Genomic DNA, 44,780 nt, shown 5'->3' with positions numbered 1-44,780 from the left:
ATACCTGTATCCAGACACTACCCACCTCCGATGCGCGCAGGGACGTTGCATACGCCCGAACCAATCGCATTGATTCTACCAGAGGTGTCCTATGTGCCCTGCTCCGTTTTACCGGTAGGCAGAGCCTACAAGAACGAGGGGGCCGACATCCGTCGGCCCCCTCCACGAGGTGAGGTGTGCGACGCCCTACGCGCCGAAGGCGAAGCGGACGAAGGACTCGATGGTGATGGTGTCGCCGCAGGCCTTGCCGACCTTCCCAGCCAGCTCGGAGATCGTCACGGAGCCATCCTTGATGAACTCCTGCTCGGTGAGGACGACCTCCTTGTAGAACTTCTCGAGCTTGCCGGTGGCGATCCTCTCCTGGATGGCCTCGGGCTTGCCGGAGTCGGCGGCCTGGGCCATGTAGATGGACTTCTCGTGCTCGATGGTCTCGGCAGGCACGTCCTCGCGCTTTGCGGCGACGGGGGCGGCGGCTGCCACCTGCATCGCGACGTCATGCGCAAAGGCCTTGAACTCGTCGTTGGAAGCCGTGGCCTCGCTGCCGAAGGAGAAGGCGACGATGTCGGCGAGCTTGCCGCCGAGGTGGGTGTAGGACGCGAGGGCACCCTGCTCCTGCTCGATGCGCTGGAAGCGGGCGACCTTCATGTTCTCGCCAATGACGTGGATCATCTCGGTGAGCTCGTCGGAGACGGTGCCGTCGCCCATCCTGCAGGCGAGCAGCGCATCGACGTCCGTGGGATCCTCGTTGGCAACGACCTCGGCAAGCTGGGTCGCAAAGCCAGTGAACTTGGGATTGGTGCCCACGAAGTCAGTCTCGCAGGTGAGCTCGAGGAGGGCGCCTTTGGTGCCATCCTCCGAGACGTACGCGGCGATGGTCCCCTCGTTGGTGTCGCGGCCAGCACGCTTGACGGCCTTGGCGACCCCCATCCTGCGCAGGACGTCAACGGCCGCCTCGAGGTCGCCATCGGCTTCGACGAGGGCCTTCTTGCACTCCATCATGGGGGAGTCGGTCATCTCACGAAGCTGCTTGACCTGGGCAGCGGTGATCTTTGCCATAAGGGCCTCCTTGATCGGGAACGAAGTGGGTAGGTGAGGGCTACTCGGCCGCGGGGGTTTCGGAAGCGACGACTTCGGGAACGGCGGCGTGGGTCTCCACGGCAGGGGTGGTGGCGCCGGCGGCCATCTCCTCGGCGCTGATCTGCTCCTTGCCGGAGCCGGCCAGCACGGCGTCGGCCACGAGCTCGCACATGAGGTTCACGGAGCGGATGGCATCATCGTTGGCGGGGATGCCGTAGTCGACCACGTCGGGGTCGGAGTTGGTGTCGAGCAGCGAGATGACGGGGATGTGCAGGCGGTTGGCCTCGCGGATGGCGATCTCCTCGCGCTTGGAGTCGACCACGAAGAGCGCTTGGGGCAGGGCCTTGAGGTCGCGCACGCCGCCGAGGTTGCGCTGGAGCTTCTCGAGCTCCTTGGTGAGCATGGCCTGCTCCTTCTTGCCCCGCAGCGCCATGCGGCCGTCCTCGACCATGGCCTCGAGCTCCTCCATGCGATCGATGCGGGATCGCATGGTCACGAAGTTGGTGAGCATGCCGCCGAGCCAGCGCTGGTTGATGTAGGGCATGCCGCAGCGCTCAGCCTGCGTGGCGATGGGCTCCTGGGCCTGCTTCTTGGTGCCCACGAAGAGCACGCGCCCACCCTTGGCGGCGGTCTCCTTGAGGAAGGTGTACGCCTTGTCCGCATCCATGACGGTCTGCTTGAGGTCGAGGATGTAGATGCCGTTGCGCTCGCCGAAGATGTACGGGCGCATCTTGGGGTTCCAGCGACGCGTCTGGTGGCCGTAGTGGCAGCCAGCCTCGAGCAGGGTGCGGATGTTGATCTTGACAGCCATGTGCCTACCTCCGTTGGTTGTGCCTCCGCGTGGTGTCGACCCCGGAACATCCACCCAAGTCATGGCTTGTGAGCCTGGGCACCATGGACACCGAGTAGTCACGCGTGCGAATTGATGCCGTGCGGACGCACGACAGTCCAGCATTGTACCAGCAACCAGCAGCGTGTGCCAGCTTCGATGCGGGCACACACAACCTGCGCCATCCCTGGGCTACTCCGCTCGCGGATGCGCCTGCCGCGCGGCATCCTTGAGGCGCTCGATCGAGAGGTGCGTGTAGATCTGCGTCGTGGAGAGGCTGGCATGCCCCAAGAGCTCCTGCACGCTCCTGAGGTCTGCGCCGCCGCCCAGAAGCTCCGTCGCAAAGCTGTGGCGGAGGGAGTGCGGCGTCACGCTGGCGTCCAGCCCCGCCTCCCTGACCCGTCGCTCGAAGGCGTCGCGCAGCGCGTCGGCGCTCATGGCGTTGCCCCGCGTGGAGACGAAGAGGGCGTCGGTTCGCCGTCCCTTGGCATGTGAGAGCAGCTCCTGGCGCGCGCCCGCGACATAGGCGGAAAGCCGCCCCATGATCCCCTGATACAGAGGGACGATGCGCTCCTTGGAGCCCTTGCCAAAGAGGTGCAGCTGCGCTTGGGAGGCATCGATGTCCCCCACCGTCAGATGCGCCGCCTCGGCGATGCGCGCCCCGCTGGCATACAGCAGCTCTATGAGGAGCGCATCGCGCCCGCCGGCGGCATCGCCACCGCAGGCATCCAGCAGCCGGGTCACGTCCCCGTCGGAGACCGTATGGGGCAGACGTTGGGCGGCTTTGGGTCCCATCAGGGCATCAGCGGCCCCATTCGCGACAAGGCCCTCGCGCTCGAGCCACGAGAAGAACGACCGCACACTCGAAAGGTGGCGGTTGATGGTCTTGGTGGCATAGCCGGCACGTGAGAGCTCGCCAAGGTACCCCCTAAGGTCACGATGGGAGAGCGTGGCGAGCCCGAGACCCCTCCTGTGCAGCCATGCCCCAAATGCCGTGAGGTCACTGGCATAGGCACGCACCGTGTGGGGAGACAGCCTGCGGACGCGCGTCAGAAACGAGACGAAGCCATCCCGCAGGCGTGCGAACTCGTCGGTGGGGGCCAGCACTGGCTCGCGCATGGAGGTCGAGGCGACCATCAGAAGGTCCCGAAGAGGTCGGGACGCGAGGCAAGGAACGCCAGGAGGTCCCTGGTGGCGCGGTCGGCATAGGCCCGGTAGCGTGCGCGCTTCTTGAGGTGAGGGCCCTCAAGGGGCGGCACGAGGCCAAAGTTGACGTGCATGGGCTGATAGGGATCCGTGGCCGGGTTGGTGGCATAGGCGACGAGCGACCCGAGCGCCGACGTCACGGGCAGTGCGGGACGCTCGAGCCCCTTGAGGTCGGCATAGGTGTTCAGGGCGGCAAACAGCCCCGACGCGATGGCCTCGGTGTAGCCCTCCGTGCCCGTGATCTGCCCCGCAAGGCGCACCGTCGTGCCGGGGATCGCAAAGCTCCCGTCCAGCGCACGGGGCGAGTCCACGAAGGAGTTGCGATGCATGACGCCATAGCGGAAGAACTCGGCGTGCCCAAGCCCGGGGATGAGGCGAAAGACGCGCCGCTGCTCGCCCCATGTGAGGTTGGTCTGGAAGCCAACGAGGTTATAGGCCGTGCGCCCCCTGTTCTCAGCCCTTAGTTGGACGGCCGCCCAGGGACGCCTGCCGCTGCGTGGATCCAAAAGCCCCACCGGCTTGAGGGCACCGAAGCGCAGCGCGTCACGACCGGTGCGGGCGACCTCCTCCACGGGCTGACAGGCACTGAAGAGGTCCCCCTGCTCGAAGTCCCTCAGGATCGTACGCTTGGCCCCAAGCAGCTCGTCATAGAAGCGATCATACTCGCCCCTGTCCATGGGGCAGTTGAGATAGTCGCCCGCACCGGCGTCCTCATAGCGCGACTGTACGAAGGCCACGCCTCGATCTATGGACTCCGCGTCCACGATGGGGGCGGCGGCATCAAAGAACGAGAGGGACGTCGTGCCCAGGCGACGGCAGAGCGCATCGAAGAGCGCCTGCGAGCACAGGGGCCCTGCCGCGATGACGCAGGGGCCATCCGGGACGACGATGGCCTCGCGGCGCTCGACCTCGATGAGCTCATGCGCACTGATGGCCTGGGTCACGAGGGACGAGAAGCGTACCCTGTCCACCGCCAGGGCCCCACCAGCCGGGACGCTCGCTGCGTCCGCCAGCCCAATGAGCGTCGACCCCATCGCCCCGAGCTCCTCCTTGAGGAGGCCCGCGGCACTGTCATGCCTCAGGGACTTGAAGGAGTTTGAGCACACGAGCTCGGCAAAGTCCGAGGTGTGATGGGCGGGTGCCACGGCATTGGGGCGCTGCTCGACAAGCGTCACGGGCACCCCCGCCCGGCGAGCGCAAGGGCGCACTCGCTCCCCGCGAGTCCGCCGCCTATGACCGTCACCCTCCTATCGTCTGACATGACGCTCCCCCTCCGCCGTCCTGTGCCAGCTCGTCTCCATGTCGTCTGACCATTCTATCGTGTGCAAGGTAGGCCGACTCCGTCAGGCTGAACCGTCCGTCCGGAAGACGCCGCACCATGCCCTTGCTCTCATAGTCGGCGAGCGCACCGAGTATGCCAACGACGCTCTCCCCCAAAAAGCGCGCGAGGTCATCGGCCCGTGTCGGCTCGGAGATGAGCGCGGACACGATGCGCCCCTCCGTCCTCGGCACGCCCTCGCGTACCATGCGCAGCACCCCGTAGTCCAGCGAGATGCGCTGCTCGAGGTCCATCTCGGAGGGGATGATGTACGCACCGTCCGCTATGAGCTGGTTGGCCCCCATGGATTCCGGCGAGAAGATGCTGCCTGGTATCACGTAGAGGTCACGCCCCATCTGCGCGGCCGCCATGGCCGTGGAGAACGTCCCCGAGTGACGTCCCGCCTCACAGATGACCGTGCTCTGTGAGAGCGCGGCGATGATGGGGTTGCGGCGTGGAAAGGTGTAGCGCTTGGGCGGCGCCCCCCAGGGTTCGAGAGAAATGACGGCACCATACGTTCTGGCGCGCGCGAACACGTCCTCGGAGGAGCGCGGGTAGACCTTGTCGGCACCGGTACCGCTCACCACGATCGTCGTGCCTCCCGCGTCGAGGGCCGCGCGCGCCGAGGCCGCATCGCATCCCAGCGCACCTCCGGAGACGAGCGTGATGCCACTCTCGGCAGCGACCCTGCCGGCCAGCCGTGCGGCAGCGAGGCCATAGGGCGTCGCGCGGCGGGCACCGATGACCGAGAGGCAGCTGTTCGTGAGGGTCGACCGGTCACCCATCCCATAGATGATGTCCGGGGGCTGCTCCAGGGACTCCAGGGATGGGGGCCACCCCTCCTCTCCCCTCCTGAGCTCCCACCGTTCCCCTCCATCAGGCATCTTGCCCTCCCTCCGCACGGTTCCTGTAGCCACTGGCCTCAAGCACATGCTCGCGCCTCACATGCTCGCTCTGCTCGACGTCGGCGATGGTCCTGGCCACACGAGCCATCTTCACGATCGAACGTGCTCCGAGTGCGAGTCGCGACGAGATGCCCTCGAGACAGGTGGCGGCGCGGGTGTCGAAGAGCAACGAGTGAGGCAAGGCGTCAGACGCATCCGTCTCGTGCGGGCGATGGGACGCGAACTCCCGGGCTCCCATGACCTGCTGGCACATCGTGTGGGAGTCCATGCCCGCCTCCGCGCCGATGACCGTCTGCGACGCCGGCCGCATGACGTCCACGCGCATGTCGATGCGATCCATGAGGGGGCCGCCGATTCTGCCCTGGTAGCGTTGTACCTGTGCGGGCGTGCAGCGACAGTCGTGCGCCGGGTCGCCCAGGTAGCCGCAGGGACAGGGGTTGGAGGCGGCCACAAGCTGAAAGTCGCAGGGGAAGCGATACACGCCATCCACCCGTACGATGCGCACCTCCTTGTCCTCCATGGGCTGTCGGAGCGTCTGAAGGACGTTCGTCGCAAATTCCGGCAGCTCGTCCAGGAACAGGACGCCCTTGTGAGCGAGGGACACCTCGCCTGGAAGGACGGGCCTCCCGCCGCCCACCAAGCCACCTGCGGAGACGGAGTGGTGGGGCGCACGGAAGGGCCGCACGCCACGCATGGCGTCGTCCAAGGGCTGGCCCGCCACAGAGGTCACCAGACATACCTCCTCCAGCTCTGGCTCCGTGAGGCTGGGCAGGATGGTGGGCAGCCTCCGCGCAAGCATCGTCTTGCCCGAGCCCGGTGGCCCCACCATGAGAATCCCATGCCCACCTGCGGCGGCAATGGTAAGCGCGCGCTTCGCAGACTCCTGCCCGAACACGTTCGCGAAGTCGAGACCCTCCGTCCCATCGTCCTGCTCCCCTCCCGCAAGGCCATGGGGTACCTCCCCGTCGAGCGTCGAGACGCCCTCCCTGAGGTCCGCCAGCGAGCCAATCGCCAGAATCGCATGGGTCGACGCGCCCGCATGGAGCGCGTCGCGCGCACACGCGAGCGACGCGCCCAGACGATGTGCCAGATGCTGGTAGGCCACGGCGCCACGCGTGAGGGAGACCTCTCCCGCAAGGCCCAGCTCGCCCACGAGCAAACAACCGTCGAGACCCGCCAGGGGGATCTGCCCCGAGAGTGCCAGAATGCCTACCGCAATGGGCAGGTCAAAGGCGGTCCCGCTCTTACGCATCTCGGCGGGAGCGAGGTTCACGGTATAGTGCATGCGCGGGAGCTTGTAGCCGGCCGCCTTGATGGCGCAGCGAACGCGCGCCGCAACCTCCATGGTGCTCGTGCCCGTCATGCCGACGATGGTGATGCCCGGAATGCCACCGGATGATGCCACTTCGACGGAGATGGGAAGCGCCTCGATGCCCCTCAGACAGGCCGAGGCGACCGTGATCGTGCCCACCATCAGAGGTCACACACGAAGGCACCGCTGAGATGGCGCACGGTGGCGTCCCTTGCCGCCCTGACCTTGATGGCGATGACGTCAAAGCGCACGAGGCTCTCGTCCGGGTTCTCGACGAGATACTCCAGGGCGATCTTGCGATAGCGCTCCTGCTTGCGCTTGTCGACCGCGATCTCGGGCATGACGTCATCGCCCTCTGAGTCAGCCAGGCGCGTCTTTACCTCCACCATCACGACGCAGCGCCCCTGCCGGGCGACGATGTCCGCCTCGCCTCCGCGATTGCGCATGTTGCGTTCGAGCACATGGTAGCCACGTTGCTTGAGGTACAGCTCCGCCAGGTCCTCGCCGAGCGTGCCCAGCTGCCTTGTGGTCATCTTTCGTGGATCGCCATCGGCCCCCCTCGTGCCGAGCTCGAGCGCCATGGTCCAGGCATGCATGCCCCCATGCCGCGAATCCTCATCGAATCCGTCATCAAACGCATAGTCCTCGAAGGAGTCATCCTCCCACTCGGACGGTTCGACGCCGCCACGCCCGAAGACCGTGCGCGGCCCCCCTCTCCCATCTGCCATGCCTGCTCCTTCCCGTGATGGACGAGCGAGCACTGAGCATGACAGGCATAGCTGGCAGAGATGCCTGCAGAAGCTGCAGGCATCTGCTGACATGGGCATGCCTGTGTCAGATGTACCGAGGAAGGCCACCTACAGGGCGGCGCCAGAAGGGGACAAGGGAAGCACGCGCGAACGGCCCCCTCAGAAGAGGGAGTGTGTCTCCAAGAAGTTCCCACAGAACGAGACGCGATGGATGGGCGTGAGCCCATGGTCACGGATGGCCTGGATGTGCTCCGCAGAGCCATAGCCCTTGCAGGCGGCAAGGTGATAGGCCGGATACTCCCCGTCGTACTCCACCATGAGGGCGTCACGCGTGACCTTGGCCACGATGGACGCGGCCGAGATGCAGGCAATACGTGCATCCCCCCTCACGAGCGTCCTCTCGCGGGGGTGCACATGCACGGGATTTCCATCGATGAGCACGCAGTCGGGATCGACACCGGCATCCTCGATGGCGCCGGACATCGCCATCCGCAGCGCCTGGGGCATGCCCACGGCATCGATGGAGGCAGGCTCGACGTGACAGATGCCGATGGCACAGGCCACCCGGCGAATCCTGTCGGCCAGCCCGGCGCGACGGGCGGGCGCCAGCCGCTTGGAGTCGTTGATGCCCCATACCCTGGGGTCAGGGGGAAGGGCTACCGCACACACCGTCAACGGCCCCGCAAGGGCACCGCGTCCCACCTCGTCCACACCGAGCACGAGGCCATCGCCGCCCATCTCGCCCATGAGGGCGTACATCCCCTCCACGCGCTCGCGCTGCGCCTGCTCGCGCCCGCGGCGGCGGCAGGCGACCTCGACGGCATGCCGCACCTGACGACGGGGATCATGCCCATAGCGCTCGATGAGGTCATCAAGCTCCTCGAGGGGGGCGCCAGCAAGCAGGCCGGCGACCTCCTTGGCCGTTGCGGCATGCGACGCGCCCATTCGCTCCCCCTCCCAAAAAGACCGCCCCGCAGCCGCGGGGCGGCACCGCTGGCTCCTAGCGCCTCTCGCGGATGCGCGCCGCCTTGCCGACGCGGTCACGCAGGTAGTAGAGCTTGGCACGATGGACGTCCCCATGGCGCACGACCTCGAGCTGGGCGATCTTGGGACTGTGGAGGGGGAAGGTGCGCTCGACGCCGACGCCGAAGGAGATCTTGCGGACGGTGAGGGTCTCGCGGGAGGAGTCGCCGCTCATGCTGATGACGTCGCCCTGGAAGACCTGCTCGCGCTCGCGGTCGCCTTCCTTGATGCGGTAATGCACCTTGACGTTGTCACCGACGCGAACCGGCGGGATGTCCTCGCGGATCTGCTGGCGCTCGATGGCGCGGATGTAGTCCATGGTTACCTCGTCTCTAGAGGTGCCGTCGTCCCGTGAGCGGCACGTAGGCTTACACACGGCGAGTCATTATATGGCATGCGCCCCGTCGGGGCAAGGAGGTCCAGGTTCCCTTCCCGCGCTTGGGCACAAAGCGACCACAATGGCCGGGCGCGAGCTATGCCTGGGCGAGCCCCCAGCCGATGGTGCGCTCGCGCATGCCCACGGAGTCGCGGTAGATCCCCTCCTTGCGCATGTCTGGGGTCGACCGAACTCGATGTCGCTCTCGATGGTGTCATCGAAGAGGTAGACGTCCTTGAAGACCATGGAGAAGCTGGAGAGCAGGGCGTCCACCTTCCAGTCGCGCACGTCGTGCGCACACACATGACGGTGGCGACAAACAGGCCGCAGCGCGGGTCAGTCACGGCGAGCATCCGTAGATGGCACCGGTGGTCACGCCCGCCGACGTGACGGTGCCGCGCATCGAGACACCGGAGAGGCCCCCTCGAGAAAGGCGGAGCGGGCGGAGTCGAGTATGGCCGCACGGGTGCCGCCAGCTGGGCCGTCCGTGGCCTCGACGTCGTCCATGGATCCCCCTTCCGATTGCCCCCCAGGGCACCTCATCGCGGCGTTCCCCAGCTCAGCCGCCAGGGCGCTGGTCGGACAGGCTCCAGGCCTTGGGCACGTTGAGCTGCTCGTAGAGCCGGATGGCGTAGCGGTCGGTCATGCTGCTCACGTAGTCTGCCGCCTGGACGTCCACGGAGTCCTCCTCGTGAGAGCGATACTCGGCCGGCATTTCGTATGGATGGCATACGAAGTGCGCAAACAGCTCCTCCACAAGATGCGCCGCCTTGGGCTCCTCCCGCTTGGCCTCACCACGGGAGTACAGGTTCTGGAACAGGAAGCCCCTCATCCTCATCATGGCATCCCACACCACATCGGACATGGCGATCTCGCTGCGCTGGGCACTCGCGTCGACCGCGTCGTGCACCATGGTCTCTATGCGCTCGGACGAGCTTGACCCCAGGATGTTGCGCAGATCCACGGGAAGCGACTCCTCGCTCAGGATGCCGGCACGCTTGGCGTCATCCATGTCGTGGGTCACATAGGCCATGCGATCCGCCCGGGCGACCACCTGGCCCTCGAGCGTGTGGGCCGCCGTTCCTTGGTTGTGGTTGACGATGCCATCTATGACCTCTCGGGTGAGATTGAGGCCGCGACCATCCTTCTCCAGCAAGCAGACGATGCGGGCGCTCTGCTCATTGTGATGGAAGAGCCGTGGATCATCAGGGCCGCAGTGCAGCCTGCGTGCCATGGCGCGCTGGAGCGCCCGCTCGCCGCAGTGCCCGAAGGGCGTGTGCCCCAGGTCATGACCAAGCGCTATGGCCTCCGTGAGGTCGACGTTGAGCCCCAGGGGGAGCGCGATGGCGCAGGCGATCTGGGCGACCTCGAGGGTATGCGTCAGGCGTGTGCGATAGTGATCCCCCTCTGGCGCCAGGAAGACCTGCGTCTTGTTGGCAAGGCGCCTGAAGCTCTTGCTGTGCAGGATCCTGTCGCGGTCGCACTGGAAACAGGTGCGCAGGGGATCCGGCGTCTCCTCCCGCACGCGGCCGGAGCTCTCGTCGGAATGGCAGGCCCGGGGGCTGAGCAGCTCGTGCTCGCGTCGCTCCAGGGTCTCTCGGTCGATGACGTCCATACATGCCTCCCGCAAAAAGGCAGGGGGAGAGGCCCCAAAAAGCCCCTCCCCCGTCACAACGGCTCAGACCACGTGACCCTAGGCGAGCTTCCGGGGCCCGCCGTTGGAGCGAATCTTGGCCTGGGCGCCCGCAAGTCGTGCGATGGGCACGCGGTAGGGCGAGCAGGACACGTAGTCAAGGCCGATGTCATAGTACATCTGGATGGAGTCGGGGTCACCGCCGGTCTCGCCGCACACGCCGCAGACGATGGTGTCGTTGGCGGCATGGCCACCCTTGACGCCCGTCTCGACCAGCTTTGCGACGCCGGGATCCAGCGTCTCGAACGGGTTGGCCTTGAGGATCTTCTTGGCAAGGTACTGCGGGATGAACGCAGACTCGACATCGTCGCGTGAGAAGCCAAAGGTGGTCTGCGTGAGGTCATTGGTGCCAAAGGAGAAGAAGTCGGCATACCTGCCGATCTCGTCGGCAGTCACGGCAGCGCGCGGAAGCTCGATCATGCAGCCGATGGGAATGGAGAGCTCGACGCCCTCGGCCTCCTCGATGGACCCGACGACCTTCTCGATCTGCTCGCGGACGAGCTTGAGCTCCTCGACGGTGGAGATGAGCGGCACCATGATCTCGGGCTTGGGGTCGAGGCCCAGCTTCCTGAGCTTGGCGGCAGCACCGGCGATGGCGCGAACCTGCATGTCGTTGAGCTCGGGATAGACGATGCCCAGGCGGCAGCCGCGCAGGCCGAGCATGGGGTTGGCCTCCTGGAAGGAGTCCAGGCGGGCGAGACGCTCGCGCATGGCCGCAATCTGGGTCTCATTCTCGCCACGACCCTCAGCATGGGCGATCTCGACGGCGAGCTCGCGCGGGTCATCGAGAAACTCATGCAGGGGCGGGTCGAGGAGGCGGACGATGACGGCCCTGCCGTCCATGGCCTTGAACATGCCCTCGAAGTCGCCGGTCTGCGCCTTGAGGAGCTGACCCAGGGCCTGCTGCTTCTGGCCGTCGGTGTCCGCGAGGATGAAGGACTGGATGATCTGCTTGCGCTCGCCCAAAAACATGTGCTCCGTGCGGTCCAGGCCGATACCCTCGGCGCCGAAGTCCACGGAGAGCTGGGCATCCTCGGGATTGTCGGCATTGGTGCGCACGCCGAAGATGCGGCCGCGGGAGGCATCGTGACGGACGTCATCGGCCCATTCGAGCATGGTCTCGAGGTCACCGGTGAGCTCGGGACGCGTCAGGGGCACCTCGCCCACGATGATGTCGCCCGTGGTGCCATTGATGGAGATGATGTCACCCTCGTGCAGGGTGACGCCCGTGCCGGAGATGGTGACCTCCTTCTTGTCGGCGTCGATCTTGAGCGCCTCGGCACCGCACACGCAGGGGGCACCCATGCCACGGGCGATGACGGCCGCATGGGACGTCTTGCCACCGTGGGAGGTGAGGATGCCCTCGGCGGCGACCATGCCCTTGAGATCGTCGGGCGTGGTCTCCCAGCGCACGAGGATGCAGGGCTTCTCGATGTGCTGGTAGTGAACGGCCGCGTCGGAGGAGAACACCACGGCACCCACGGCGGCACCGGGGCTGGCATTCATGCCCTTGGCCACGACGTCATAGGTGGCCTTGGGGTCGAACTGGGGGTGCAGCAGCTGATCAAGCTGATCGGGGGCGACGCGCAGGATGGCCTGCTCCTTGGAGATGCGACCCTCCTCGACCATCTGCATGGCCACCTTGAGCGCGGAGAGCGCGGTGCGCTTGCCCACGCGGGTCTGCAGCATCCAGAGCTTGCCCTCCTGGATGGTGAACTCGAGATCCATCATGTCCGCGTAGTGGTCCTCGAGGATCTCGAACACGTGATAGAGGTCCCTGCCCGCCTGCTCGAGGCCCTTGACCTTGGGGAGGTCGGAGATGGGCTCGGTATTGCGGATGCCCGCCACGACGTCCTCGCCCTGGGCGTTGACCAAGAAGTCGCCATAGCGCTCGTTGGTGCCGTCTGCGGGGTTGCGTGTGAAGGCGACGCCGGTGGCGGAGGTGTCACCCATGTTGCCGAAGACCATCACCTGCACGTTGACGGCGGTGCCGAGGGAGTCGTCGATCTTGTTCTGCTTGCGGTACAGGACGGCGCGCTCGGTGTTCCAGGAGCCGAAGACGGCCTGCTCGGCGAGGCGCAGCTGCAGCAGGGGATCCTGGGGGAACGAGGCCTGGCCACCCGGCGCGACCTCGGGGTGGGCCTGGGAGTCGACGTTCTTGGCGAAGATGCCCTTGAAGGTCTCCGTGAGGCCCTTGAGGTCCTCGGCCGTGAGGTCGGTGTCGAGCCTGACGCCCCTCTCTGCCTTCTTCTCGTTGATGGCATCCTCGAAGAGCTGGCCGTCGACGCCCATGACGACGTTGGAGAACATCTGGATGAAGCGACGGTAGGAGTCCCACCCGAAGCGCTCGTTGTTGGTCTTCTTGATGAGGCCCAGGACGGACTCATCGTTGAGGCCCAGGTTGAGGACCGTGTCCATCATGCCAGGCATCGAGAACGGCGCACCGGAGCGCACGGAGACGAGCAGCGGGTCGTCCGCGTCGCCGATCTTCTTGCCCATGCGCCGCTCGAGGTTGCGACGGTACTCGTCGATCTCGTCGAGCACGCCCTCGGGCCACACGTTGCCCGCGCTGGAGTAGGCAACGCAGGTCTGGCAGGTGATGGAGAATCCCGGAGGCACGGGAAGGCCGATGTTGGCCATCTCGGCAAGGTTGGCACCCTTGCCACCCGTGATCCACTTGGCCTCATTGACAGTCTTGCCGGCGACCTCGGTCACGTTGTTACCGTTTTCGTCAACGCCGAAACGGTATACGTGCTTCTCAGCCATATAACACCCCTCATCGTCTCTTGGGCGCATGCTCATGCGTCCCCCCTTATGTGAGGAACTGCCCCGGCAAGGCCAGAGGCAGCTCCCGTGTGCCACATTTTATTCTTTCTCAGCCCACATGCCACTCTCCCGTCACATCTCTGGACGGGCGAAATAGGCGGCGGGCGACAACGAGCTCCAGAGAGCCAGCCTACTGGACGGTGGGAGCCTCGTTGTTGGAGCGACGGCCCGCCTGGTACTTGGGTTCGGTGTCCGTAAGCGTCGAGATGATCGTGATGGCAGGTCCCAAGAGGTCGATGCTGGGAACGCCCCTGCCATCAAGCTCGCGGCGTATGTCCCTGCGGAGGTTGCGGTTCACGATCGTGTGAAAGACGGCAACCGGAACACCGGGAACGATGTTGTCATCAAGGAACTTGGCAACCATGTCCACGGTCTTCACGTTGCCCAGCCGAAGAATCTGGATGCAGCCATCGTCAAACTGGTCGGCGGCGGCCTCCACGACACTCGCGGCGGTCTTGCCACGCGCATCGGAGATGACCAGCACGACAGGCGTGGCGTTCTCGTTGGAGCGTGTAGTCTCGAGCGTGTCCTCAGGCATTGGTGAAGCCTCCCAAATTCGTACCCCGGTGTTGCCAGGAACCATCTACCCCTTCGTGCGGGAGAGGAAGCCGATGTCTGCCACATCGGCGAAGACGGCGGCAAAGCGATTGAGCAGGCGCAGTCGGTTCTCCCGTAGCCCAGTGTCCTCGTCCATGACAAGTACGTCATCAAAGAATCGGTCGATGGGCCCTCTTAGTTCCGCAAGTGCTGCACAGGCCTCCCCATAGGCACCCGTGCTCAACGCATTCTTCACATTCCGATCACCCCGTTCGCACGCATCGAGCAGAGCGCGCTCCGCTGAACCGAGCCTGCGGACATCGACGGCGGTGCCCAGGGAGGCATCCGCCAGATGGGCGGCGCGGGTGTAGGCGGTCGCGAGGTCCTCGAAGACCTCGCGGGCACCGTCATGCGCGTCCTGCAGCGCACGCCCACGGGCAAGGAACTCGGCGGGGTCGATGACGTCCACGGCCGAGACGGCATCGATGATGTCGGGGGAGATGCCCTCGTCGCGCGCGATGATGCGCAGGCGGCCCTTGAAGAAGTCGCGCACCCTGCCCGCGGCCTCGGCCTTGTCGAACGAGAGGCCCTGCTCGAGATAGGCATCGAGCGACGTGGAGACGAGCCTTGCGAGCGAGACCGTGGGAAGCTCCCTCAGCAGGGCGACGCACCCGATGGCGGCACGACGCACGGCAAAGGGGTCGGAGGAACCGGTTGGTGCCTCGTCGATGGCAAAGATGCCACAGACGGTGTCGAGCTTGTCGGCAATGGCGACCGCCTTGCCCACGCGGCCGGAAGGCAGCTCGTCACCGGCGAAGCGGGGTCGATAGTGCTCGCGAATGGCGCGCGCGACCTCGTCCGGCTCGCCCTGCGCCCGCGCGTAGTAGCCGCCCATGACCCCCTGCTGGTTTGTGAACTCCACGACGGCCTGGCTGACGAGGTCGGCCTTGGACAGGTGTGCGGCACGGGCGGCGAGGGGGGCATCCTCCGCATGGCCGGCACCCTCCATGACGGCGGGCGCGATGCGCTCCATGCGATGGGTCTTCTGCAGGACGGTGCCCAGCCTCTCCTGGAACGTCACCGTGGAGAGGCGTTCGACGAAGTCCTCGAGCGGATGCTTGAGATCCTCCTCGAAGAAGAACTTGGCGTCGTCGAGGCGGGCGCGCACGACGCGCTCGTTGCCATCGATGACGGTGGAATCCACGGCGGGGTCGGCGTTGGACACGACGACGAACTCACGGGTGAGCATGCCGTTCGCATCATAGAGGGGAAAGTAGCGTTGGTTGGAGAGCATGGAGTCACAGATGATCTCCGGCGGCACATCAAGGAAACCCTCGTCGAAGGTGCCCACAAGCACATGGGGCCACTCGGTGAGGTTGACGACCTCGTCAAAGATGCGCCTGGGCATGTCCACATGGGCGCCACCACGTGCCGCTTCGACCTCGGCGACGCCGGCTCGGATGACCTCGCCACGCTCACGCTCGCCCATGACGTATGCGTCGTGCAGCACGTCCACATAGTGGGCCGCGTCGGGCACGACATGCTCGCCCGGCCCCATCACGCGATGGCCGCGGGTGGTGTTGGAGCTCTCGACTCCTGCATAGCGCACGGGCACGACGTCCGTGCCCAGAAGGCAGCAGATCCACCGAATGGGACGCACGAAGCCCTGATGCTCGTTCCCCCAACGCTGACTGCGGTAGTTGGGCCACTCGAGGGAGGCGATGGCATCCTCGCAGAGCGCGGAGAGCAGGGGTGCCGCGGGCCTCGAGGCCACGCGATGCTCCGCAAACACGTACTCACGCCCGTCATCGTCAACGCGCCTGATGAGGTCGATGGGATCGACGCCCATCTTGCGGGCAAAGCCCTGGGCGGCCTTCGTGGGCGTGCCGTCCTCGGCAAAGGCGATCCGTGTCGCCGGGCCACGGTTGGTCTCGCTGATCTCCTCCGTGGCCGTGGCGACAGCCGCCACCATCACGGTCAGGCGGCGGGGCGTGGAGAGGGTGCTCACCGCACCGTGTGCGAGGCCCGCATCCGTAAGGGCCCCGTCAACCAGCTCACCGAGCTGCCGCTGCGCATGCATGAGCGGGGCGGAGGGCATCTCCTCGCAGCCGATCTCCAGCAGGAGGTCCTTGGTCGTCTCTGCCATCTAGGCCACCTCCCTCGTAGAGGCGGACGCAGGCGTCTTCGACGCCACCTCCGCGAGGTAGGCCTCACAGCATGCCTTGGCCACGGCGCGCACGCGCAGGATGTAGTTGGCACGCTCGGTTGCCGAGATGGCGCCGCGCGAATCGAGCAGGTTGAAGGCGTGACTGCACTTCATGACACAGTCGTAGGCCGGAAGGGGCAGCCTGCGGTCGAGGCAGGCGTGGCACTCGGCCTCGTACTCGTCGAACTTCTCTCGCATGAGCGCGACGTTGGCCACCTCGAAGTTGTAGGTCGAGAACTCGCGCTCGTTCTCGAGGAAGACGTCACCGTACGTCATGGGCGTGCCATCGGGCAGGTGGCTCCACACGATGTCGTAGACGGAGTCGACGCCCTGGGCGTACATGGCGATGCGCTCGAGGCCGTAGGTGACCTCCACGGGCACGGGGTCGACCTCGATGCCGCCCACCTGTTGGAAGTAGGTGAACTGGGTGACCTCCATGCCGTCCATCCACACCTCCCAGCCGAGGCCCCAGGCACCCAGCGTGGGACTCTCCCAGTCGTCCTCCACGAAGCGGACGTCGTGCTCGGCGGGATCGAGGCCGATGGCACGAAGCGATCCCAGGTAGAGGTCCTGGGAGTCGGCCGGGGACGGCTTGAGGATCACCTGGTACTGGTAGTAGTGCTGCATGCGGTTGGGGTTCTCGCCGTAGCGACCGTCGGTGGGGCGGCGGCAGGGCTGCGCGTAGCAGGTGCGCCAGGCATCGGGTCCCAGCGAGCGCAGGAGCGTGGCCGTATGGAAGGTGCCCGCGCCCACCTCGCTGTCGTAGGGCTGCATGACGGTGCAACCCTGCGCGGCCCAATAGTGCTCAAGGGCCAAGATCATATCCTGAAAGGTAAGTGGCTGTACGCTCATGTGCTCGTCCTCTCCCCCTCCGCTAGAGGGTGCGGAGGTCGTCAAAGGGCCAATAGATGAGTATGGCGCGCGATGTCACGCTCGCGATGGGGACGGCACCAAAGTAGCGTGAGTCGAGCGAGTTGGTGCGGTTGTCCCCCATGACCCAGATGCAGCCATCAGGCACCACGTAGGGATAGGAGATGGGACCAGAGAGATTGCTGGCATGCTCCTCCAGCGGCATGGAGGCCCTGCCTTCGGTATAGCTCTCGTCGCATGCCTGATCGTCCACATACACCGTGCCGCCCCTGAGGTCGACCGTCTGGCCCGACATGGCGATGACGCGCTTGATGAGCGTCTCCCCCGAGCCCGCAGGGTCAAGAAACGTGACGACGTCACCCTGACGAGGCGCACCGAAGCGATAGGAGACCTTCTCCCCCACCACACGGTCCCCCAGTTGGATGGTATCGAGCATGGATCCCGAGGGAACATAGAAGACGCCAAGGACGAAGGTGAAGAGCAGCCACATGACGAGCACGGTGCCGCCCACCGTCACCAGCCACCAGAGTGCCCCGCCGTCCGCGGGCGTCTCCGTCTCATGCTGCCTGTCATGCCTCATCCTAGCCCACCCCCTAGGGTGCCGTCCCCACCGATGCCACAAACGCCCGCTCCTCATCCGTGAGGGATGCCCCTTCCAAAAGATCGGGGCGCCAGCGGGCCGTACGTTCGAGGGCACTCCTGCGCCGCCACGCATCCACCGCGCCGTGGTCGCCAGAGAGCAGGACGTCGGGAACGGACATGCCCCTGAACGTGGCGGGGCGCGTGTACTGAGCATACTCGAGGAGCCCCTCCGAGAAGGACTCGTCCTTGGAACTCATCTCGTCACCGAGCGTCCCCGGCAGGAGGCGCACGACGGCATCGATCACCACGAGCGCGGCAAGCTCCCCACCCGTCAGGACAAAGTCCCCCAGGGAGAGCGTCTCGTCCGCCAACGCATAGGCTCGCTCGTCCATGCCCTCATAGCGTCCGCACACAAGGAGGATGCGCTCCTCACATGCGAGCCGCTCGGCACGACGCTCGTCAAAGGCGCGCCCACAGGGGGAAAGGAACACCACATGGGGATGGGATGGGCCCCTGCTCGAGAGATCCTCGACAGCCTCGAAGACCGGCTCGCACTTCATGAGCATGCCCTGGCCACCGCCAAAGGGGGCATCGTCCACCGTGTTGTGACGGTCGTGCGTCCAATCCCTGAGGTCATAGGCCTCGAAGTCGAAGATATGCCGTCTGCGGGCACGCCCCAGTATGGACTCGTTGACATAGGAGTCAAAGACCTGGGGAACCACCGACAGCGCCTCAAGCATCACGAGGCATTCACCTCCACCAGCCCCCTTGGAAGTCGCACCAGCCACCTTCCCTGCTCGTCCTGTCCCATGACGATGTCCCCTACGACGGGCACGAGCACCTCGCCATAGGGTCCGCGCACGGACCACAGGTCGTTTGCGGGCGTCTCGAATACGTCCTCGATGGTGCCCACCACGCCGCGGGCCTCGTCGACAACCTCCCTGCCCATCACGACACGCAGGTCGTCCCGGCCCAGGTCGCCGGGCAGGTCATCCTCACGTGCGAGTAGCGAGCGGCCAACGAGGTGGGAGGCGGCATCCATGTCGGTGACGCCCGAGAGGGAGAGCCTCAGGCGCTCGCCCTGTGCCGCGACGCCCGTGATCACAAGCGTCCGTGGCCCCTTGAGGCGGGGTGGCACGAGCCATACGCGCAGACCCTCATGCAGATGGGGGGAGAGGCTGTGGACAACACCTGCCACGACCTCCCCATCTCTGCCATGCGTCCTGCCAATGCGGGCTATGGTCCAATAACGCGTACGCACAAGCTACCCCCGCACCTCCACCTCGACGGAGGTGCCAACGCGCGATCCGAGCGCCCGCGCCAAGGTCCGTATGGCCTTGATCGTGCGACCACGCCTGCCAATGACACGCCCGGCATCATCCGTGGCGCAGCTGATCTCTATCAGGGAGGAGCCCTCGCCATCCGTGACGTCCAACGAGACGGCCCCCTCGTCCGTCACCAAGCCGCATACGATGTACTCGACAAGGTCGGCCACCTGGTCAGACGGCAGCTCGGAGGATGGGGTCGCGACCCCGGCCATGCCGGATTCGACGCTCTGGTCAGCCACGATGCCTACTCCGCGCTCTTGGCTGCAGCGGCCTTCTTGGAGAGCTTCCGCTTCTTCTCGGGTGCGGGGGCGCCACCTCTCGCGATGTCGATGAGGTGAGAGACGGTGGTGGAGGGCTGGGCGCCCCTGGCAATCCACTCGTCGATCTTCTCGACGTCAAGGTCGACGGTCTTAGGGTCGGTCAGAGGGTCATAGCGACCAACGAGCTCGATGTAGCGACCATCACGCGGCATGCGGCCGTCAGCGACGACAACGCGGTAGTACGGACGCTTCCTGGCGCCATGACGGGAGAGACGGATCTTGACTGCCAACGTAGGACTCCTTCTATCGTGCGGCGCGTCTGCTGGATAGGTGGGGCGCCGCAGTACCACACAAGCAGCTCTACATGATACGTCATGCGCGAACAGGCGCAAGACAGAGTTTGCAAGAACCAGAATTACACACGGGGATGTTCCGCCGTCTTTAAGGTACGTCCCAAGGAAAAGCTATCTACGTGACGTATGGTCATATGTAGCCTTGTCACAAAGAGACTTGTGCTATGAATGAGTACCATGGATTTCAAGTTCCTGATAGACCAAAGGAGGGTCCTATGAACATTCTTGTGGTCGAAGACGAGAAGAATCTTGCCGACGCCATCGTGCACATACTGAAGGACGAGGGGTTCAACACCAAGGCGGCCTATGACGGCGAAGAGGGCCTCAAGGAGGCCGAGACGGGCATGTACGACGCCATCGTCCTTGACGTCATGCTCCCCGTGCTCGACGGCATCGAGATGACCAAGCGACTGCGGGCGGAGGGCAACTCCATCCCCATCCTCATGCTGACCGCCCGCACCACCACCAACGACAAGGTGCGCGGCCTCGACGCCGGCGCCGACGACTACATGACCAAGCCCTTCGAGTCCCCTGAGCTGCTCGCCCGCGTGCGCGCCCTCACCAGGCGCCAGGGCGAGATGGTCATCGACGAGGTCACGTTTGCCGACCTCAAGCTCGAGCTCACGGCGCACGACCTCTCCTGTGGCAACAACAGCGTCCACCTCTCCGGCAAGGAGTTCGCCGTCATGGAGATGCTCATGAGCTCCAATGCGCGCGTCGTCTCCAAGCAGGACCTCCTCACGCACGTGTGGGGCACGAGTGGCGATGCCTCCGAGAACTCCGTCGAGGCCTACATCTCCTTCCTGCGCAAGAAGATCGCGCATCTCAAATCCAAGGTGCAGATCACGACGCTACGCATGCTTGGCTACCGTCTCGAGGACTTCGGCGCAAAATAGCGGCCGGTAGCCAGGCAGCAGAGGGGCACGATGCTCGCATCGCTCAAGAGAAAGCTCGTCATTGCCATGGTGACGCTCGTGGGACTCGTGCTCACGGGCGTCCTGGTTTCTTCGCTCATCACCGTCTACACCTCCTACCAGCGCGCCATCGACCAGGCCCTCGACTGGGCCATGGACTCCCCCCTCGACAACTCCCAGATCGTGGGCGGTGCCGTGGAGGGCGACCAGCGCTTGGGATCGGGCATGCTCGTCATGGGCGTCGAGGTCGCCAGCGATGGCGTGGTGCTGCAGACGTCCAAGCTCCCCCAGTCCATGGATGCGGGCACGCTCGACCAGGTGATTGGCGAGGCACTCTCAAGCGGCACCAACCAGGGCTATCTCTCCGATGCGCAGATCGCATGGAAGTCAAAGGACCTCGGCGACTCGGGCGGCAAGCGCATCGTCATGGTCAACACCTCCGACGTACACTCGGCATGGCGCTATCAGGCCATACGAAACGGCATCGCCTTCGCCCTGGCGCTGGGCGCCGTCATCATCATCGCCTTCTCGTTCGCGGACTGGGCCCTCATACCCGTCAGACAGTCCATGGAACAGCAGCGCCGCTTCGTGGGAGACGCCTCCCACGAGCTCAAGACGCCGCTCGCCGTCATCATCGCCAACACCGAGATCCTCCAGAGATCGCCGGACGTCCCCCAACGGGAGCGACGCTGGATAGAGAGCACGGCCCAGGAATCCCACTTCATGCGTGAGCTCATCGGTGAGCTCCTCCAGCTCGAACGCACGGACGAGGGCATCGACGGGGCCGAGTTCGCCTTCAGGCACGACGACATAGACCTCTCGGAGCTCGTCGAATCGTCTGCCCTGGAGTTTGATGCCGTCGCCTTCGAGAAGGGCTGTGTCATCGATCTCACGAGCACCGACGGCATCCATGTGAGGGGCGACGCCGAATGGCTCGGCCGCGTCGTGAGGATCTTTCTGGACAACGCCTGCAAGTATGCGGCACCCAACACGACGATCGCCGTGACGCTCGCCCCACAGCATCACCACAGGGCATCGGTGGTGCAGCTCAGCGTCACCAATCGTGGCACGCCCATCCCCCCCGAGGACCTGCCCCACATCTTCGACCGCTTCTATCGTGCGGACGCATCGCGCACCAAGGGCGATGGGCCCGGCGGGTTCGGCCTCGGGCTCTCCATCGCCAAGGGTATCGTCGAGGCCCATGGGGGTACGGCAGGCGCAACGAGCACAAGGGAGCAGGGCACGACCTTCACCGTGAGGCTACCGACCATCTAGCTCCTTGGGTAGACTGGGGGCATGGGCAGCTCCACGCACACCACGACACCACGCGCCTCCTGGTCGGGACCGGCCATCGGCCTGCTCGACCTGGATGCCTTCTTCGCCTCCGTCGAGCAGCTCGACCATCCCGCATGGCGCGGCAAGCCCGTCATCGTGGGTGGGGACGCCGGGAGCAGGGGGGTGGTCTCCACGGCATCCTATGAGGCGAGGCCGTATGGGGTGCACTCGGCCATGCCCTCGGCACAGGCGCGCAGGCTCTGCCCCGACGCCATCTGGACATGCGGCCACTTCGACCGCTATCGGGCCGTGTCGCACCGCGTGATGGCTCTCATCGAGCGGGAGACTCCCCTCATCGAGCAGGTCTCCATCGACGAGGCCTTCTTCGACGTCTCCCCGGGGCGCTATGCCAACGAGAGCCCCATCGCCATCTGCCAGAGGATACAGGCCTCCGTGGCCAAGCTGGGAGTCACCTGCTCCATCGGGCTGGGTGCCAACAAGACCGTGGCAAAGGTCGCCTCCGAGCGCGAAAAGCCGCGTGGCTTGTGCGTGATCCCCCCATCGATGACGGCTGAGTTCTTGGCGCCACTCCCCATCCGTGCCATGAGCGGCATAGGCCCGCGCACCGCAGGGCGGCTGAGGGGAATGGGCATCGATACGCTGGGACAGCTCGCCGCGGCGGACGTGGAGGCCATGAGGCGGACCTTCGGCAGCATGGGACCCAAGCTCGTGCTCCGCGCCTCGGGCAGGGAGACGAGCACCGTCCCGCCAGTCACCCACCACGAGGACGCAAAGTCCGTCTCCAACGAGCGGACGTTCGCCCATGACCTTGAGGGACGGGACGCCGTGGAGGCGGCCATAGACCATGTGGGCTCACTCGTAGGGCGCAGGCTGCGGGCACAGGGCATCGTGGGATCGGTGGTCACGCTCAAGCTCAAGACCGACTATGCCCATGGCCACACGGCCCAGCAGCGTCTCGTGGAACCCACCGACGACGAACACGAGTTCTGTGCCGTGGCACGCAGGTTGCTCGACCGCGTATGGGCTGAGGGGGAGCCCGTGCGGCTCGTGGGCGTGGGGATGAGCAGGCTGTCCGCCCCCACGCAGACCCAGCTCTCGCTCTTTGGGGAGCGGGATGCCCCTGAGGCAGAAAGCCGCAGGCTACGGGAGCAGCGCCGCAGCCTGAGCGCCGTCGAGGACGAGATTCGCGCCCGCTTTGGCAGGGACTCCCTCAGCATGGGACGTGACCTGCGCCTCAAGAGCTCGAGCACGCTCCCCTCCTCCATGCGGGGCAAGGGCTAGGCCCAACGCGCCCCCTCGGCACCCTCAGCGCTCCCCCACGGCGTCATCCAGGCTCCCGACAGGCGCTGCCGTCGCCCCCTTGAGATCGAGCGGAATCCGTGGCGCCTCTCCCCACAGTCGCTCGAGTCTGAAGTGGTCGCGCGCCTCAGGCTTGAAGACGTGTGCCACCAGCGGGCCGTAATCCATGACGACCCAGGTGCCGCCCTCGCGCCCCTCCGTCGAGATGGGCTTGATGCCACAGATGGCAGCCACGCTCTCGCGGATGCCCTCGAGGACGGAATCCATCTGGGGGCCGTTGGCCACCGTACAGATGAGGAAGTAGTCGCATACATCCGAGATCCCGGTGAGGTCGATGAGCACGATGTCGGTCGCCTTCCTGCCGTCGGCCGCCGCGGCGGCAACCCGAGCGATGGCGAGGGGTGTCTGGGCCATGGTGATGCCTCCCTAGTGGGTCCTTGCGGCTTCGCGCCGGGTGAGGACCAGGTGATTGTAGATGTCCAGCGTCTTGGGGTAGAGGTAGCGTCGCGTGCGGATGACGTACTCGACGCCCGAGCAGAAGCAGGAGGCATAGGCCTCGGCGAGCGGGGCGCCGGCGCGCACGAGGGCCCGAACCTGGTCGATGCCCTCGCTCGAGGGCCTCAGGGGCTCGATGGCGTCGGCCACGAAGACGATCATGTCAAGGGGCCGCATGTCAGTCGAGCCTAGGGTGTGGAGGGCGATGGCCCGCAGCACCGCATCGGAGAGCCCGGGAACCTCCTCACGCAGGTGCCCCGCCGCCGTGATGCCATGCAGGAGGGGGCACACCAGCTCGAGGTCGACACCCATATCGACGCCCTGCCGACGGGCGAGCGCAAGCTGCTCGTCGTTGGAGAGCACCTTGTCCCAGTCATGCAACGTCCCTGCCACACGTGCCTCGAAGGGATCCTGCGCGTAGCGCAGGGCCATGTCCTCGGCCGTGCGCGCGACCGAGAGCGAGTGCTCGTAGCGCCGCGGCTCGGCCCTCTGCATGTGATCACGCAGGGCCTGTTCGATGCGCCCCAGGAAGCGCCGCTGCTCAACCGTATAGGAGACAGGCATCACTCACCGTCCCTCTGTCCATAGCTCGTGCTCCGCGCACCGTACAGCCTATGCTTGTGGATGTACCCCGTCACGGCATCCGGGGTGAGGTACCGGAGGCTCTGCTGGGCCTTCACGCGCTGCCTGAGATGGCTCGAGGAGATGGCAAGTGCGGGCACCTCGAGATAGATGACCGTGAAGTCATAGGGCGAGCTGTCTATGATCCGCTGTGCGCGCGCGAGGTCGTACCCCGGGCGCGTCACCGCAACGAGCGAGGCGAGGCGGGCCATCTTGTCGGCGTTGCGCCACGAGACGATCTCTGCGACCGCGTCGGCGCCCGTGATGAAGTAGAGCTCCACGTTGTCGGGATACATGGCATGCAGCAGTTCGAGCGTGTCTGCCGTGTAGGTGACGCCCTCGCGGTCGATCTCGAAGCGGGAGACCAGGAAGTGTGGGTTGTCTGACGTCGCCAGCAGGGTCATGGCATAGCGGTCGGATCCCAGGCTCACCTGCTTGTCCCGCTTGAAGGCGGGGATGCCCGCCGGCATGAACACGACGACATCGAGGCCGAGCTCGTCGAACGCCGTCTCCGCGGCGACGAGGTGGCCGTTGTGGATGGGGTCGAAGGTGCCGCCCATGATGCCAAGACGATAGGTGCGCGTGGGATCCCTCCCAAGAAGAGGCAGGTCAGATGTATCGATGACACCCTGCGTGATCCGTTCGAGAACCTGATCCTCCATGGCACCCCCTAGAACACCAAGAGATTGTCGCGATGGATGGCCGGCTGTGCTGCCTCGCCATCCAGGAAGCGCTCGATGACGCCAAGCTTGAGGCCCCGAAAGCGCCTGAGGTCCCTGGCGTCGTAGGCGGAGATCCCCCGTCCCAACAGCGTGCCGTCCGTGGCAAGGACGTCGATGACGTCGCCGGCCGAGAAACCTCCCGCCACCCGTGCGATGCCCACGGGCAGAACCGATGCCCCCTCGCTGCACACGGCCTCGCGTGCGCCCTCGTCGAGCGTGAGCGAGCCATGCGGGACCTCTGCGGAGGCCAGCCAAAGCTTGCGCGCCCTCTCGTGCTCCCCCATGCACGGGCCCTCGATGCGCGTGCCCACGGCCTCGCCGCGCACGACGGCGGACAGTATGCCCTCCTGCCGGCCGCGGCAGATGACCGTGGGGACGCCGGCCGCCAACGTCAGCCGTGCCGCACGGAGCTTGCTGCGCATGCCACCCGTCCCCATCAGGGAACCCGTGCCACCCGCCATGGACTCGACCCGTGCGTCCACGTGATCGAGCGTGCGGACGATCCGGGCGGAGGGATCTTGGGAGGGGTTCGCGCTGTACAGCCCATCAACATCGGAGAGGATCACGTAGAGATCGGCGTTCACGCTGGCGGAGACGATGGCCCCCAGCATATCGTTGTCACCAAACGTGAATTCGGCCACCGACACCGTATCGTTCTCGTTCACGATGGGAATGGACCCAAGCTCGAGGAGCCGACCCAAGGTGTTGCGAGCGTTGAGGTAGCCCTGGCGATCGGCAAGATCGCGCCGTGTCAGCAGCACCTGGCCGCACCCAAGGCCATGGCGTGCGAGCTCCTGGGCGTAGGCATCAATGAGCAGGGCCTGCCCCGCCGAGGCGCACGCCTGCAGGCTCGGTGTGTCCGTGGGACGCTCCGTGAGCCCCAGGCGACGGAAGCCTGCGGCAACGGCTCCCGAGGAGACGACGATGAGCCGGTAGCCATGATGGGCAAGCCCGCCCACCTGGTCACACAGGCACGCGATGAAGGCGTGGTCGACCTCACCGGTCCCATCCACAAGCGTCGAGGAGCCTATCTTGACGACGATGACGTTGCGCTCGTCGAACACGTCGAAGCTCACCGCCCGTCCGCCTCTCCCGTCCCATCCCCAGGTTGGGGGGCCAGGACGTCCTCGCCGCCCGCCTCGTCCGCTCCCTCCCCCTCGTACTCGAAGGCATGGCCAAGGATGCGCACCTCGTCTCCCGCAACGCACCCCGCCTCGACGAGCCTTGCGTTGAGTCCCGAGCGCTCGAAGCGATGCTGGAGGTAGACGACGGCCTCGTCGTTCTCCCAGTCCGTCTGAACCACCATGCGCTCGATGTCCGTACCGGAGACGCGCCACACGTGGCGCTCCTCGCGCGTGACCACGATCTGCCGGTCGCGATGGCGGCGCTCGCGCTCGGCCGCCACGTCCAGCAGCTCCGCGGAACCATCGGACGCGCTGTCGGCGGCACGCAGATCGTGCACCTCGCGCGCGCAGGCACCCACCAGCTCGTCCATGCCCGCACCCGTCACGGCGGAGACCGTGAAGAAGGGTCGCCCGTCCGCCTCCGCGGCAATCCTCAGGCGCTCGGCCGCATCCTCGACATCCGGCATGTCGCACTTGTTGGCAACCACGATCTGAGGACGCTCCGCGAGCGTCTCGGCATGGGTCGCCAGCTCGCGATTGATGACTCGATAGTCAGCCACGGGATCGCGCCCCTCATAGCCGCCCGTCAGATCGACCACGTGCAGGATGAGGGCGCTGCGCTCGATGTGGCGCAGGAACTCATGTCCAAGCCCCCTCCCCTCGCTCGCCCCCTCGATGAGGCCGGGGACGTCGGCCACCACGAACGAGAGGCCGCTCTTGGCGCGCACCATGCCCAGGTTGGGCACGAGCGTGGTAAAGGGATAGTCGGCGATCTTGGGACGGGCGGCACTCATGCGTGCGATGAGCGAGCTCTTGCCCACCGATGGCATGCCCACCAGTGCCGCATCCGCCAGGAGCTTCATCTCCAGCTCGATCCAGTGCTCGCGTGCCGGCTCACCCTTCTCGGCAAAAGCCGGCGCGCGGCGCACCGAGGTCACAAAGTGGATGTTGCCCCTACCACCAGCGCCGCCCGGTGCCACGCACACGCGCTGTCCCGGCGTGACGAGGTCGGCTATCACGTAGAGGGGTTCCATGGCCGTAGGGTCGAGCTCGCGCACCTGCGTGCCTTGGGGCACCTTGAGCACGAGGTCCTCGCCATCGCGCCCGTGCCGGCGCGCACCCTGGCCATGTGTTGCGCGACCTGCGCGGAAGTGATGCTTGAAGCGATAGTCCACGAGCGACGAGAGCTGAGGGTCACACGCGAGGCAGACGCTGCCGCCCGTGCCACCGTCGCCACCATCGGGGCCGCCCTTGGGCACGAAGGCCTCACGCCTGAACGACATGCAGCCGGCACCACCATCGCCGCCGCGCACGTTGATGCGAGCAAGGTCAGTAAAGCTGCTTGTGGGCACGTCATCCTCCTTTGCCATCCCTCATGGTACTAGAAGAGGACGCCCAGGGTCACGATGGCCACCGCCGCCGATGCCACCAGCACGTCCGGCATCCCAAAGGGATAGCGCCTGCTCGATGACGTGCGCGAGCGAAGGTAGAACCCGCGCTCCTCGGCCGCCAGCGCCGTGTCGTCCGCCTTGGCGACCGACGAGATGAGCAGCGGCGCAATGAGGGGCAGCATGAGGCGCAGTCGCCGGAGGGGGTTGGGCGAGTCGAATGCCACGCCGCGCGCCGTCTGGGCCTCCATGATCTGCCCCATCTGCTCCGAGAAGATGGGGACGAAGCGCAGTGCCGTGGTGATGGTGAAGGCGTAGCGATAGGGCACGTGCAGGACCTCGACGGCCGCGTTGGCCAGATCCGTCAGGCGCGTCACCATGAGCATCATCACGAGCGGGAGGGCGAAGGCGACGAGCCGGAGCGCCACATGCGCGCCCATGTCCAACCCCCTGTCGGTGACCCAGAGGAAGAGCACCGTGCCCTGGCGGACGAGGGCCGTCTGGACGACGAGCATGAGGGTGCCCAAGCCGGCAAAGGCCCCCAGGAGCCTGAGCGTGTCCGAGGCGATGCCTGCATAGCCGCCCACCAACACGAGCAGGACGATGATACCCACGAGCATGGGGTAGCCGCCTGCCAGGAGCGTCGCCACGCAGACGCAGACGGCAAAGGCGACCTTGGTGATGGGATTCGCCCGGTGCAGGAGCGTCGTTCCCTCATGATAGTCAAGAACGGATGTCACCTAGCCCACCAGCCCCTTCGTGATGGAGACGATGTCCGATACCTCCGTGGCCCCCGAAAACGCCGGGGAGACTCGAGCGTCCAGAGCACGGGCGATGCGCATGACCTCGGGGGCGTCCACGAAGGCCTGGCGCATGACGGCGTCATCGGAGAACACGCGTCGCGTGTCCCCGTCGGCCACGATGCGCCCCTGCGCCATCACGACGAGGCGGGAGGCGAAGTCGGAGACGACCTCCATGTCGTGACAGACCATGATGACGGCACAGCCCTGCTCGCGCGCCGCCTCGACGGCATCCATGACGACCATGCATTCGTGATAGTCGAGGCCACTGGTGGGCTCGTCCAGGATGAGGACGCGCGGATTGGTGACGACCACTGAGGCGAGCGCCACGATCTGTCGCTGGCCCCGACCCAGTGAGAAGGGGGCGGCGTCGCCCGGCAGCGAGAAGTGCCCGACCGTATCTTCCGCGCGGCGCAGCGCCTCGTCATGGTCGATGCCCAGAAGGCCCAGTGAGAAGGCGACCTCCTCCACGACCGTGTCCTTGCAGATCTGGCGGTTGGGATCCTGGAAGAGCGTGGAGACATGCTGGGCCAGCTCGCTGGTACGCACCTGGCGCGTGTCAAGCCCACAGATGGTGACCGACCCCTCGTCGGGCTTCAGAAGGCCATTCATGAGCTTGGTCATGGTGGTCTTTCCCGCCCCGTTCTGGCCAATGACGGCAAGGAGCTCCTGGGGACGCACGTCAAAGGTGAGCCCCCGCACCGAGGCCGTGTTGCCGGGATAGGCGAATCCCACCTGCGCAAAGGACAGCACGGGGTCGCATGTCGTGGAGGAGGCGAAAGGTACCACCGACGCGGGCGAGCTCCCCCGCTGCGCCGCGGACGGCGCCGACGCATCCTCCCCCACCACGTGCGCGATGGCGTCTTCGACCTCGGGTGGCGTGAGACACACTTCCCCCTCGGCAAGCAGACCGAGCGATGCGAGCCTGTTGGAGATGCGGGTGGAACGGGGGCTGTCCACACCCACACGCCGCAGCTCGCCGGCGTGCGCAAACACCTCGCGCGGCGTGCCGATGCGCTCCACGCGCCCGTCCGCGAGCACGCAGAGGCGCGAGCAGAACTCCGCGAGCAGGGCGACCTTCTGCTCCACGACAAGGACCGTGATGCCCTCGTCGTTGTTGAGCTCGCGCAGCGTCTCGAACACGGCGCGTGACGACACGGGATCGAGGGCCGCCGTCGGCTCGTCGAGCACGAGGATCTGTGGTCGCAGCGCAAGGATGGCGGCGATGGCCACCTTCTGCTTCTGCCCGCCCGAGAGGGTCGAGATGTCACGATGCAAGAGCTCGGCGATGCCGCAGACATGCAGCGCCCACAAGACGCGCGCGGGGATGTCCCCATGGGGCACACCAAAGTTCTCCAGCCCATAGAGCATCTCGTCCTCGACGTTGGAGGCGACCATCTGGGCATCGATGTCCTGCAGGACCGATCCCAGGACCCGAGAGACGTCCGTCAGTCCCACCGTGCAGGTGTCCCGGCCGTCTACGGTGCAGATGCCCTGGAACGTACCGGAGAAGTGATGCGGCACCGCCCCCGAAAGCACATGGGTAAGCGTCGTCTTGCCAGCACCGGAGGGACCGATGATGCCCAGGAACTCCCCGCGCGCCACCGTGAGGGAGACGTCATCCAGGGCAGCGTGGGCGGCACCCTCATAGCTAAAGGACACCCGGTCGAGCGAGACTATCGTTGCTGCGCGCTCCGTACGAGCCACCGCCTCCCGTCACAGGCCACCGCGGCGCCCGCGCACCGCGGCGACACATGACCCCTATCGCTTTGCCGCCTTCTTGAGAGGCAGGTAGAGCACCTGCACGACGATGGCATTGGCCAAGGCCGTGCCAAAGACGATGGGGAGCTTGAGGGCGATAGTCGCAGGGTCAGCCCCCATGGCGAAGGTGCCCACGACCGCAAAGATGAGGCCGGAGACCGTGGTGGTGAGAAAGGCGCCCACGAACGGCAGCACGGACGCCTTGCCCCTCCTGTCCACGGCGCGCGCGAACGCAAACATCACCAGGATGGCGGGTAGGTCACAGAGATACTCCACGCCCGGGATGGACGTGGTGACCTGGATGACGGTCGCCGCGAGCACGGCAATCACGAGCGCCTGTGGAACGGTTGGGATGAGGATGATGGTCGCGAGACAGTAGGCCGAGATGATGAACTCGGGCTGGATGCCCGTGATGGCCAGCGCCTTGCCTACCGTGAGGTTAAGCACGAACCCCGCCGCCAGCAGGATGGCCACGAGCACCAGGGAGGTCACGTCGAGCTTGCCCGAACGATCCTTGGAGCTGGTGGTGACGGTGCGGGGCTCGCGCTGTTCGTTGTCCATGGGGGCAGTGCCTTTCTCTGAGGGGGCGGATGGCCGCGCGGGCACGGGGTATGGCCGTGGCCATGGCGAGGACAAAAAGGCTCCCGGTCAACCCGGGAGCCGCTGTGGTGCCTATGCATAGGGTAGGTGCACGCCCTCGTCATGACAAGCCCGCAGGCGCAGGCGTACCCATCTTGAAACATAGCCACGGGAGGGGCCTCCGAGGAGACTCATCAGACATGGGAGGGACTAGGCGGTCGTACGCACATGCACGTAGTGCTTCTTGCCCCTCTTGAACTCGACGATGCCATCGGCAAGCGCAAAGAGGGTGTCATCCCTGCCACGACCCACATTCTCCCCAGGGGTGATGTGAGTGCCGCGCTGACGGACTATGATCTGGCCGGCCTTGATGGCCTGACCACCAAAGACCTTGGTGCCCAGACGCTGGGAGTTGGAGTCACGACCGTTGCGGGAAGTGCCCTGGCCTTTCTTGTGAGCCATAGCGGTACCTGCCTATCTCTGTCTCTATGCCTACGTTACTCGGGCTTCTCGGACGAAGCGGCCGCCATGCGGGGCAGCGAGGAGACCTCAAGTCTGGTGAGCTGCTGACGATGACCCTTGGTGCGGTGGTAGCGCTTGCGCTTCTTGAGCTTGAAGACGAGCACCTTCTCGTCCTTGAGGTGCTCAAGCACCTCGCAGGTGACCTTCTTCCTCCCGAGGTCGGCAGTGCCAGCGACCGTCTGCGTGCCGTCGCTCAGCATGAGTACGTCAAGTTTGACCTCGTCGCCAGGTTGCGCATCGAGCCTCTCGACGTCGATGACGTCACCCTTGGCAACCTTATACTGCTTGCCCCCAGTGGTAACGATTGCGTACATGTTCTACCTTTCTTGGTGCCTGTAAGTGCAACAGCCAGTGATGTTACCAGCGCAGAGGCGCCCCGTCAACAACAATCGGCCTTCACATGCTTACCGTGCCCTGCGCTCACACGGCTCGGCGGGCACAACCCCTCGTGGCATGGTGACGCCCATCCACCACGTGGCCGACGATGCATCCAAGCGCCATGCCCGTGACAATGCTGCCCGTATAGCCCACGACACCCCTGAGCGCCCAACCGAGGGGTCCCGTGGGCTGTGGGAGCCTGCGTGCCACCTGCCGATAGACGAGGCCAGCGCCAATGACCCCCACCAGCACCAACGCGTCCCGAACGTCCGATTCCAGCCCATGCGCCGCCAGGACCTCAAAGGCCATGCGCAGCTGATTGGCCGTCATGACCGGCATGTCGGCACCGGGGATGAGCGGCAGGGCACCCACGGCGGCATTCTCACGGGCGCAGCGCGCGATGAAACGGCGCGTCGCCTCGGGACGGCAGAAGGGGAAGCTCGCCGCCAGGGCAAGCTCGCGATGGGCCATGGCGGCAAGGAGCCACGCGGCAAGCGACGGCGCCACCTGGCGCGCATCCGCACAGGGTATGGGCGTCACCTGCGGCGACGCGACGGGTGTCGCCCGCCGCGATGCCGGCAGGAGCACACAGAGCGGGGTCGTGGTCTGCCCCACCTGCGGCAGGGCCCCTGCGGACAGCACGATGCACGCATCCCCTGCCGGCATCAGCGGCGCCGTGCCCAGCGGGCGCACGCCGACATGGGCGCCCGTCCGCTCGGGAACGAGCACGTCCCTCACCGCCGCGGCCAGCCATGCGGGCGTGCGGGGGTCGACGAGCACGCTGATGGTGACATCCTCCCCCGCCCTCGCGAAGACGCGCCTGCCCGTGCCGAGCGCATCAACGACGAGGCCGGGCGCCACGGACTTCCTCCTGCGCTTTGTCACGAGATCACCCCTATGCCGTCTTGGGAATGTGGTGCCATACCGACTGCACCAGCCCCACCGTCATGAGCTGCATGATCATGGACGAGGAGCCGAAGCTGATGAAGGGCAGCGGAATGCCGGTGATGGGCATGATGCCAATGCACATGCCCACGTTCTGCAGGAGCTGGAAGGACCACATCGTCGCGATGCCCACGAGCACGAGCTTGCCAAAGGGAGCCTCGACGCGCTGGGCGAGCGCGATGGTCGAAAAGATGAGCATGCCGAAGAGGCCCAGAAGGACGATGGTTCCGACAAAGCCGAATTCCTCTGCGAGCAGGGCAAAGACGAAATCGGTCTGCGCCTCGGGCAGAAAGCCGCTCCCCGCCTGGGAGGCGTTGCCGATGCCCTTGCCCAGAAAGCCACCGGAACCCACGGCAATCTTGGCCTGTTGGAGGTTGTAGCCATTGCCCGAGGGATCGACGGAGGGGTCGACGAAGACGATGAGTCGATTGAGCTGATACTGCTTCAGCACGTGAGGCAGTCCCGGCGTCACGGAGGTGGCGATGAGGAGCGTCGCAAAGAGCACGATGAGTGCGATCGTCACCAGCACCCAACTGCGCTTGGCACCGGCACAGATGATGATCGCAGCACCCATGACCAGCACGATGAGACCCGTTCCGAGGTCGGGCTGAAGCAGGATGAGCATGAACGGGACGAGCAGCACGCCACAGAGCTTGACGTAGTCGCGCAACGAAGTCATGCGCCCGTTGTACTCGGACGCGAGGGAGGCCATGAGGAGGATCGTGACGATCTTGGCAAACTCGGACGGCTGGAACGTCAGGGGGACGAGCGGCACCTTGACCCAGCCCGTGGCCCCGTTGACGTTATGGCTGAGTCCTGGCACCAGCGGCATGATCATGAGCGCGCAGTCAATGACAAAGAGCACCTTGGACATGTTGACAAGCGCGCGGTAGTCATAGCGCCACAGTCCCAGGGCGAGGATGAGGCCGATGACGATGCCCGCCATCTGGCGCGGGAACGATGCCGCGGGAATGGTGAGGGAGGCCGACCAGATGACCACCGCCCCATATATCGTAAGCGCGAGCGCCGCAAGCAGCTGGGGCCGGTAGAAGTTGGAGCGGCGGGAGGAGCTGGCGGCGGAGACGCGTGGGCTCCTCAGGTTCTTGGAGAGCGCGCCTGAGATGCCCGTGGCGATGCCGTGGACGACGGTGCCTAGGGAATGGCCCAGATTGTTGTCGGATCCCGATGCCATGGGCTACCTCACCCCACTCGAGTCGACGGCCGTCGAGGTGTCGGGCTCACCGTATATGGTACCAAGAACGTCACGCACCACATAGAGCGCACCGTCGCTGCCATAGCCACTGTGCTCGATGGTGGCAGCGACGACATACTGGGGGTTGTCGATGGGGCAGTACGCCACAAACCATCCCGTGGGCGTGCCATTGGTCACCTCGGCCGTACCCGTCTTGCCCGCAACCTGCACCGAGAGGTTCGTGAAGTGCGACGCCTGCGCCTCGGACTCATCGTAGATGACGCCCTTGAGGCCGGCATGCACGAGGTCGATATACGTCTTGTCGACATCTATCTGGTAGTTGACCTGATTCCTGTACGCAATGACGCTCCCCGACCCCACGTCGGAACGCACGGACTTGAGCAGGTGGGGCTTCCAGACGATGCCACTCAAAGAGAGCCCCGCATAGACGCAGGCCATCTGGAGCGGCGTCACGAGCAGGTCACCCTGGCCGATGGCGAGGTTCGTGTCATCGCCACCCTGCCAGGCGCGGGCGTCCGCGGATGACGAGGAGAAGTACTCCTCCTTCCATTCGGGCGTGGGCACGCGCCCGTAGCCCTCGTTGGGAAGGTCTATGCCCTCACGCGAGCCCAGCCCCCACTGCCTCAGGGTGTCCTGCAGTGCCTCCGGGTCGTCCGAGTAGTAGAACCCCTTGCCGATCTCGTAGAAGACGACGTCGCAGGAGTAGGTGATGCCCGTCTGCACATTGACGGCGCCATGCCCGGTCTTCTTCCAGCAGTACTGGCCATAGCCACTGCCAAAGCCCGTCCAATACCCCGTGCAGTAATAGGATGACTCAGGCGTGGCGATGCCGTTCTTGAGGGCTGCCAGCGCCGTGAGGGGCTTGATGGTCGATGCCGAGGGATACTGGCCGGAGATGGCACGATTGAGCAGTGGGTTGTTCGCCGCATCCGAGGAGAGCGCATCCCAGTCATCCGCCGAGATGCCACCCACGAAGATGTTTGGGGAGTACGTGGGGTAGCTTGCCATGGCAAGCACCTCGCCCGTGGTGACGTCCATCGCGATGCAGCTGCCGCCGTTGCAGTCGGAGTGCTGGGCGCGCAGCTTGGAGATCCGGTCCGACAGCGCCTTCTCGGCCGCGGCCTGGATGTCTGCGTCGATGGTGAGCGTCACGTCGGAGCCCGCGCGTGGGTCGACCGCAGAGGCATAGCTGAGGACGGTGCCGTCGGCATCCACATAGACGTTCTGCTCGCCCTTGACACCCTGGAGCACGCTCTCATACTCATACTCGACGCCCGCCTGGCCGACGGTGTCCCCCATCTCGTACGCTATGGAACCATCGTCTGATGAGCCCATGGCCTTCACCTGGTCGGACGTGATGGCGCCCGTATAGCCGAGCACATGCGCCGCAAGGCTGCCCCTGGGATAGAGCCGCTGCGTGCGTTGCACGACCTCCACGTCGGGAAACACGTGCGGATGGGCCTCGATGTAGGCAACGACGCGACGTGAGACGTCCTGTGCCACCGTGCGCATGCTCTGCGCACCACCCGTCGCGTCCTGGATGTTGCGGCGTACGGCCGTGGGGGGCATGCCAATGAGGTTGGCCAAAAGGGTGACGGTCATGTCGTTGTCAGCCACGTCGGACTTGGCGACGACGCAGAGGCTGGCGCGGTTGGTGACCAGCTCCTTGCCATTGCGATCGAGGATGCGGCCGCGCGGTGCCGTGACCGAGATGGTGCGCGTACGGTTCCTCTCGGCCTGTGCGCTGTACTCGTCCTGGGAGACAAGCTGCATGGACCACAGGCGTGCCAGCAGGATCGCGAGAATGGAGCCAGAGAAGACGTGCAGCCCCGACAGACGTGACTTGAAGCCCGACTCGCTGGAGGTGTCGGAGCCGCCCGACGCCGTGGGAACACCGCCGCCGATGTCCAGCTTGAAGTGCTCGTCTGAGCGGCGCCCCAGGAGGAGGAAGGCCGCGATGAGCGCCACGAGGAGAACCACGAGCACGATTATGACGATGACGATGGGACTCACCATGCGCCCCTAGAGCCTACCCAGACTGTACCTGCCCGAATGGCGCGTATGCCGGGCACCAAGGGGGCCATGGTGGGAGGGGCCACGCGAAAAGAGGTACGCGAACGGTATGAAGGCGATGCACGTCAGGAAAAAGGTGGGCAGGCTGCGGTACACGAACATGTCAACCACGGAGGCAGCCTGGCCCACGAGGAGCATGGCGAGGTTGTAGGCGAGGCTCACGGCGGCGCACACGATCACAAAGAGGATGATGGCGGCGGAGGTGTCGTCCTGCAGGCGGTTGCGGCTCTCCATCCCCATCAGGAACGCGGCGATGGTGAGCAGCAGCGCCATGAGGCCGATCGGACCTGTCGTGCAGAGGTCGAAGACGAGGCCGGCCACAAAGCCGAGCGCCACGCCAAAGCGGCCACCAACGGTGAGCGAGACGATGGCGCAGTAGATGAACGCGAAGTTGATGTGCCCGTTGGCGACGGAGAGGTAGGGCGCAAATCCCACCTGCAGCACAAGACACACGATGGCGAGGATGAGGCCATCGTGTCGATGCTTGTTAGAGTCATTGACCTGCACGCTGCCCTCCCCTACTGTCCCGACGTGCGCTTGGGGCCCGAGGCGGCATCCGTCCCCGACGCACCCGGGGACGCGGGGGAATCGCTGCCGGACGAGTCGCCACCCACGACGGCCGCATCCTGGGAGTCGGCCTCGGCGATGTCTTGCGAGCTGGCCTCCTGCTCCTCGGTGAGCGACGTGATGACGAGAACCTCCTCGAAGTTCTCCGTCGACGAGGCCGGGGTGACCTCGATGTCATAGTAGAGCGCGCCATCGGAACGGTTGACGCTCGCGACCTTGCCAAGGGGCAGCCCCTTGGGGAACACCCCACCCAGCCCGCTCGTGACGATCGTGTCCCCCACATTGACCGTTTGATCGGTGGAGATGAGCGTGAGGTGCAGCGTGCCATCGGTGGACCCCTTGAGCATGCCCTGGGCGCGTGAGGATTGCACCATGGCCGAGACGTCCGAGTTCTCGTCCGTGACGAGGCGTACCGTCGAGGAGGCCGCATCGCATTCGATGATCTGGCCGATGGCACCACCCGCGTCGGTGACGGGCATGCCCACGGCCAGGCCCGAGCTCGTCCCCCTGTCAATGACGACCGTGCGCGTCCAGGAGTCCGTGGACGCAGAGATGATGCGAGCGGCCTGGCTCTGAAGGTTGTACGCGTTCTTGAGCTCGAGGAGCTGCTGCAGGCGCGTGGCTGCCTGTGCCTCCTCCTCGAGCTCGGCATTCCTGCTCGCGAGCCTCTCGTTCTCTGCCCTGAGGTCGGAAAGCGACTCCTGGTTCGCGGTCAGGTTGGAGAACACGTTGCCGAGGCCCTGAAAGGGAAGGGACGCGACGGAGCCCACGATGCGAATGGGCGTCGTGACCGTCATGAAGGCACCGCGGACGGTGGTGAGGGCACCCGAGCCGTCCTCGCGCACGCTCATCGTGAACATGACGAGGGACACGATGACAAGCATGATGAACAGCCTGCCACCTGATCCCGAATCGCGCCTTTTGATCCCTGGTGCCTCGTCACGCCCAGAGCCAAAGAAAGCCATGGTCGCTCCCGTTACAGGTTGGCGCTCTGGACGAAGCCGCCAGACAGTGCATTGGCCTCGAGGACCTTGGCACATCCGTTGACGACGTTCTCGAGCGCGGTGGGGCTCACGTTGACGGGGACGCCCGTCTCGTCTCGCAGGCGCTGGTCGAGCCCGCGCAGGAGCCCTCCGCCGCCCGTGAGGAGCACGCCATAGTACATGAGGTCGCTTGCCAGGTCGGGTGGCGTCACGTCGAGGGCGTCCTTGACAGCCTTCGTGACCTCATCGAGAGGCCTGTCGAGCGCGCGGCGAATCTCCTCGGACTCGATACGCACCGTCTTGGGCATGCCCGTAAGCACGTCGCGACCGTTGACCTCAACGTCCAGCTCCTCGGCAAGGGGCGCCGCCGAGCCAACCTTGATCTTGATGTCCTCGGCCGTCCGCTCGCCGATGGAGAGGTTGTACGCGTCACGGACGTGCTCGAGGATCGTCTGGTCGAACTCGTCCCCCGCAGTGCGGATGGACTGTGAGACCACGATGCCGCCCATGGCGATGACGGCCACCTCGGTGGTGCCACCGCCGATGTCTACGACCATGGAGCCCGTGGGGTCCTCGATGGGCAGGTCGGCACCGATGGCGGCGGCCATGGGCTCCTCGATGAGGTAGGCCTGGCGGGCGCCTGCCGAGATGGTGGCCTCGAACACGGCACGCTTCTCCACGGACGTGACGCCCGAGGGCACGCAGACAACGACGCGCGGGCGCGGTGACCACGGATAGCGACGTACGCCGCGCGCCTTCTCGATGAAGTAGCGAAGCATGACCTCGGTGACGTCGAAGTCGGCGATGACGCCGTCCTTGAGGGGCCGTTCGGCGATGATGGAGCCAGGCGTGCGGCCGATCATGCGCTTCGCATCCGCGCCAACGGCGAGCACGCGATCCGCGCTTTGGTCGATGGCGACCACGGAGGGCTCGTTGAGCACGATGCCCTGGCCACGGGCGGCCACCAGCGTGTTGGCCGTACCGAGGTCGATTGCCAGATCGCCGTCATACTCGCCAAAGAGGGAATCGAGAATCGACATGTCTCACATTTCCAATCACGGGCCGGGGTGCCCCGGGCTCCAGGATCCTAGTCGTTGCCGTTGCCAGAGCCGCCGTCGTCGGATGTGCCATTCGACGATATGGTACCAGCCTGAGCGCCGCCCTGCGCAGACGGCGCGTCCGAAATGCTGGGCGAATCAGAGCCCTGCGACGCATACACGGTGGAGATGTCGGATATCTTCCAGCCGATGCCATCACGCTTGAGCTCGACCTTGTACTGCTGCTCGCCACCGGCAGGCAGCTTGACGCTCACGATCATGGTGGAGGACTGCATGGACTGGTCCTGGCCCTTGATCTCGACACTCGACCCTGAGGTGGGCAGAAGCCGCCTCATCTGCTCGCGGTCATCGCTCGAGACGCTCGAGGCGACGTACTGCGAGACGTCGCCGCCATTCGCGGTGGTCTGGAAGAAGCCCTGGACGACGCTCTCTTGGGTGGGCCAGCCATACCCACGGTAGTAGGCGTAGCCCGCACCGGCGGCGGCGAGCACCAGCAGGATGAGGATGACCAGGAACACCCTGAGGCCACGATGGCCGTGCTTGCGCCTGGCCTTGCGCTCCCTCTTGGCCTGGGCGACGATGTCCTCCTCGCTGATGGAGAAGAAGCCCGTGTCCTCGGGTGAGGGCATGACCTCGCCCGTCTTGCCCGTGGGGTCGAGCGGGTCGATGGCGTTGGCGCCTGCGTAGCCGGCGGCCGCCAGGAAGGCGTCGGTCTCGGATGGGTCTCCCCCATCGGCGGCATCGACGGACTTGCGCGCGGCCTCATAGGCGGCCTGCGCCTCGGGCCTCAGCGTGAAGCCCGGCGTCGCGAGGGCATGGCCAAACGAATCGACGGCCTCGCTCATGCGGTTGGCGGCCACGTATGCCAAGCCCAGATCGGCATAGATGGCGGACTTCTCGTCGCTCGCCGCCACGAAGTCGAGGGCGGTGCGATAGGCCTCGACGGCATCGACCGCACGCCCCAGTGACAGGAAGCAGCCACCCAGGTCTTGGAGGGCGCGCGAGGGATTGGGGTTGGCCTCGTCGATGGCGGCGCTCCTGAAGGCGACCGCCGCATCGCGGATGTTGCCCAGGGCCCGGTTGGCGTTGCCCAGGGCCGTGTAGGCCTTGTAGGGCGTCCTATAGGACTCGTCCTTGGTGGCCACTACGAGGGCCGCGACGGCCTCCTGGGGCCTGCCCGCGGCCAGAAGCGCGCGGCCCCTGTTGCAGGAGAGGGCACCCTTGTGACCATAGGAGGCGTCATGCAGCGCATCGGCATAGTCGCGGGCGGCATCGTCAAAGCGGTTGAGCCGCATCATGCAGTTGCCCAGCATGTGATCGATGGCACCGGAGACCTCGCCGGGGTCCTTGGCCTCCGCGAGGAGCTGCGCGGCCGAAAGGATGTCCCCCTGCTGATAGGCTGCCTTGCCTGCCTCGAATTTCTCTTGATTCACGATCAAAACCTCCCGTATGGGTGTTCCTGGGCGCTAGGCCTGCTCGATGCGCACGGACTCGATGACGTCGCCCGCACGGAGCCGGGAGATGACGTCGAGGCCAGCGATGGTCTGTCCGAAGACGGTGTAGCCTAAGTCCAGCGCGTGCTGGGGCCCCAGGCAGAAGTAGAACTGCGAACCCGCGGAGTCAGGGTCCTGGGAGCGCGCCATGGCAAGCGCCCCGTCATCGTGGCTGTTGCGGGGGTTGGTGGAGAACTCCTGCCGTATGGAGTAGCCAGGGCCACCCGTGCCGGGCATCCCATCGGGGCCGGGCCGGCCAGCCGCCACATCCTCGCACGACATCGCGCGCGTGGTGGGACAGCCTCCCTGGATGACAAAGCCCGGTACGTAGCGATGGAACTTGAGCCCATCGTAGAAGCCCGCGGACGCAAGCTCACAGAAGTTTGCCACATGGATGGGCGCGCCCTCGGCGTCGAGCCGAGCACGGATCTCGCCCTTCGAGGTCCTGAAGACGGCGACCTCGGCACCCGTGGGCGTATAGCTGGGTGTATGGAGCGCGTTGTTCCCACAGAGACCCATAGGCCCTCCCCTCATGAGCATGCGACGTTTCTGGGTGCATTCATCCGATTCATTCTATCAGCAGCGATATTATTTCACACATTCGGCAGACCCACCAGGGCCCACCTACTTCTCTTGGGGCTTCCATCCGTCGTAGTGCTCGTCGAACTGCCTCTTGTACGAGTCGCCGTCGCGCAGATAGCCATCGATCTCCTGCGCATGGGAGGAAGGATTCGCCATCTGCATGGCCTTCTTCCAGGCGCTGTTCAGCACATCGGTGCGGTTGCGGAGCCAATTGGCAAGGGTCTTCATGTTATCGAGGTCGTCGGCGTAGGTCCCCGACGTGACATCGATGTCCGAGAGGCTCGATATGAGGTTGCTCACGTCGAGGGAGAGCTGGTAGGCCTCGTTTCGGGCATTCGTGCGCTCGTCTGAGTCTGCGGTGGCCGCAAGCGTCCGGTAGCTCTGCTCGTCCGCATCGGCACGCTCCTCGAGATCCTTGAGCCGACCATACACATCGCTGAGCTTCCTGTAGGTGGTGGCATCGCCACTCTCCACCTCGCCGGCATCCGTGGAACCACCATCCTGGCCCTTGAGCTCCGTCACGATGCCGGGAAAGCCCGCCATGGAGGTGTCCGCCTCTGACTTGGCGCGGGAGTCGGAGGCGTTGGGGTCCCAGGGGTGCGTGAGGAAGAGCACGCCGCCACCCACGAAGAGCAGCGCTGCCGCTAGGGCCACCACCAGGGTGCGCACGCGCAGCGCACCGGCACGCTGCAGCCCGTCGTTGCCCGAGACGGGCTCGGCCGGCAGGGCGCTCACGATGCGCGGCACGAAGGCGGTGTCCTCACTCTCAAAGCGCTCGTCAGCAACGTCCTCGTCGGGTTGAGGGGCGTCGGTGTCGTCCGCGGGCGCCTCGTCGGCGTCGGTACCTTCCCCCTCGCCGCTCACGATCTTGAGGCGCGACACGTCAGACGCGCGAGCATGCTTGGGACGCGCGACAGGCATGCCACAGTGCGGGCACACGTCCTCGCCGTCGGGGACCAGGGAGCCACAGCTGGGACACCAGGTGCCCTGAGGGGGCACCACAGATGCGATCCGCCCCATGTCGGCGTGGCAGGCAGGGCAGCGCACGGCATCGTCCGGGACGCTTGTACCGCAGTTGGGGCAGATCACACGTGACTCCTCTCTCCCTGCGCTACGCCGGACACGCACCCGTCATGCGCTCAAGGATATAGGGAAGGATACCCCCAAACGCCAGGAACCTGCCCTCGGTGGGCGTGTCCACGCGCACGATGCAGCCGAAGCGCGTCATCTTCCCGTCCCCCGCCGTGGCTGTCACCTGACAGACGGGGTGCCTGGGAAGCCCCTCGGTGAGGTCGACCTCCTCGATGTCGTAGCGCTCCCGCCCCGTGAGTCCCAGCGAGCGTGTGGAGTCACCATCCATGAACTGCAGGGGAAGCACGCCCATCTGCACGAGGTTGGAGCGATGGATGCGCTCGAAGCTCTCCGCGATGACGGCGCGCACCCCCAGCAGCAGCGGGCCCTTGGCTGCCCAGTCACGGCTCGAGCCAGATCCATACATCCTGCCCGCCACCACGATGGCGTCCACGCCACGCTCCCGGTAGTGCTCCGCGGCCGCGAAGATCGTGGCCGCCTCTCCCGTGAGCAGATCCTCGGTCCACCAGCCCCGGACGCCTCCCGCCAGGGCGTTCTCCAGGCGCACGTTGGCAAAGGTGCCCCTCGTCATGACCTCGTGGTTGCCCCGCCTGGAGCCATAGGTGTTGAAGTCCCCCTCGGCGACGCCGTGGGCACGCAGGTAGTCCGCCGCCGGTGCCGTGGGAGAGATGGCGCCGGCGGGAGAGATGTGGTCGGTCGTGACGAAGTCCCCCAGGAAGGCGAGGGTGCGGGCGCCCGAAGCCCCCCGCATGGGCTCGTGCCGGGCAATCTCGAAGTAGGGGGCACGACGGACGTAGGTGGAGGCGGGGTCCCACGAGAACGTGTCGCCCTCTGCGACCTTGAGCTCCCTCCAGGCGGGGGAGCCCTCGAAGAGCCCACGCGCACCCTCCTCGAAGAGCTCGGTCGTAAGCACGCCCGCAAGCGCGGCGCTCACCTCGTCGTTCGTGGGCATGAGGTCGTCGAGCATGACCTCCTCGCCCTGGGCGCCTCTGCCCACCGGCGTGTGCGAGAGGTCGACGTCGAGGGTGCCGACGAGCGCATAGGCCACCACGAGCGCAGGGGCGGCAAGGTAGTTCTGCGCCACGTCGGGCGAGATCCTCCCGTCGAAGTTGCGATTGCCCGAGAGGATGCTTGTGAGCTCCATGTCCCCGGCCCGCTCACTGAGACCCACGGCGATCCCGCCCGAGTTGCCGATGCAGCTCATGCATCCGAACCCGCAGGTATAGAACCCAAGCTCGAAGAGGTGGCGGGCGAGGCCCGTGCGCTCGAGCAGAAGCTCGGTGGCATGGCTGCCCGGCGCCAGGATGCGCTTGACCCATGGCTTGGCGGAAAGCCCGTGCTCGCGGGCCTTCTTGGCCAGCAGTCCCGCGGCGACCATCATCGCCGGGTCGGTCGCCGTCGTACAGCTCGTGATGGCGGCAATGGCAAGGGTGCCCCGATGGAGCTGATGGGTCTCCCCCGCCATGGTGATCTCGAAGGTCTCGTCGAAGTCGCCCAGGCCGTGCGCCTCTGCCGTATGTCGCACGGCATCTTGCAGCGTTGCGGGCGTCACATGGTTGTGGGGTCGCGACGGGCCAGCCAGCGAGGTCCCCACGGTGGCGAGGTCGAGCGTGAGCGTGCGGGCGTAGCGACGCTCCCCGCCCGCGCCAAAGACGCCCTCCGCCTCGAAGTAGGCACGAACGAGATCGACCTGATCGTGAGCGCGCCCTGTCAGGCGCAGGTAATCGAGGACGTTCTCGTCCACGGGGAACAGCGTGGTGGTGCAGCCATACTCAGGTGTCATGTTGGCGACGCAGGCGCGCTGCGTGGGCGTGAGCGACGAGACGCCGGGCCCTGTGACCTCAACGAGGTTGCCAACCACCTGGGCGTCACGCAGCAGCTTGGCGACCGTGAGGGCGACATCCATGCCCGAGACGCCGTCATGGAGCGCGCCCGTGAGCCTCAGCTCCACGACGGCGGGAACCAGCAGGGAGATGGGCTGGCCGAGCGACGCCGCCTCCGCCTCGATGCCGCCCACGCCCCAGCCCAGCACGCCCAGGCCATTGGCCGTCGTCGTGTGGGAGTCGGTGCCCACGAGCGTGTCAAAGCAGGCCATGGACCGCTCGGAAAGGGCGTCCGTCGTGACGACCTCACTGAAGCGCTCTATGTTGAGCTGGTGGCAGATGCCTCCCCCGGGCGGCACGATGCGCACGTTGCCAAACGAGCGGCTCGCCCATTTGAGGAAGGCGAAGCGCTCGGCGTTGCGCTCGGCCTCACGTGCCTCGTTCTCGCGCCTGGCATCGGAACGTCCCGCGCAATCGGCGGTCACGGAGTGGTCCACGACGAGCGTGCAGGGTATGCGTGGGTTCACCGTCCTGGGGTCTCCCCCCCGCTCGACCATGGCGTCGCGCATGGCCGCGAAGTCCACGAACACGGGCACGCCGGTAAAGTCCTGGAAGAGCACGCGGGCAGGCATGAACTCGATCTCGTCGCCCTGCTCGCCGGAGAGGCCGGCGGACACGATGGCATGGACGAGCTCTCGTGCGCGCTCGTCGCTCTCGGCCCGGCGGATGCAGTTCTCCAGGAGCACCACAAGCGCCCGTGGCAGAAGGCCCACGCCCGGAATCCCGCTCACGTCATAGAACGACACGGTCCGTGAGCCGACCCGCATGTCCTTGGGCATGCGGGCGGCTCGGACTGCGACGTCAAACTCATTCTGGCCCAGCTTCATAGCGCGTCTCCCCCTCCTGGCGACATCCGCACCGACATGTTTCAGGCTAGCTTGTTTTCGAGATTATCCCGCATCGTCGAGACGCCGCGGCACATTCGCTATAATTGGCAACAATGGCCCCATAGCTCAGTGGATGAGAGCGTTCGCCTCCGGAGCGAAAGGTCGTGGGTTCGAATCCCCCTGGGGTCACCAGCACCTGGCCGGCCGATGCCTTCGGGCACCGGCCTTCTTACTATCTACCTGGGCATCCCGCCCAGCCAAGGAGCCTTTTGCATGATCACCATCGTCAAGGAGTCGGCAACGCCCGCACAACTCGAGCACTTCGTGAGCTGGACACAGGATCGCGGCTTCAGGACCAACGTCTCCCAGGGCGAGAACGAGACCATCGTGGGCATCATCGGTGACACGAGCAGGATCGATCCCCTCCTTCTGGAGCCCATGGGCATCGTGGAGGAGGTGCGCTGCGTCTCCGACCCCTTCAAGAAGGCGAACCGCACGTTCCACCCCGAGGACACCGCCATCGACTGCGGCCATGGCGTGCGCATCGGTGGCGGCAACTTCCACGTCATCGCCGATCCCCGCTGCGTCGAGGGCGAGAGCATCCACCGCATTGCCGAGGTGGCCAAGGCCGCGAGAGCCACGCTGCTCCGGGGCAGCCCCTATCGTTCGAGCACGAATCCCTACTCGTACCAGGGCATGGGTGCGGCAGGGCTCG

At 65.8% G+C, this 44,780-nt stretch carries 43 protein-coding genes, 1 tRNA gene and 1 pseudogene (1 of these 45 cut by a window edge); 5 read left to right on the top strand and 40 right to left on the bottom strand.

What is annotated here, in order from left to right; all coding sequences use genetic code 11:
* Window positions 1-186: 186 nt before the first annotated feature.
* The 20 genes and pseudogenes from tsf to rpsP all read right to left on the bottom strand — a co-directional run bounded on the left by tsf (window position 187) and on the right by rpsP (window position 19,387).
* Window positions 187-1,056, bottom strand: coding sequence for a translation elongation factor Ts (tsf, locus tag HMPREF1316_RS06980; protein WP_021726212.1), 870 nt, complete (start codon window positions 1,054-1,056; stop codon window positions 187-189).
* 40 nt (window positions 1,057-1,096) lie between these two features.
* Window positions 1,097-1,888 carry a 30S ribosomal protein S2 gene (rpsB, locus tag HMPREF1316_RS06975; protein WP_021726113.1) on the bottom strand — a complete coding sequence of 264 codons (792 nt, stop codon included), beginning with the start codon at window positions 1,886-1,888 and terminating at the stop codon, window positions 1,097-1,099.
* A gap of 210 nt (window positions 1,889-2,098) precedes the next feature.
* Window positions 2,099-3,025, bottom strand: coding sequence for a tyrosine recombinase XerC (locus HMPREF1316_RS06970; RefSeq protein ID WP_040651759.1), 927 nt, complete (start codon window positions 3,023-3,025; stop codon window positions 2,099-2,101).
* A gap of 17 nt (window positions 3,026-3,042) precedes the next feature.
* Window positions 3,043-4,373: pseudogene (gene trmFO / locus HMPREF1316_RS06965) on the bottom strand (methylenetetrahydrofolate--tRNA-(uracil(54)-C(5))-methyltransferase (FADH(2)-oxidizing) TrmFO).
* The gene (locus tag HMPREF1316_RS06960) at window positions 4,352-5,314 is read right to left on the bottom strand and encodes a DNA-processing protein DprA (protein WP_021726045.1); all 963 of its coding nucleotides are present in this window, start codon (window positions 5,312-5,314) and stop codon (window positions 4,352-4,354) included. The pseudogene trmFO and the gene HMPREF1316_RS06960 overlap by 22 nt, the downstream one beginning before the upstream one ends.
* Window positions 5,307-6,809, bottom strand: a complete 1,503-nt coding sequence (locus tag HMPREF1316_RS06955; RefSeq protein WP_021726264.1) for a YifB family Mg chelatase-like AAA ATPase — start codon at window positions 6,807-6,809, stop codon at window positions 5,307-5,309. The genes HMPREF1316_RS06960 and HMPREF1316_RS06955 overlap by 8 nt, the downstream gene beginning before the upstream one ends.
* Window positions 6,809-7,375, bottom strand: a complete 567-nt coding sequence (locus HMPREF1316_RS13740; protein WP_021726100.1) for a YraN family protein — start codon at window positions 7,373-7,375, stop codon at window positions 6,809-6,811. The genes HMPREF1316_RS06955 and HMPREF1316_RS13740 overlap by 1 nt, the downstream gene beginning before the upstream one ends.
* A gap of 180 nt (window positions 7,376-7,555) precedes the next feature.
* Window positions 7,556-8,341: a ribonuclease HII gene (locus tag HMPREF1316_RS06945; RefSeq protein ID WP_021726025.1), complete on the bottom strand. Its 786-nt coding sequence runs from the start codon at window positions 8,339-8,341 to the stop codon at window positions 7,556-7,558.
* Window positions 8,342-8,396: 55 nt separating this feature from the next.
* Window positions 8,397-8,738 (bottom strand): 50S ribosomal protein L19, encoded by a 342-nt coding sequence (rplS, locus tag HMPREF1316_RS06940; RefSeq protein ID WP_021726065.1) that lies wholly within the window; start codon window positions 8,736-8,738, stop codon window positions 8,397-8,399.
* A gap of 429 nt (window positions 8,739-9,167) precedes the next feature.
* Entirely contained in the window at window positions 9,168-9,302 is a 135-nt protein-coding gene (locus HMPREF1316_RS14885) for a hypothetical protein (RefSeq protein ID WP_021726225.1), read from the bottom strand.
* Window positions 9,303-9,354: 52 nt separating this feature from the next.
* Complete coding sequence (locus HMPREF1316_RS06935; protein WP_021726163.1) at window positions 9,355-10,410, bottom strand: deoxyguanosinetriphosphate triphosphohydrolase; 1,056 nt, start codon at window positions 10,408-10,410, stop codon at window positions 9,355-9,357.
* 78 nt (window positions 10,411-10,488) lie between these two features.
* Window positions 10,489-13,254, bottom strand: coding sequence for a pyruvate, phosphate dikinase (gene ppdK, locus HMPREF1316_RS06930; RefSeq protein ID WP_021726112.1), 2,766 nt, complete (start codon window positions 13,252-13,254; stop codon window positions 10,489-10,491).
* 190 nt (window positions 13,255-13,444) lie between these two features.
* Complete coding sequence (locus HMPREF1316_RS06925; RefSeq protein ID WP_021726223.1) at window positions 13,445-13,852, bottom strand: kinase/pyrophosphorylase; 408 nt, start codon at window positions 13,850-13,852, stop codon at window positions 13,445-13,447.
* A gap of 45 nt (window positions 13,853-13,897) precedes the next feature.
* A complete protein-coding gene (gene glyS, locus HMPREF1316_RS06920; RefSeq protein ID WP_021726200.1) occupies window positions 13,898-15,997 on the bottom strand; it encodes a glycine--tRNA ligase subunit beta in 2,100 nt (699 codons plus the stop codon).
* Complete coding sequence (locus HMPREF1316_RS06915) at window positions 15,998-16,909, bottom strand: glycine--tRNA ligase subunit alpha (protein ID WP_021726136.1); 912 nt, start codon at window positions 16,907-16,909, stop codon at window positions 15,998-16,000.
* A 22-nt stretch (window positions 16,910-16,931) separates the two neighbouring features.
* Entirely contained in the window at window positions 16,932-17,507 is a 576-nt protein-coding gene (lepB, locus tag HMPREF1316_RS06910; protein WP_021726064.1) for a signal peptidase I, read from the bottom strand.
* Window positions 17,508-17,520: 13 nt separating this feature from the next.
* Window positions 17,521-18,252, bottom strand: a complete 732-nt coding sequence (gene trmD / locus HMPREF1316_RS06905) for a tRNA (guanosine(37)-N1)-methyltransferase TrmD (protein WP_021726020.1) — start codon at window positions 18,250-18,252, stop codon at window positions 17,521-17,523.
* Window positions 18,249-18,770 (bottom strand): ribosome maturation factor RimM, encoded by a 522-nt coding sequence (locus HMPREF1316_RS06900; protein WP_040651673.1) that lies wholly within the window; start codon window positions 18,768-18,770, stop codon window positions 18,249-18,251. The genes trmD and HMPREF1316_RS06900 overlap by 4 nt, the downstream gene beginning before the upstream one ends.
* Before the next feature lie 3 nt (window positions 18,771-18,773).
* Window positions 18,774-19,049 carry a KH domain-containing protein gene (locus HMPREF1316_RS06895; protein WP_040651756.1) on the bottom strand — a complete coding sequence of 92 codons (276 nt, stop codon included), beginning with the start codon at window positions 19,047-19,049 and terminating at the stop codon, window positions 18,774-18,776.
* 32 nt (window positions 19,050-19,081) lie between these two features.
* Window positions 19,082-19,387 carry a 30S ribosomal protein S16 gene (gene rpsP, locus HMPREF1316_RS06890; RefSeq protein WP_021726258.1) on the bottom strand — a complete coding sequence of 102 codons (306 nt, stop codon included), beginning with the start codon at window positions 19,385-19,387 and terminating at the stop codon, window positions 19,082-19,084.
* 278 nt (window positions 19,388-19,665) lie between these two features.
* Between rpsP and HMPREF1316_RS06885 the strand changes: the two genes are divergently transcribed.
* The 3 genes from HMPREF1316_RS06885 to dinB are packed head-to-tail and all read left to right on the top strand — an operon-like array spanning window position 19,666 to window position 22,941.
* Window positions 19,666-20,346: a response regulator transcription factor gene (locus tag HMPREF1316_RS06885; protein WP_021726117.1), complete on the top strand. Its 681-nt coding sequence runs from the start codon at window positions 19,666-19,668 to the stop codon at window positions 20,344-20,346.
* 30 nt (window positions 20,347-20,376) lie between these two features.
* On the top strand, window positions 20,377-21,639 hold the full coding sequence (locus HMPREF1316_RS06880) for a sensor histidine kinase (protein WP_021726156.1): 1,263 nt from the start codon (window positions 20,377-20,379) through the stop codon (window positions 21,637-21,639).
* A 21-nt stretch (window positions 21,640-21,660) separates the two neighbouring features.
* Window positions 21,661-22,941 carry a DNA polymerase IV gene (gene dinB / locus HMPREF1316_RS06875; protein ID WP_021726235.1) on the top strand — a complete coding sequence of 427 codons (1,281 nt, stop codon included), beginning with the start codon at window positions 21,661-21,663 and terminating at the stop codon, window positions 22,939-22,941.
* A gap of 24 nt (window positions 22,942-22,965) precedes the next feature.
* Here dinB and rsfS read toward each other — a convergent pair whose 3' ends face one another.
* From rsfS to acnA, 20 genes are all read right to left on the bottom strand, one after another.
* Window positions 22,966-23,373 carry a ribosome silencing factor gene (gene rsfS, locus HMPREF1316_RS06870; protein ID WP_021726101.1) on the bottom strand — a complete coding sequence of 136 codons (408 nt, stop codon included), beginning with the start codon at window positions 23,371-23,373 and terminating at the stop codon, window positions 22,966-22,968.
* A 12-nt stretch (window positions 23,374-23,385) separates the two neighbouring features.
* Window positions 23,386-24,018: a bis(5'-nucleosyl)-tetraphosphatase (symmetrical) YqeK gene (gene yqeK, locus HMPREF1316_RS06865; protein WP_021726233.1), complete on the bottom strand. Its 633-nt coding sequence runs from the start codon at window positions 24,016-24,018 to the stop codon at window positions 23,386-23,388.
* The gene (nadD, locus tag HMPREF1316_RS06860; protein WP_021726256.1) at window positions 24,018-24,737 is read right to left on the bottom strand and encodes a nicotinate-nucleotide adenylyltransferase; all 720 of its coding nucleotides are present in this window, start codon (window positions 24,735-24,737) and stop codon (window positions 24,018-24,020) included. The genes yqeK and nadD overlap by 1 nt, the downstream gene beginning before the upstream one ends.
* 8 nt (window positions 24,738-24,745) lie before the next feature.
* Complete coding sequence (gene proB, locus HMPREF1316_RS06855; protein WP_021726011.1) at window positions 24,746-25,873, bottom strand: glutamate 5-kinase; 1,128 nt, start codon at window positions 25,871-25,873, stop codon at window positions 24,746-24,748.
* Entirely contained in the window at window positions 25,870-27,291 is a 1,422-nt protein-coding gene (gene obgE / locus HMPREF1316_RS06850) for a GTPase ObgE (protein ID WP_021726243.1), read from the bottom strand. Before obgE ends, proB begins: the two co-directional genes overlap by 4 nt.
* Before the next feature lie 11 nt (window positions 27,292-27,302).
* Window positions 27,303-28,049: an energy-coupling factor transporter transmembrane component T family protein gene (locus HMPREF1316_RS06845; RefSeq protein ID WP_021726191.1), complete on the bottom strand. Its 747-nt coding sequence runs from the start codon at window positions 28,047-28,049 to the stop codon at window positions 27,303-27,305.
* Window positions 28,050-29,816 carry an ABC transporter ATP-binding protein gene (locus tag HMPREF1316_RS06840; protein WP_021726133.1) on the bottom strand — a complete coding sequence of 589 codons (1,767 nt, stop codon included), beginning with the start codon at window positions 29,814-29,816 and terminating at the stop codon, window positions 28,050-28,052.
* A gap of 54 nt (window positions 29,817-29,870) precedes the next feature.
* Window positions 29,871-30,431: a hypothetical protein gene (locus HMPREF1316_RS06835; RefSeq protein ID WP_021726023.1), complete on the bottom strand. Its 561-nt coding sequence runs from the start codon at window positions 30,429-30,431 to the stop codon at window positions 29,871-29,873.
* A 228-nt stretch (window positions 30,432-30,659) separates the two neighbouring features.
* On the bottom strand, window positions 30,660-30,911 hold the full coding sequence (gene rpmA / locus HMPREF1316_RS06830; protein ID WP_021726043.1) for a 50S ribosomal protein L27: 252 nt from the start codon (window positions 30,909-30,911) through the stop codon (window positions 30,660-30,662).
* 35 nt (window positions 30,912-30,946) lie between these two features.
* Complete coding sequence (gene rplU, locus HMPREF1316_RS06825) at window positions 30,947-31,285, bottom strand: 50S ribosomal protein L21 (protein ID WP_021726253.1); 339 nt, start codon at window positions 31,283-31,285, stop codon at window positions 30,947-30,949.
* A gap of 106 nt (window positions 31,286-31,391) precedes the next feature.
* Complete coding sequence (locus tag HMPREF1316_RS13235; protein ID WP_021726181.1) at window positions 31,392-32,234, bottom strand: hypothetical protein; 843 nt, start codon at window positions 32,232-32,234, stop codon at window positions 31,392-31,394.
* A 10-nt stretch (window positions 32,235-32,244) separates the two neighbouring features.
* Window positions 32,245-33,486 (bottom strand): FtsW/RodA/SpoVE family cell cycle protein, encoded by a 1,242-nt coding sequence (locus HMPREF1316_RS06810; RefSeq protein ID WP_021726132.1) that lies wholly within the window; start codon window positions 33,484-33,486, stop codon window positions 32,245-32,247.
* Between the two features lie 3 nt (window positions 33,487-33,489).
* Window positions 33,490-35,523: a penicillin-binding protein 2 gene (gene mrdA, locus HMPREF1316_RS06805; RefSeq protein WP_021726135.1), complete on the bottom strand. Its 2,034-nt coding sequence runs from the start codon at window positions 35,521-35,523 to the stop codon at window positions 33,490-33,492.
* Between the two features lie 6 nt (window positions 35,524-35,529).
* Window positions 35,530-36,087 (bottom strand): rod shape-determining protein MreD, encoded by a 558-nt coding sequence (mreD, locus tag HMPREF1316_RS06800; protein WP_021726158.1) that lies wholly within the window; start codon window positions 36,085-36,087, stop codon window positions 35,530-35,532.
* An 11-nt stretch (window positions 36,088-36,098) separates the two neighbouring features.
* The gene (gene mreC, locus HMPREF1316_RS06795; RefSeq protein ID WP_021726206.1) at window positions 36,099-37,112 is read right to left on the bottom strand and encodes a rod shape-determining protein MreC; all 1,014 of its coding nucleotides are present in this window, start codon (window positions 37,110-37,112) and stop codon (window positions 36,099-36,101) included.
* A gap of 11 nt (window positions 37,113-37,123) precedes the next feature.
* The gene (gene mreB, locus HMPREF1316_RS06790; RefSeq protein ID WP_021726092.1) at window positions 37,124-38,170 is read right to left on the bottom strand and encodes a rod shape-determining protein; all 1,047 of its coding nucleotides are present in this window, start codon (window positions 38,168-38,170) and stop codon (window positions 37,124-37,126) included.
* A gap of 47 nt (window positions 38,171-38,217) precedes the next feature.
* The gene (locus HMPREF1316_RS06785; RefSeq protein WP_021726013.1) at window positions 38,218-39,621 is read right to left on the bottom strand and encodes a tetratricopeptide repeat protein; all 1,404 of its coding nucleotides are present in this window, start codon (window positions 39,619-39,621) and stop codon (window positions 38,218-38,220) included.
* A gap of 33 nt (window positions 39,622-39,654) precedes the next feature.
* Window positions 39,655-40,200, bottom strand: a complete 546-nt coding sequence (locus HMPREF1316_RS06780) for a peptidylprolyl isomerase (RefSeq protein ID WP_021726088.1) — start codon at window positions 40,198-40,200, stop codon at window positions 39,655-39,657.
* Window positions 40,201-40,305: 105 nt separating this feature from the next.
* Window positions 40,306-41,352 carry a zinc ribbon domain-containing protein gene (locus HMPREF1316_RS06775; RefSeq protein WP_021726150.1) on the bottom strand — a complete coding sequence of 349 codons (1,047 nt, stop codon included), beginning with the start codon at window positions 41,350-41,352 and terminating at the stop codon, window positions 40,306-40,308.
* Between the two features lie 22 nt (window positions 41,353-41,374).
* Window positions 41,375-44,065 (bottom strand): aconitate hydratase AcnA, encoded by a 2,691-nt coding sequence (gene acnA / locus HMPREF1316_RS06770; RefSeq protein ID WP_021726207.1) that lies wholly within the window; start codon window positions 44,063-44,065, stop codon window positions 41,375-41,377.
* A 115-nt stretch (window positions 44,066-44,180) separates the two neighbouring features.
* On the opposite strand from acnA, the gene HMPREF1316_RS06765 reads away from it, so the two are divergent.
* Both HMPREF1316_RS06765 and aroF read left to right on the top strand, forming a co-directional pair.
* A tRNA-Arg gene (locus HMPREF1316_RS06765) sits at window positions 44,181-44,257 on the top strand.
* Between the two features lie 81 nt (window positions 44,258-44,338).
* Window positions 44,339-44,780, top strand: the 5' end (the start) of a protein-coding gene (aroF, locus tag HMPREF1316_RS06760) for a 3-deoxy-7-phosphoheptulonate synthase (RefSeq protein ID WP_021726063.1). Its footprint extends 581 nt past the window's final position; 442 of the gene's 1,023 nt are visible here — the first part of the coding sequence; the start codon lies at window positions 44,339-44,341; its stop codon lies off the right edge, out of view.

Source organism: Olsenella profusa F0195 (genome assembly GCF_000468755.1).
In the GTDB taxonomy this organism is placed as follows: Bacteria; Actinomycetota; Coriobacteriia; order Coriobacteriales; family Atopobiaceae; genus Olsenella_F; species Olsenella_F profusa.
The sequence above is the reverse complement of the archived record's forward strand: the minus strand, read 5'-3'. Positions and strand labels throughout refer to the sequence as shown.

Excerpts from the sequence above, each read along its gene's own strand:
- tsf (WP_021726212.1), bottom strand. The coding sequence starts at position 1,056 with ATGGCAAAGATCACCGCTGCCCAGGTCAAGCAGCTTCGTGAGATGACC.
- rpsB (WP_021726113.1), bottom strand. The coding sequence starts at position 1,888 with ATGGCTGTCAAGATCAACATCCGCACCCTGCTCGAGGCTGGCTGCCAC.
- HMPREF1316_RS06970 (WP_040651759.1), bottom strand. The coding sequence starts at position 3,025 with ATGCGCGAGCCAGTGCTGGCCCCCACCGACGAGTTCGCACGCCTGCGG.
- HMPREF1316_RS06960 (WP_021726045.1), bottom strand. The coding sequence starts at position 5,314 with ATGCCTGATGGAGGGGAACGGTGGGAGCTCAGGAGGGGAGAGGAGGGG.
- HMPREF1316_RS06955 (WP_021726264.1), bottom strand. The coding sequence starts at position 6,809 with ATGGTGGGCACGATCACGGTCGCCTCGGCCTGTCTGAGGGGCATCGAG.
- HMPREF1316_RS13740 (WP_021726100.1), bottom strand. The coding sequence starts at position 7,375 with ATGGCAGATGGGAGAGGGGGGCCGCGCACGGTCTTCGGGCGTGGCGGC.
- HMPREF1316_RS06945 (WP_021726025.1), bottom strand. The coding sequence starts at position 8,341 with ATGGGCGCGTCGCATGCCGCAACGGCCAAGGAGGTCGCCGGCCTGCTT.
- rplS (WP_021726065.1), bottom strand. The coding sequence starts at position 8,738 with ATGGACTACATCCGCGCCATCGAGCGCCAGCAGATCCGCGAGGACATC.
- HMPREF1316_RS14885 (WP_021726225.1), bottom strand. The coding sequence starts at position 9,302 with ATGGACGACGTCGAGGCCACGGACGGCCCAGCTGGCGGCACCCGTGCG.
- HMPREF1316_RS06935 (WP_021726163.1), bottom strand. The coding sequence starts at position 10,410 with ATGGACGTCATCGACCGAGAGACCCTGGAGCGACGCGAGCACGAGCTG.
- ppdK (WP_021726112.1), bottom strand. The coding sequence starts at position 13,254 with ATGGCTGAGAAGCACGTATACCGTTTCGGCGTTGACGAAAACGGTAAC.
- HMPREF1316_RS06925 (WP_021726223.1), bottom strand. The coding sequence starts at position 13,852 with ATGCCTGAGGACACGCTCGAGACTACACGCTCCAACGAGAACGCCACG.
- glyS (WP_021726200.1), bottom strand. The coding sequence starts at position 15,997 with ATGGCAGAGACGACCAAGGACCTCCTGCTGGAGATCGGCTGCGAGGAG.
- HMPREF1316_RS06915 (WP_021726136.1), bottom strand. The coding sequence starts at position 16,909 with ATGAGCGTACAGCCACTTACCTTTCAGGATATGATCTTGGCCCTTGAG.
- lepB (WP_021726064.1), bottom strand. The coding sequence starts at position 17,507 with ATGAGGCATGACAGGCAGCATGAGACGGAGACGCCCGCGGACGGCGGG.
- HMPREF1316_RS06895 (WP_040651756.1), bottom strand. The coding sequence starts at position 19,049 with ATGGCCGGGGTCGCGACCCCATCCTCCGAGCTGCCGTCTGACCAGGTG.
- HMPREF1316_RS06885 (WP_021726117.1), top strand. The coding sequence starts at position 19,666 with ATGAACATTCTTGTGGTCGAAGACGAGAAGAATCTTGCCGACGCCATC.
- HMPREF1316_RS06880 (WP_021726156.1), top strand. The coding sequence starts at position 20,377 with ATGCTCGCATCGCTCAAGAGAAAGCTCGTCATTGCCATGGTGACGCTC.
- dinB (WP_021726235.1), top strand. The coding sequence starts at position 21,661 with ATGGGCAGCTCCACGCACACCACGACACCACGCGCCTCCTGGTCGGGA.
- rsfS (WP_021726101.1), bottom strand. The coding sequence starts at position 23,373 with ATGGCCCAGACACCCCTCGCCATCGCTCGGGTTGCCGCCGCGGCGGCC.
- yqeK (WP_021726233.1), bottom strand. The coding sequence starts at position 24,018 with ATGCCTGTCTCCTATACGGTTGAGCAGCGGCGCTTCCTGGGGCGCATC.
- nadD (WP_021726256.1), bottom strand. The coding sequence starts at position 24,737 with ATGGAGGATCAGGTTCTCGAACGGATCACGCAGGGTGTCATCGATACA.
- obgE (WP_021726243.1), bottom strand. The coding sequence starts at position 27,291 with ATGGCAAAGGAGGATGACGTGCCCACAAGCAGCTTTACTGACCTTGCT.
- HMPREF1316_RS06835 (WP_021726023.1), bottom strand. The coding sequence starts at position 30,431 with ATGGACAACGAACAGCGCGAGCCCCGCACCGTCACCACCAGCTCCAAG.
- rpmA (WP_021726043.1), bottom strand. The coding sequence starts at position 30,911 with ATGGCTCACAAGAAAGGCCAGGGCACTTCCCGCAACGGTCGTGACTCC.
- rplU (WP_021726253.1), bottom strand. The coding sequence starts at position 31,285 with ATGTACGCAATCGTTACCACTGGGGGCAAGCAGTATAAGGTTGCCAAG.
- HMPREF1316_RS06810 (WP_021726132.1), bottom strand. The coding sequence starts at position 33,486 with ATGGCATCGGGATCCGACAACAATCTGGGCCATTCCCTAGGCACCGTC.
- mrdA (WP_021726135.1), bottom strand. The coding sequence starts at position 35,523 with ATGGTGAGTCCCATCGTCATCGTCATAATCGTGCTCGTGGTTCTCCTC.
- mreC (WP_021726206.1), bottom strand. The coding sequence starts at position 37,112 with ATGGCTTTCTTTGGCTCTGGGCGTGACGAGGCACCAGGGATCAAAAGG.
- mreB (WP_021726092.1), bottom strand. The coding sequence starts at position 38,170 with ATGTCGATTCTCGATTCCCTCTTTGGCGAGTATGACGGCGATCTGGCA.
- HMPREF1316_RS06780 (WP_021726088.1), bottom strand. The coding sequence starts at position 40,200 with ATGGGTCTCTGTGGGAACAACGCGCTCCATACACCCAGCTATACGCCC.
- acnA (WP_021726207.1), bottom strand. The coding sequence starts at position 44,065 with ATGAAGCTGGGCCAGAATGAGTTTGACGTCGCAGTCCGAGCCGCCCGC.